45 protein-coding genes, 1 other RNA gene and 1 riboswitch are annotated in these 44,211 nt (G+C 41.2%); of the genes, 43 read left to right on the forward strand and 3 right to left on the reverse strand.

Annotated features, from left to right (window positions below; translation table 11 throughout):
* The 7 genes from ACWJAF_RS10840 to ACWJAF_RS10870 all read left to right on the forward strand — a co-directional run.
* Nucleotides 1-265: hypothetical protein (locus tag ACWJAF_RS10840; RefSeq protein WP_448863879.1), on the forward strand; the 265-nt coding region annotated here is incomplete at its 5' end.
* A gap of 126 nt (nt 266-391) precedes the next feature.
* Nucleotides 392-811: a phage holin family protein gene (locus ACWJAF_RS10845; RefSeq protein ID WP_448863880.1), complete on the forward strand. Its 420-nt coding sequence runs from the start codon at nt 392-394 to the stop codon at nt 809-811.
* The gene (locus ACWJAF_RS10850) at nt 811-1,656 is read left to right on the forward strand and encodes a peptidoglycan-binding protein (protein WP_448863882.1); all 846 of its coding nucleotides are present in this window, start codon (nt 811-813) and stop codon (nt 1,654-1,656) included. Before ACWJAF_RS10845 ends, ACWJAF_RS10850 begins: the two co-directional genes overlap by 1 nt.
* On the forward strand, nt 1,653-1,784 hold the full coding sequence (locus tag ACWJAF_RS10855; protein ID WP_448863884.1) for a hypothetical protein: 132 nt from the start codon (nt 1,653-1,655) through the stop codon (nt 1,782-1,784). Before ACWJAF_RS10850 ends, ACWJAF_RS10855 begins: the two co-directional genes overlap by 4 nt.
* The gene (locus tag ACWJAF_RS10860; RefSeq protein WP_448863886.1) at nt 1,756-2,904 is read left to right on the forward strand and encodes a hypothetical protein; all 1,149 of its coding nucleotides are present in this window, start codon (nt 1,756-1,758) and stop codon (nt 2,902-2,904) included. Before ACWJAF_RS10855 ends, ACWJAF_RS10860 begins: the two co-directional genes overlap by 29 nt.
* A 75-nt stretch (nt 2,905-2,979) precedes the next feature.
* Nucleotides 2,980-3,465 carry a hypothetical protein gene (locus ACWJAF_RS10865; RefSeq protein WP_448863888.1) on the forward strand — a complete coding sequence of 162 codons (486 nt, stop codon included), beginning with the start codon at nt 2,980-2,982 and terminating at the stop codon, nt 3,463-3,465.
* A 342-nt stretch (nt 3,466-3,807) separates the two neighbouring features.
* Nucleotides 3,808-4,095 (forward strand): hypothetical protein, encoded by a 288-nt coding sequence (locus ACWJAF_RS10870; RefSeq protein WP_448863890.1) that lies wholly within the window; start codon nt 3,808-3,810, stop codon nt 4,093-4,095.
* A 91-nt stretch (nt 4,096-4,186) separates the two neighbouring features.
* Here ACWJAF_RS10870 and ffs read toward each other — a convergent pair.
* An RNA gene (gene ffs / locus ACWJAF_RS10875) (signal recognition particle sRNA large type) lies at nt 4,187-4,449 on the reverse strand.
* Nucleotides 4,450-4,672: 223 nt separating this feature from the next.
* Here ffs and ACWJAF_RS10880 point away from each other — a divergent pair.
* The 8 genes from ACWJAF_RS10880 to trxB all read left to right on the forward strand — a co-directional run bounded on the left by ACWJAF_RS10880 (nt 4,673) and on the right by trxB (nt 14,112).
* Complete coding sequence (locus ACWJAF_RS10880) at nt 4,673-6,541, forward strand: B12-binding domain-containing radical SAM protein (RefSeq protein ID WP_448863892.1); 1,869 nt, start codon at nt 4,673-4,675, stop codon at nt 6,539-6,541.
* A 5-nt stretch (nt 6,542-6,546) separates the two neighbouring features.
* On the forward strand, nt 6,547-7,173 hold the full coding sequence (gene nth / locus ACWJAF_RS10885) for an endonuclease III (protein WP_296033268.1): 627 nt from the start codon (nt 6,547-6,549) through the stop codon (nt 7,171-7,173).
* Between the two features lie 320 nt (nt 7,174-7,493).
* Nucleotides 7,494-8,519, forward strand: coding sequence for an AIR synthase-related protein (locus ACWJAF_RS10890; RefSeq protein WP_448863895.1), 1,026 nt, complete (start codon nt 7,494-7,496; stop codon nt 8,517-8,519).
* Nucleotides 8,473-8,964, forward strand: coding sequence for an Lrp/AsnC family transcriptional regulator (locus ACWJAF_RS10895; RefSeq protein ID WP_296033276.1), 492 nt, complete (start codon nt 8,473-8,475; stop codon nt 8,962-8,964). The genes ACWJAF_RS10890 and ACWJAF_RS10895 overlap by 47 nt, the downstream gene beginning before the upstream one ends.
* Nucleotides 8,964-10,133: an aminotransferase class I/II-fold pyridoxal phosphate-dependent enzyme gene (locus ACWJAF_RS10900; protein ID WP_296033275.1), complete on the forward strand. Its 1,170-nt coding sequence runs from the start codon at nt 8,964-8,966 to the stop codon at nt 10,131-10,133. Before ACWJAF_RS10895 ends, ACWJAF_RS10900 begins: the two co-directional genes overlap by 1 nt.
* A gap of 438 nt (nt 10,134-10,571) precedes the next feature.
* The gene (locus tag ACWJAF_RS10905) at nt 10,572-10,964 is read left to right on the forward strand and encodes a MerR family transcriptional regulator (protein ID WP_296033265.1); all 393 of its coding nucleotides are present in this window, start codon (nt 10,572-10,574) and stop codon (nt 10,962-10,964) included.
* Entirely contained in the window at nt 10,955-12,718 is a 1,764-nt protein-coding gene (locus ACWJAF_RS10910; RefSeq protein WP_448863899.1) for a 1-deoxy-D-xylulose-5-phosphate synthase, read from the forward strand. Before ACWJAF_RS10905 ends, ACWJAF_RS10910 begins: the two co-directional genes overlap by 10 nt.
* Before the next feature lie 452 nt (nt 12,719-13,170).
* Complete coding sequence (gene trxB / locus ACWJAF_RS10915) at nt 13,171-14,112, forward strand: thioredoxin-disulfide reductase (protein WP_448863901.1); 942 nt, start codon at nt 13,171-13,173, stop codon at nt 14,110-14,112.
* A gap of 43 nt (nt 14,113-14,155) precedes the next feature.
* Here the strand turns inward: trxB and ACWJAF_RS10920 are convergent, their stop codons facing one another.
* Nucleotides 14,156-14,410, reverse strand: coding sequence for a helix-turn-helix domain-containing protein (locus ACWJAF_RS10920; protein WP_448863903.1), 255 nt, complete (start codon nt 14,408-14,410; stop codon nt 14,156-14,158).
* Nucleotides 14,411-14,607: 197 nt separating this feature from the next.
* Here ACWJAF_RS10920 and ACWJAF_RS10925 point away from each other — a divergent pair, with 197 nt between their 5' ends.
* The 17 genes from ACWJAF_RS10925 to ACWJAF_RS11005 all read left to right on the forward strand — a co-directional run bounded on the left by ACWJAF_RS10925 (nt 14,608) and on the right by ACWJAF_RS11005 (nt 30,078).
* Entirely contained in the window at nt 14,608-15,531 is a 924-nt protein-coding gene (locus ACWJAF_RS10925) for a Uma2 family endonuclease (RefSeq protein WP_448863905.1), read from the forward strand.
* Nucleotides 15,532-15,600: 69 nt separating this feature from the next.
* Nucleotides 15,601-16,092, forward strand: coding sequence for a tRNA (cytidine(34)-2'-O)-methyltransferase (locus tag ACWJAF_RS10930; RefSeq protein WP_117597592.1), 492 nt, complete (start codon nt 15,601-15,603; stop codon nt 16,090-16,092).
* Between the two features lie 390 nt (nt 16,093-16,482).
* A complete protein-coding gene (locus ACWJAF_RS10935) occupies nt 16,483-16,794 on the forward strand; it encodes a hypothetical protein (protein ID WP_448863907.1) in 312 nt (103 codons plus the stop codon).
* A 45-nt stretch (nt 16,795-16,839) separates the two neighbouring features.
* Entirely contained in the window at nt 16,840-18,855 is a 2,016-nt protein-coding gene (locus ACWJAF_RS10940) for a V-type ATP synthase subunit I (RefSeq protein WP_448863909.1), read from the forward strand.
* 2 nt (nt 18,856-18,857) lie between these two features.
* Complete coding sequence (locus ACWJAF_RS10945) at nt 18,858-19,343, forward strand: V-type ATP synthase subunit K (RefSeq protein WP_296033258.1); 486 nt, start codon at nt 18,858-18,860, stop codon at nt 19,341-19,343.
* 17 nt (nt 19,344-19,360) lie between these two features.
* Entirely contained in the window at nt 19,361-19,957 is a 597-nt protein-coding gene (locus ACWJAF_RS10950; RefSeq protein WP_448863911.1) for a V-type ATP synthase subunit E, read from the forward strand.
* 69 nt (nt 19,958-20,026) lie between these two features.
* Nucleotides 20,027-20,995, forward strand: coding sequence for a V0D/AC39 family V-type ATPase subunit (locus ACWJAF_RS10955; RefSeq protein ID WP_448863913.1), 969 nt, complete (start codon nt 20,027-20,029; stop codon nt 20,993-20,995).
* Entirely contained in the window at nt 20,988-21,305 is a 318-nt protein-coding gene (locus tag ACWJAF_RS10960; RefSeq protein WP_296033255.1) for a V-type ATP synthase subunit F, read from the forward strand. The genes ACWJAF_RS10955 and ACWJAF_RS10960 overlap by 8 nt, the downstream gene beginning before the upstream one ends.
* A gap of 19 nt (nt 21,306-21,324) precedes the next feature.
* Nucleotides 21,325-23,091 (forward strand): V-type ATP synthase subunit A, encoded by a 1,767-nt coding sequence (locus tag ACWJAF_RS10965; protein WP_448863916.1) that lies wholly within the window; start codon nt 21,325-21,327, stop codon nt 23,089-23,091.
* Nucleotides 23,092-23,094: 3 nt separating this feature from the next.
* Nucleotides 23,095-24,468: a V-type ATP synthase subunit B gene (locus ACWJAF_RS10970; protein ID WP_117597586.1), complete on the forward strand. Its 1,374-nt coding sequence runs from the start codon at nt 23,095-23,097 to the stop codon at nt 24,466-24,468.
* 156 nt (nt 24,469-24,624) lie between these two features.
* A complete protein-coding gene (locus ACWJAF_RS10975; protein WP_448863918.1) occupies nt 24,625-25,284 on the forward strand; it encodes a V-type ATP synthase subunit D in 660 nt (219 codons plus the stop codon).
* A 555-nt stretch (nt 25,285-25,839) separates the two neighbouring features.
* Nucleotides 25,840-26,382 (forward strand): hypothetical protein, encoded by a 543-nt coding sequence (locus ACWJAF_RS10980; RefSeq protein ID WP_448863920.1) that lies wholly within the window; start codon nt 25,840-25,842, stop codon nt 26,380-26,382.
* Between the two features lie 201 nt (nt 26,383-26,583).
* Complete coding sequence (locus ACWJAF_RS10985) at nt 26,584-26,910, forward strand: PadR family transcriptional regulator (RefSeq protein WP_448863921.1); 327 nt, start codon at nt 26,584-26,586, stop codon at nt 26,908-26,910.
* A gap of 3 nt (nt 26,911-26,913) precedes the next feature.
* Nucleotides 26,914-27,552 carry a hypothetical protein gene (locus ACWJAF_RS10990; RefSeq protein WP_448863923.1) on the forward strand — a complete coding sequence of 213 codons (639 nt, stop codon included), beginning with the start codon at nt 26,914-26,916 and terminating at the stop codon, nt 27,550-27,552.
* Between the two features lie 410 nt (nt 27,553-27,962).
* Nucleotides 27,963-28,583: a hypothetical protein gene (locus tag ACWJAF_RS10995; protein WP_448863925.1), complete on the forward strand. Its 621-nt coding sequence runs from the start codon at nt 27,963-27,965 to the stop codon at nt 28,581-28,583.
* 143 nt (nt 28,584-28,726) lie between these two features.
* A complete protein-coding gene (locus ACWJAF_RS11000; RefSeq protein ID WP_448863927.1) occupies nt 28,727-28,987 on the forward strand; it encodes a hypothetical protein in 261 nt (86 codons plus the stop codon).
* Nucleotides 28,988-29,028: 41 nt separating this feature from the next.
* Nucleotides 29,029-30,078, forward strand: coding sequence for a hypothetical protein (locus ACWJAF_RS11005; protein WP_448863929.1), 1,050 nt, complete (start codon nt 29,029-29,031; stop codon nt 30,076-30,078).
* A 124-nt stretch (nt 30,079-30,202) separates the two neighbouring features.
* Here ACWJAF_RS11005 and ACWJAF_RS11010 read toward each other — a convergent pair whose 3' ends face one another.
* Entirely contained in the window at nt 30,203-31,228 is a 1,026-nt protein-coding gene (locus tag ACWJAF_RS11010; protein WP_448863930.1) for a substrate-binding domain-containing protein, read from the reverse strand.
* Between the two features lie 254 nt (nt 31,229-31,482).
* On the opposite strand from ACWJAF_RS11010, the gene ACWJAF_RS11015 reads away from it, so the two are divergent.
* The 11 genes from ACWJAF_RS11015 to ACWJAF_RS11065 all read left to right on the forward strand — a co-directional run bounded on the left by ACWJAF_RS11015 (nt 31,483) and on the right by ACWJAF_RS11065 (nt 43,894).
* Complete coding sequence (locus tag ACWJAF_RS11015) at nt 31,483-32,805, forward strand: ABC transporter substrate-binding protein (RefSeq protein ID WP_448863932.1); 1,323 nt, start codon at nt 31,483-31,485, stop codon at nt 32,803-32,805.
* Complete coding sequence (locus ACWJAF_RS11020) at nt 32,805-33,704, forward strand: carbohydrate ABC transporter permease (protein ID WP_448863934.1); 900 nt, start codon at nt 32,805-32,807, stop codon at nt 33,702-33,704. The genes ACWJAF_RS11015 and ACWJAF_RS11020 overlap by 1 nt, the downstream gene beginning before the upstream one ends.
* A complete protein-coding gene (locus ACWJAF_RS11025) occupies nt 33,676-34,527 on the forward strand; it encodes a carbohydrate ABC transporter permease (RefSeq protein ID WP_448863936.1) in 852 nt (283 codons plus the stop codon). The genes ACWJAF_RS11020 and ACWJAF_RS11025 overlap by 29 nt, the downstream gene beginning before the upstream one ends.
* 3 nt (nt 34,528-34,530) lie before the next feature.
* Nucleotides 34,531-35,625, forward strand: a complete 1,095-nt coding sequence (locus tag ACWJAF_RS11030; RefSeq protein WP_448863938.1) for an ABC transporter ATP-binding protein — start codon at nt 34,531-34,533, stop codon at nt 35,623-35,625.
* A gap of 27 nt (nt 35,626-35,652) precedes the next feature.
* Entirely contained in the window at nt 35,653-37,086 is a 1,434-nt protein-coding gene (locus ACWJAF_RS11035; protein WP_448863941.1) for a glycoside hydrolase family 32 protein, read from the forward strand.
* Nucleotides 37,087-37,223: 137 nt separating this feature from the next.
* On the forward strand, nt 37,224-37,580 hold the full coding sequence (locus ACWJAF_RS11040) for a hypothetical protein (RefSeq protein ID WP_448863943.1): 357 nt from the start codon (nt 37,224-37,226) through the stop codon (nt 37,578-37,580).
* 215 nt (nt 37,581-37,795) lie between these two features.
* Nucleotides 37,796-38,302, forward strand: a complete 507-nt coding sequence (locus ACWJAF_RS11045; protein WP_296033516.1) for a shikimate kinase — start codon at nt 37,796-37,798, stop codon at nt 38,300-38,302.
* A 429-nt stretch (nt 38,303-38,731) separates the two neighbouring features.
* Complete coding sequence (locus ACWJAF_RS11050) at nt 38,732-40,024, forward strand: UDP-N-acetylglucosamine 1-carboxyvinyltransferase (protein WP_448863945.1); 1,293 nt, start codon at nt 38,732-38,734, stop codon at nt 40,022-40,024.
* A gap of 100 nt (nt 40,025-40,124) precedes the next feature.
* A riboswitch (SAM riboswitch) is annotated at nt 40,125-40,222 on the forward strand.
* A 155-nt stretch (nt 40,223-40,377) separates the two neighbouring features.
* Nucleotides 40,378-41,565: a methionine adenosyltransferase gene (metK, locus tag ACWJAF_RS11055; protein ID WP_296033514.1), complete on the forward strand. Its 1,188-nt coding sequence runs from the start codon at nt 40,378-40,380 to the stop codon at nt 41,563-41,565.
* Nucleotides 41,566-41,718: 153 nt separating this feature from the next.
* On the forward strand, nt 41,719-43,212 hold the full coding sequence (locus ACWJAF_RS11060; protein WP_296033512.1) for a sensor histidine kinase: 1,494 nt from the start codon (nt 41,719-41,721) through the stop codon (nt 43,210-43,212).
* Nucleotides 43,205-43,894 carry a response regulator transcription factor gene (locus ACWJAF_RS11065; protein WP_028086630.1) on the forward strand — a complete coding sequence of 230 codons (690 nt, stop codon included), beginning with the start codon at nt 43,205-43,207 and terminating at the stop codon, nt 43,892-43,894. The genes ACWJAF_RS11060 and ACWJAF_RS11065 overlap by 8 nt, the downstream gene beginning before the upstream one ends.
* The last annotated feature ends 317 nt before the right edge of the window (nt 43,895-44,211 follow it).

A 44,211-nucleotide genomic window follows, 5' to 3' on the forward strand; every position in this document is an offset into this window, starting at 1 on the left:
AGCGACTGTATTTATGATATGGCAAGCTGGCGGAATATATAAAGCGATTTATAGGCCTGTAATTCGACAATATCAAGGGATATATGTGAGAGAATCACACCATACGGTAGATTTTGTAGACTTAAAAAAGGGGGACGAAGAAAAAACGTTTTATATAGCTTGGCTTGCTATGGGAAAAAATGGAGATCTTAGAAAAAACGAAAAATATAAGGTGTATTATGAAAAAAATACAGAAATAATTGTGAAAATACGGAAAATTTCATAATCATATAATCCATAATGTATCCACAACCGCCATTATCATTTTCAGATAATGGCGGTTGTAGTATAAACAGATAAAAGTAAAAAGGATAAATATGAAAACATCGAAAATAAAGAAAGGACAGATAACATGAAACAACTAATATGTACAATCTTAGGTATAATCAGTTCTGTAATCGCCTCCTTCTTTGGCGGATGGGATGCAGGACTTACAACACTGTTGATATTTATGGGATTAGATTATGTTTCCGGCTTAGTGGTTGCCGGAGTATTTAAGAACAGCCCCAAGACAGCTACCGGGGCACTTGAGAGCAAGGCCGGATGGAAAGGGCTGTGCAGAAAAGGAATGACGCTGGTATTTGTACTGATTGCATACCGGCTGGATCTGGTCATTGGGACGGATTATATCAGAAATGCAGTGATCATAGCATTCATTGCCAATGAAACCATTTCCCTTGTAGAAAATGCAGGTCTGATGGGAGTGCCATTACCGGATACGATCAACAAAGCAATTGATATTTTACAGAAGCGTGCAGGAGGTGAAGGATAATGGGATGGAAAGAATACAGTGACAAATTAAAAGAATGGTATGGCTACAGCGAGGCAAAGAATCAGGACGATATCATCATTGACATCTATAATTCACAGCGCCCGGCTGGATCGTATAAGATGAGTCACACAGATCCATGGTGTCATGCCACTGTATCAGCGGCAGCATATGCCTCCGGTAATGCCGGAAGCGTACCAAATACCTGCTATTGCCCGACTGGAATCCAGACATTTAAGCAATGGGGAAGATGGACGGGCCGGCAGGCAGATACCTACAATCCACAGCCGGGAGATATCGTATATTATGACTGGAATCATGATCAGATTTCGGATCATGTAGGGACGGTGATTGCACGTAATGGGAATATGCTGGTCGTAAGAGAAGGAAACCGGAACGATATGTTATGCGACAGACAGATTGATGTGAATTCCTCATACATTATGGGATACGGAATTCCGAGATGGGATGAAGCAGTAAAGGAAACGGTTACGGACAATCCGGCAGGAACAACCGGCAATCATACGAAGCTATCCGTAGATACTGATTCCTGGATTGCAAGAGTACAGGCGGAATGTAACAAGCAGGGATTTAGCAGCCAGAAAGTCGATGGAATAGCCGGAAAGAACACACTTGCAGGCTGCCCGATGATACGGAAAGGTGCGAAAGGGAACCTGACGGCATTGGTGCAGGAGAAGCTGAATGCTACAGGATATGACTGTGGTAAAGTTGATGGGATCTTCGGAGGCGGAACGGAAAAGGCTGTTAAGAATCTGCAGAAGGCACACGGACTGGTGCAGGACGGAATAGTGGGGAAGAGGACGTGGAGGATTTTGCTTGGGATGTGAGAAGAAATTTATTTACCAATGTGTTATTACGAGTTACAATGTTGAATGTAGATGATGGGGATTATGCGAAAGCAAAAACTAAGATAAGGAAAGCTGCAAATGGAGAATCAAAAGATAAGCCAGAGTGAAGATAAATTTTCTATGCTGGTCAGAGAAAAAATAATAATTACAATTTTATTTCTAATGGGAAGCATAATATTCTACAGTCTAACCAGAGTGGACACTGCAGGTCTGGTTTTGGGTATGTCATTAGGTACAATATTTGCAATTAAATTTATATACAATTTTAAATATTGTATTTATATGTATCTGGATTTTAAAGAAGAACCGAAAGTCGGTTGCTTAAAATTCCAGGATATGAAAACAAAAGAACTGGGAAAACTGATGGGAATTGTCGATTCGTATGAGATAGAACCGCAAGTGCTTGCTAAGGATCAGTGGTTCAGAGGAAAAATCTGGTTCTGCGTAGAAAAGAATACGATGGAGAACAGGATGATATTTGCGGTGCTCAATTGGATATATGGAGTGATTACTTCTTTGTTTTTTATAGACTCAGATTACAGACAAGTGGCATGGACAATCTTGTTATTTAAGAAGGAAACGTGTGCGTATAGAGGGATTTTTAAAGGGCAATTGTTTAAAGACATTTATAAAAGAGGAAAAGGGGATGTAGCGGAGGTCGTATATTACCCAAGATCAAGGCTTATCAAAGAACTTCGAGTCTGTGAAGATGTGATTGAAAAAGAAGAAATTACGGTCTGGCATGAAAAGAATAGGAGATATGAATTCATTTACATTGAGTGTTTGAATCCGGAAAGAGATGCTGATAGTTGGCTGCAAGAATTAATTAAAATATCGGAAGGTAAAAAGGTTTATTTTACGATTTTGAGTGATGGCAAAGTGAAGGGAATCCACCGGGGAAAAGTAAGTTATCATTGGGAGGATTTAGAACAAGGAATATATTCTTTTCAATTATCGAAATTTGATGAGAATGCAGTGACTACCGATATATTTAAGAACGATGCGGTGTATTTGACGATATGTCCACCAGAAAGTGAACTGACTCTGGATGATTATGCGAAGGAGAAGGATCCTATTATATGGGATATTGATGAAGGAAAAGTCTGCATGCAGATATATATTGCAAATGTGGAAGAAGGAGAGATTGTAGAGATTACGGGAGCTCCTGGTTTGAAAGAAATGGAGACTATATTGGGAAAATTAAAAGAAGAAGGGATAGCGGTTTAATGCCGATGATTTTTCCGAAAAAATTGGTAAAAAGGAGTTAAGACTCTGCAACATTGCAGAGTCTTAGGTGAAAAAGTGAAATTATATAATTATGCGATAAGAACATATAGAGTATATGTAATCAGAAGAATTTTTTTGTTAATTTTGACATTAGTACTGGAACCATTGGTAATTATAATGATGTTACCAGATGAGGAAGAGACGGTATTAATGAGGATTACGAGTATAATTTTTGGAATAGCGGCTAATATTGCATTTATATACAATATTATAGAGACAATAAAATTAATTTTAGATTTGAAAGAAGGACCTCAGAGTAGAAGTATGAGATTTATCGAAGGAACATGGGATGAGATAAATGTTCTCGATTATAAGTGGTATTGGGGATGGCTTAAATTCAGATATAGTGCAGCATATGTAAAAGGAAAGAATTATAGAAAATATATAAAATTAAGGGGGACTTTTTCTAGAGAAAAATGGGATAAAATAAATAGGATGAGCTCGCCAAGATTTGAAGTTGTGTATTTTCCACGTTCTAAGATTATGAAAGAATTGAGATAAGGATTTAATTCATCACAAATGTAAAAACAATCGCTATATGACACTTGCATGGTCTGATATGTACCCCTTTCACTGGATGTCCAGTAAAAGGGGTACATATCATTAATATCGGCGACTTTTTATTTGAACAAAAGCATGTAAGATATTACAATTATATTTACCAGTGTGTTAAACTGTAGCAAAGCATATTTCAAACAGAATCTAAGGTGACAAACACCGTCTATATTCTACTATATTTCAGAAATCTATGCTTTTATACCAAGAGGCGATAGAAAAGCAGGAGAGGACTGAAACGTATGTGAACTCCTGCAATAAAGGAGAATTGAATATGGTGAATTTTTGATGAGGAACAGAGCGGAAGTGATCAAAGTGAGTATCTATGAATATGATAGGGAATTTGAAGAGAAGAAGCTTAGGAAGGCCGAGTATGAGGCTGGACGTCAGGATGGGATTGAGATCGGACGTCAGGCGGGAATGTTAGATGGAATAAAAACTGGAGAAAAGAATGTTTTAAAAAGATTGATTAAAAAGCGGTTGAGCAAAGGAATGACCGCAGAAGAGATAGCAGATGATCTGGATGAGGATGTATCGCTTATTCGGACGTATATGGAAGAGCATCAGGATCAGTAAGACAATTGGAAGGATTAAGATAAAGAATGAACAAAAAGGAGTGTTGCAACGGATGAAATCATCCTCACAACACTCCTTGAATTTTCTCTTTATGTGCATTGCGCTTCGAACGAGTATCCCCAGACGTTACCTTGGTAGTTAACTCAGCCCAGGCACCCTTACGGCACCCGAGAGGTTCCGCTTAATGCTGCTTCATTCCTGACCTGACATGGTTCACGGAGTCCCGTCGCGTAAGACCCAAACATCAACGCCACTTTCCAAGGGCAGCTCTACAAATACAAGCCCTCTGCGCAATATCACCCCTGCTATAGCGGATTGCAGGTGCAAGGTACCGCTAACACCCCGGCTGCACGGTTCAATATTTTAACGTGTTTTGCCCGAAAAGTCAACAGTTTACGGGGAGGAATTTTAGGGGAATTTTGCCAATTACAATACGAAGCATTGGAACGATAAAGTTGATATTTATATAATGCGGGAACGATAAGCGGAAAATAAAAGGAAACGTTGTCAAAAGCAGGTAGTGACTTTATAATATTGTAGTATACGGGAACTTATTTGAAAGGAAATAATAAGAACGATGAAGATATTATTGGCAGCGGTGAACGCAAAATATATACATTCCAATCTGGCGGTATACAGCCTGAAAGCATATGCGAAGGATCCGGCGGTGGAGATTGGGGAATATACGATCAACCAGCAAAAAGACGATATCCTGATGGATATCTATAAGAAGAAACCGGATATTCTCTGTTTCTCATGCTATATCTGGAATCTGGATTACGTAGAAGAGCTGGTACTGGAGATCGGAAAACTGCGTCCGGATATGCCAATCTGGCTTGGCGGCCCGGAGGTGTCTTATGATGCGAAAGAAGTATTAAGACGCCTTCCCTGCGTCAAAGGTGTGATGAAGGGCGAGGGAGAGAAGACATTTCTGGAACTCTGTAAAATTTACAGAAAATCCTGGGATGATGCCTATGCCGTAGAAGAAAAAAGTGAGAAAGAGGGTATATCCGATCATACAGTGGAAAACACATGTGGATATCAGGCTGCATCCGGGGATAACTCCTGGATAAATCCGGAAATTGTGGATAATGAGCTGAAAGGTGTGCTTGGAATTACGTTCCGCATGGATAGCGTGAGCAGTAAAAATGATGCTTTGAATGAGGAAACACATTCCGGGGATACCATGATAGTTGAAAACCCATGGCGCCCGATCATGGATCTGAGTGAAGTCCCATTTGTCTATCATCATATGGAAGATTTTGAACACAAGATCATATATTATGAGACGAGCAGAGGATGTCCGTTCTCATGCAGTTACTGTCTGTCTTCGGTAGATAAGCGTCTGAGATTCCGGGATATCGAACTGGTGAAAAAAGAGCTTCAATTCTTCTTGGATCACAAAGTACCTCAGGTGAAATTCGTGGACCGTACATTTAACTGCAAGCACGAACATAGCATTGCTATCTGGAAATATATCATGGAACATGACAATGGCATTACGAATTTCCATTTTGAGGTGGCAGCAGATATCTTAAATGAAGAAGAACTGGAACTTTTAGAACAGATGCGTCCGGGACTGGTGCAGTTAGAAATAGGTGTGCAGTCAACAAATATGAAGACGATTCAGGAAATCCACCGTGTCATGGATTTTGAAAAAGTATCGAAGATTGTACGCAGGATACAGGATGCAGGCAATGTCCATCAGCATCTGGATCTGATCGCGGGGCTTCCATATGAAGACGTAGAAAGCTTCGCACATTCATTTGACGATGTCTATGCGCTGAAGCCGGAGCAGTTGCAGCTTGGTTTTCTGAAGGTACTTAAGGGATCATTCATGCAGGAGCATCAGGAAGAATACGGAATCGTGCACAAGGCGCATCCGCCGTATGAAGTACTGTATACAAAGTGGATTTCTTACGAAGATGTACTCCGTCTGAAAGGAATCGAAGAGATGGTGGAGGTCTACTATAACAGCCGTCAATTCACCCACACGATGGAAGAACTGGAAAAAGAATATGATTCGGCATTCGCCATGTATGACCGTCTTGCTGCTTATTATGAGGAGAATGGATATCATGCAGTGCAGCACAAGCGAAGTGCAAGGTATGAGATTCTGCTGAACTATGTACGGACTTATCACAAGGAGCAAGAGGACAGATTCCGTGAAGTGCTGACATACGATTATTATCTGAGAGAGAATGCGAAGAGCCGCCCGGAATTCGCAGGGGAATATCTGGTGACGAAGGATGTGGCAAGAGCTTTTTATGAAAATGAAGAAGAGACGCATAAGTATCTTCCGGATTATGGAAAATATGACAGAAACCAGATGCGTAAGATGACTCATCTGGAATATTTTAAACTTGCAGATGCATATATATTATTCGATTACCAGAACCGGAATCCGTTGAACCAGGAAGCAAGAGTCTGTAGAGTTGGGAGATAAATATTATGAAAAAACGTACAGGAGAGATACTGCAGATTTTAGATGCGCAGTATGGGACAGAATTCATCTGCTATCTGAATTATGAGACGCCGTGGCAGCTTCTGATCGCCACGATGCTAAGTGCCCAGTGTACAGATGCAAGAGTTAATATCGTGACGAAAGATCTGTTTCAGAAGTACCGGTCTGTCGATGCATTTGCGGATGCAGACCTAAAGGAACTGGAACAGGATATCAAACCTACCGGGTTCTATCATAATAAGGCGAAGAATATCATTGCATGTATGAAAGATATCCGGGATAAATTCGATGGGGAGGTTCCATCGGAGTTATCAGACCTTCTAAGCCTTGCGGGAGTGGGCAGAAAGACAGCAAATGTAATCCGCGGCAATATCTATCACATCCCAAGCGTAGTTGTAGATACGCATGTAAAAAGGATCACCAACCGGCTTGGACTTACGAAGAATCAGGATCCGGATAAGATCGAGCAGGATCTGATGAAAGAGCTTCCGGAGGATCACTGGATACTCTGGAATATTCATATCATCACGTTTGGCCGTACGATCTGTACCGCAAGAAGCCCAAAATGTGAGGATTGTTTCTTGCAAAAATATTGTAAAGAGTATAAAATGTAGAGAAACGCGTTAGTGAAATGTAGTGATGAAGGATTGCGGGAGCAGCATAGCTTCAGAGTAGTCCATAATATCAGTTAGAATTAAAGAAGGTAAAAGTATGAATTTCAACAATAAGAAAACAAGAAGAATTGTATCAATTGTTGTGCTTATCGTCATTATTGCCATGGTGGCAACGATGATTATTCCGTATCTTGTGTAAATGCCGGAGGCAGGTCTTGCAGACCAGATTGTAGAAACGGGAAAATATAAGGAATAAAAGAGAGTAATTATAGAGATTTATTTTTTATAAATATAACAGGATAAAGGGGAACATAACAAGGATGAAGTTAGAGACACAGACAGAACAGCTTATAAGTGAAACAGTGACCGTCTACGGTTTGTCACCGCAGATAGGTGTTCATGCACTTGCACAGACCGTGAATGCACTGGCGGCACAGGGGGCGGTTTTTTCTGTCTGCCCGGAAATAACAGAAGATGAGGATAATGAGACGGATCAGGTCTTAGAATCAGATAAAGAGAGCCTGGATGACGAAAAAACATTTGCAAGTGTAAGCGTACAGATCGCCTATCCGGAATACGTGTTCAAATCCAGAATCCACAAAATCGAAAAACTTCTGAAAAAAGCTTGTAAAAAATATCATATAGACCTTGTTCAGGTACAGGCATCCGCGAATCCTGCGGTACAGGTAATCGCAGTAACGGTTACCGGAATCGCAAAAGCGCCAAAGGAAGAAGCCTGGAATCTGGAAACCGCACGAGCCTGTAGAGACATTGTACTCGTTGGGAACGTGGGCATGGATGGTATGCTCAGAATCACAGAAGAAAAAGAACAGGAACTTAAGACCCGCTTTGCACCGGTTTTCTTAAAGCAGATACTATCTTACGGACAGCAGATCTTTGCTTTGAGAGAAATAGAAGTCGCAAAAGCCGGGGGCGCATTTGTCGTACGTCAGATCGCGGACGGCGGAATCTTGGCAGCACTGTGGAATCTGGCACTGGAACTGGATCAGGGACTGGATCTTGATATGAAGAGGTTTTCCATTTTGCAGGAAACAATAGAGGTATGTGAACATTTCCGGCTGAATCCATACCAGATGATATCCACAGGAAGTTTTCTGGCAGTGACTGACAATGGGGAAGTACTGGCAGATGCGCTGAACAATCAGGGGATTACAGCAGCAGTAATCGGACATACAACAGACAACAATGACAAGATTATAAGAAATGGAGAAGAGACGCGCTATATCGACCGTCCGGCTCCGGATGAAATCTTGAAGCTTTATAGCGGAGGTATGAATGATGGAAGAATTAAGAAAGCAGATACTTCTGTATCTGGAGAAACATAGCAGGGTAGATCTTGGAGAACTGGCAGTTCTTCTTGGATCAGATGAGGTAACCGTAGCAAATGAGATATCAGCAATGGAAAGAGCTAAGATCATCTGTGGCTACCACACACTGATTGACTGGGATAAGACAGGAACAGAGTATGTAAATGCTCTGATCGAAGTAAAAGTAACACCACAAAGAGACACAGGATTTGATAAGACGGCAGAGAGAATCTGTAATTATCCAGAAGTGTCGGCTGTGTATCTGATCTCAGGGGACTTTGATATGATGGTCCTGATCGAAGGAAAGACTCTACAGGAAGTGTCAAAGTTCGTATCAAGTAAATTATCACCGATCGAAGATGTAACAGGAACCAGTACACAGTTCGTACTGAAAAAATATAAAGACCACGGAACAGTCATGTTCGGACAGAAAAAACCAGAAAGGATGCTTGTAACACCATGATGAGAAATCCATTATCCAAAAAAATTACAGGCATCGAACCATCGGGAATCCGTAAATTCTTTGATCTGGTAAGTGAGATGCCGGATGCAATATCTCTTGGTGTAGGTGAACCGGATTTTGATACACCATGGAGAATCAGAGAGGAAGGTATCTATACCCTGGAGCAGGGAAAGACTTTCTATACATCGAATGCAGGTCTTAAGGATCTGAAGATAGAGATCAGCAAATATTTAGACCGGAAGATCCATGTAGAATATGATCCAAATCATGAGATTATGGTAACTGTCGGAGGTAGTGAAGGAATCGATGTAGCACTTCGTGCTATGCTGGATCCGGGAGATGAAGTCCTGATCCCACAGCCAAGCTATGTATCTTATGTACCATGTACGATCCTTGCAGATGGTAATCCGGTTGTTATTCCTCTTCAGGAGAAGAATGAATTCAAGCTGACAGCAGAAGAATTAGAAGCTGCGATTACACCAAAGACGAAGATGCTGGTTATGCCATTCCCGAATAATCCGACTGGATCAATTATGACAAAAGAAGATCTGGAGCCGGTTGCAGAAGTGGTAAAAAGACATGATCTGTATGTACTTTCTGATGAAATCTATTCCGAACTTACATATAAGACAGAGCACGTGTCCATTGCATCTCTTCCGGGAATGAAGGAAAGAACACTGGTGATCAACGGATTTTCCAAAGGATTTGCAATGACCGGATGGAGACTTGGTTACATCTGTGGACCATCTGTGATCATAGAACAGATGTTAAAAATCCATCAGTTTGCAATCATGTGCGCGCCGACAAACAGCCAGTATGCGGCTGTTGAAGCGCTGCGTCACTGTGAAGATGAAGTGCAGGAGATGAGAAATGCATACAACCAGAGACGAAGATATCTGGTCAATGAATTTGCAAAGATGAAGTTAGAATGCTTCGAACCATTTGGTGCATTCTATATCTTCCCGAGTATCAAGGAATTCGGTATGACCTCTGAAGAATTTGCAATGAGGTTCCTCGAAGAGGAAAAGGTTGCAGTCGTACCGGGAAGTGCATTTGGAGCCAGTGGTGAGGGATTCCTCCGGGTATCTTATGCGTACTCACTGGAGGATCTGAAAGAGGCAATTGGAAGACTTAGCCGGTTTGTTGAGAGACTTAGAAGTCAGAAGTAAAAGTATTCACAGATGGATAGAAAGATAGAGATGTCAATCTATAAAAGGTGAAATATAAGAAGTCAGAGAAGCTGCCGGAGGCAGGATCTATAACTGAATAAAAGGAAGTCGTTAGGAAATTGAGATATTAGAGTGTGTCTGATAGAAATCTGATTTTAATTTTCTTAACGGCTTTTTTTATCTGAAATTGGTGTAAGAGTAACGTCAGCTGCCTGGAATTAAGATTTACATTATGGAAGTTATTTTTATATTTTACAAAAATTTCCATATAAAATTATTGACTTGGAGCAAACTCTAAGTGTTATAGTAATGGACGGAATGTAATAAATAACACATAAAATGAGAATAATGAATGTGGCAGTTCGCAGAACAGACAGCTTACAGGAATACTTTTAAGACATGCTCTAAAGAACTGCAACGAGAAAGGTGGTGTCTGAATTGACGATAAAAGAAGTAAGTGAAAAATATGACATTTCCGCTGATACCCTGCGTTACTATGAGCGTATTGGGATGATTCCGGAAGTAACACGTACGGCGAGCGGAATCAGGGACTATCAGGAATCAGATCTTGGCTGGGTGGAGCTTGTCATCTGCATGAGAAAAGCAGGACTTCCGGTAGAAGCACTGATTGAGTATGTGAAGTTATACCAGCAGGGAGACGAGACATTTGAAGCAAGACTTCAGCTCCTTTCAGAAGAAAGAGAGAAGTTAGAAGAGCAGAAAGCACAGGTAGAGACAGCAATCAAACGTCTGAATCATAAAATAGCCAGGTATGAAGAAGCAGTAAAAACAGGAGTATTAAACTGGGAGGAGAATCCATCATGTATATAGAACATATCAACGGACCAGAAGACGTAAAGAAATTAACAGTAGACCAGATGACAGTAATGGCAGGCGAGATGAGAGAGGCGCTGTTAAAAAGAGCCAGCATCCACGGCGGACATTTCGGACCAAACTTCGGTATGGTAGAGGCGACAATTGCACTGCACTATGTATTTGAGTCACCAAAAGATAAGATCGTATATGACGTATCACACCAGACATATCCACACAAAATGCTGACAGGAAGAAAGGATGCATATCTCTATGAAGATCACTATGATGATGTATCCGGATACAGCAATCCAAATGAGAGCGAGCACGATCATTTCACCGTAGGTCACACATCCACATCTGTAAGCCTTGCATGCGGTCTTGCAAAAGCAAGAGACTTAAAAGGCGAAGAAGGCAACGTGATCGCAGTGATCGGAGACGGATCTTTAAGCGGTGGTGAAGCATTAGAAGGTCTGGACTTTGCAGTAGAATTAGACGGCAACCTGATCATTGTTGTGAACGATAATGACATGTCAATCGCAGAGAACCACGGTGGATTATATAGTAATCTGAAACTGCTCCGTGAGACGGACGGACAGGCAGAATGCAACCTGTTCAAGGCTATGGGACTGGATTATATCTACGTAGATCATGGAAATGATGTCGGAGATCTGATCGAGGCATTCCAGAGCGTAAAAGACAGCAAAAAACCAGTTGTTGTCCATATCAACACATTAAAAGGAAAAGGATATGCACCTGCCGAAGAAAATAAAGAGGCTTGGCATTACAGCGGCCCGTTCGATATCGAGACAGGAGAAGCATTGGTAGATGAGACAGCAGAACCAGAAGAAGACTACTCAGATATTTCCTTAAATTACCTTCTGGATAAGATGAAAAAAGATCCTGCAGTTGTAGCAATTACATCCGGAACACCAACTGTAATGGGATTTACTGAGGATAAGAGACAGGAAGCCGGAAAACAGTTCGTAGATGTTGGGATCGCAGAAGAGACAGCTGTAGCACTCGCTTCCGGAATCGCTGCAAATGGTGGAAAACCAGTTTATGGTGTATACAGCACATTTGTACAGAGAACCTATGATCAGATTGCACAGGACCTCTGCATCAACAACAGTCCGGCAACGATCGTAACATTCTGGGGAACTGTATTTGGAATGAATGATGTGACACATCTTGGATTATATGACATCCCGATGATGGCAAATATCCCGAACCTCGTATATCTTGCGCCGACAACCAAGGAAGAATACCTGGCAATGCTTGACTGGAGTATTGAACAGAATGAGCATCCGGTAGCAATCAAGCTTCCGGGCGGCAGCGTAATCTCAGACGGAAAAGAGATTACAAAAGACTTTGGCGATCTGAACAAATACGAAGTTACACAGAAAGGTTCTAAGGTTGCAGTCATCGGACTTGGAACATTCTACGGACTTGGTAAAGAAGTGGCAGAAGAACTTAAGAATGTGACAGGTACAGATGCAACAGTAATCAATCCATACTACATCACAGGTATTGATGCAGACCTTCTGGAAGAACTTAAGAAAGAACATGATGTTGTTATTACCCTGGAAGATGGTATCCTTGACGGCGGATTCGGAGAGAAGATCGCAAGATTCTATGGAGATTCCGACATGAAGGTTCTGAATTTCGGACTGAAGAAAGAATTCCTGGACCGTTATGATGTGGCAGAAGTTCTGAAAGAGAATCATCTGACGAAAGAACAGATTGTGGAAGATATAATGAAGTTTATTTAATAATTGAATAAATAAGACGTATGTGATATACTACTATAAACAACCGCAATAAGGGTGGAAGGCCTCCTAAGATACATAGATAGGAGGTGGTGTAAATGAACAATAGAAATTTTGACTTTAAAGATTTAATGCAATTTGGTATGTTCATAATATCACTACTGACTTTTATATATTTGATATGTCAGTAGGAAATAGAAAACCCACCCTCTAAAAAGTCTTGGCGGACTGGGTGGATTTCTACTAGTCAATATGGCCAACCACTTTGAGCGGTTGTTTTTCTTTGTAATTATAATATCATAGAAATATATCTTTAGCAAGTAATATAAAAGTAAAAGAAAAATTTTTGCTTGTGATTTGTTGGTATGCCAACAGCTAAAATCATGTAAAATAAGATAGAATCATACTATCAACAATTAAAAAAATACATGCGAAAAGAAAGCGGGGACACACACATGGATCACATATATGACGTAATCATCCTTGGCGCCGGTCCGGCGGGATTAAGCGCAGGATTATATGCAGGCAGAAGCAGACTGGATACTTTAATTATTGAAAAAGGACAGGCCGGCGGCCAGATTATCAACACAGACGAAATAGAAAACTATCCGGGACAGATCGTAGAAGGCGAAACAGGAGTTTCTCTTGTACGCAGAATGTACGAACAGACAGAACAGTTTGGCGCGGAACATGTCCGCGATACGATCATAAATGTAGAGCTGGATGGAGATATCAAAGTCCTGACAGGCGAAAAAGATACTTATCAGGCAAAAAATATCATCATCGCAACCGGTGCATACGCAAGACCGATCGGATGCAAAGGAGAGCAGGAGTACAAAGGACGCGGCATCTCTTACTGTGCGACCTGTGATGCGAACTTCTTTACGGATCTGGAAGTCTATGTAGCCGGCGGCGGAGACGCAGCGGTGGAAGAAGCACTGTACCTTACAAAATTCGCCAGAAAAGTTACGATCATCCACAGAAGGGATGAGCTGCGTGCAGCAAAGTCTATCCAGGAAAAAGCATTTGCCAATCCGAAGATTGCATTCCTGTGGGATTCGGTAGTCGAAGAAGTGGGTGGCGACGGACTGCTCCAGACGATGACGGTGAAGAATGTAAAGACCGGGGAACTTACGAAGATAGAAGCTGACCCAAAAGACGGCTTGTTCGGTCTCTTCGGATTCATCGGTATGATCCCGAATACCGGCGTGTTTGCTGATGAAGTGGAGACGGATGATAAGGGATACATTAAGACGGATGAGGACATGCATACCAATGTACCGGGTGTGTATGCAGCAGGAGATGTAAGAGTCAAGAGCCTGCGCCAGGTTGTGACTGCGGTGGCGGACGGTGCGATTGCGGCAGTGCAGGTGGAGAGAAGTATGTCTGAATATTAGAAACATCCGGCAGAAATGATAATATGTTTCTGCCGGATATTTTTTATATGGAATGCGTTTCCACTGAAACTGTCTTCGGTGTAATCTCCCGGTTCCGGTATTTCGCAGGAGTAATATGCAATTCTTTCTTGAACGCCCGAATAAATGTCTCAGGGTTCTCATATCCGAGAATCTCACTGATATCCGCAACTGACTTCTGCGTATTGATCAGAAGCCTTTCTGCCTTCTGAATCCGAAGCAACCGTTTCCAACTATTAAAAGACTGTCCGGTTGATTTTGCATATAAAAATATATTCAAAAATCCGCCAGTGGCAAATGTTTTACTTCGATTTGGATAAGACGAAATGGAATAATGTATAATAAAATATGGAAAATATACTTGATAAATGGAATGATATATAATAAAATATGGAAAACAACATCAGAAATATAGATTACCACATGTTCAGAAGAATCCGTCGATGGAGAGTCCTGTAGAAGGAAGGAGATGATCCGATGACTGTAGAAGAGATGAAAAAGAAGAAAACAGAATTAGGTTTCAGTTGCGAGCAGATATCAGATCGTTCCGGGGTACCATTGGGAACGGTACAAAAGATATTCAGCGGAATAACCAAGAGGCCAAGATATGACACAATTTGTCAGTTGGAAAAAGCATTTCCGATTGAACATATTATATTTACGGATAATTCTGGACGAGATTACAAAGCGTCTGGAAACATGACATCACCAGAATATATGAAAGAACCTGCTTCTGATTTATATTCTGATATGATAAAAGAAAGCACATCGGCTTATCACATTTACGGAGATGGAGCAGATCATGAGGATGATATCTGGAAACATTTCCATGGGAAAAAGCAGGGAGAATACACTCTGAGAGAATATGAAGCGATTCCGGACGAATATAGAGTAGAATTGATTGACGGAGTCATCTACGACCTGAATACGCCAACCACGATCCATCAGCAGCTTGCATTTGAAATCAGCATCAGATTAAGAGAGTACATCCGACAGAACAAAGGATTATGCATGGTTCTTCCGTCACCTGTCAGTGTACAGCTGGATGAAGATGATAGGACGATGATACAGCCGGATGTCGTGATATGCTGCGACAGGGATAAAATCCTTCGAAGTCATGTCTATGGAGCACCGGATATGGTAATTGAGATATTATCACCATCCACAAGAAAAAAAGATATGGGATTAAAACTGAAAAAATATATCACTGCAAGAGTCAGAGAATACTGGATGGTTGACCCGGATAAGAAAAAAGTTGTAGTATATGACTTGGAACATAATGAATTACCGGCTATCTATAGTTTTGAAGACCAGGTGCCGGTGAATATATTTGCTGGAAAATGTCAGATTGACTTTTCGGAAATATACAGCTATATAGAATTTTTATTTGAAAAAGAGTAGGATGCATTTTCAGTGCAATCCATATTTGATTTTGTAAAAGTAAGTTAGTGAAAAACGGAGGAACATAACATGTTAAACATCGTACTACACGAACCAGAGATCCCGGCAAACACAGGCAATATCGGAAGAACCTGCGTAGCCACCAACACCAGATTACACCTGATCGAGCCACTCGGCTTCCGCTTAAATGAAAAGAACTTAAAGCGTGCCGGCATGGATTACTGGGAGCATCTGGATGTCAGAACCTATATTGATTACAATGATTTCCTGGAAAAGAACCCGGGAGCCAAGATCTACATGGCAACGACAAAAGCACCAAAGGTATATACAGAAGTGAACTATGAACCGGACTGTTACATCATGTTCGGAAAAGAAAGTGCCGGAATCCCGGAAGAGATTCTGGTAGATCATAAAGAAGACTGCGTGCGTATCCCGATGGTAGGCGATATCCGCTCACTGAACCTTGGCAACTCGGTTGCGATCGTGCTTTACGAAGCACTCAGGCAGAACGGATTTGCAGGTATGAATCTGGAGGGACATCTTCACGAATTACACTGGTAAGAGCTTGTATAAATTTCATATTGTCTAGACAAAATAAGGATATTGTCCGTTTTCTTTAAGAAAATGGAATGATATCCTTATTTTTATACCGTGGAATCCAAGAAAAGATGCGGTGTCAGGTTCTGCAGATGCAGATCATAAGGTGGACTTCGGCTGGTTTTGTCATGAGTTCCTACTTATTAATAATATATGCATATATGAACAAAAATAAAAAGAGAAAATGATAAAAATATATCAACTTGCCATACAATTTGCTGCAAATGTAATAAATGTATGGTAAAATTGCAAAAATAAGCTTATAATTTAAACTAGATTTTGCATATCAGAGTATGCAAGAGAAACTGCCGGCGGCAGGTTCTCTGTATTTTTAGAAAGAGAGGTGGTAGATGAATGGTAGAAGAAACCATTAAAACCATCAAGGAAACGGAAAATAAAGCGGATGAGATCATAAGAAAGGCTGATACGACGTGCACCGAGATCCTTGAAAACGCTGCTAAAGAAGCAAAAAAGATAAAAGAGCAGGCAGTGGCAGAAGCTAAACAAAAGGCAGAAGCAGATTTTTTGAAAGTAAGAGAAGACGGAGAGAACCAAAAGGCAGAAGCATCTAAGATTACAGAGCAGGATATGGAAGCTTTGAAGGCTCTGGCGGAGACAAAAGAAGAGGAGGCGGTAGCCGTAGTCATGGAAGCATTACTTGGCTGATGACAGAGAAAAGAAACACAATAAAATAAAAGGAGGGATGCAGTTATGGCAGTATTGCAGATGCAGCGAATCAGTATCTGCGCATTGAAAAGGGACCGGAAAGCGATTCTGGAACAACTGCAGTCCATGGGTGTAATGGAGATGCATCAGGTCGCGCAGGACGAGACCGGATTTGAAAAGATGGATACCCAGAGTGCAAAAGTCAGTTTTGAAAAACGGGTGCAGTTAACGGAAAATGCACTGGATGTGCTGAATCAATATGCACCTGAGAAAAAGTCCATGTTCGCAAGTCTGGAAGGGAATGAGCTGATTGACAAGGCCGACTGGGATGAAGTTGCTGTAAAACAGGAAGCAGTAATGGATGTGGCGGATCTTCTGATTGCAGATCATAAAAAAATCGCAGAAGCCCAGGCAGAGATCGTAAAGCTTCAGACCCAGATTGAGTCACTGGCTCCATGGATGAGTCTGGAAGTTCCGATGAATTATCCGGGAACCAAAAAGACGGCTATGTTTCTTGGAACAATAGCTGCGGACATGACACTTGAGATGGTCTATGAAAAGATCGCGGAAGATAATCCGGATCTGGAAGCATTTGACATATCGGTGATAAGTCAGGACAGGGATGCCGTATATCTAAGTGTCTTCTGTCTGAAAGAACAGGCCGCTGAAGTTGAAAATGCACTTCGGACCTGTGGATTTTCAAGACCGGCGATGGTGTCAGAAGAGATTCCGGCAGAAAGAAAGCAGAAGCTGGAAGCACAGATCGCACAGATACAGGCAGAGATAGCCGGTATCAAGGACGATATCAATGCGCATGCAAAAGACCGGGAAGAGTTAAAAATCATAGGCGACTATTACCGGATGCGCGCAGAAAAATATGAAGTATTAGGAACACTTCCACAGTCAAAACGTACATTTATCATCAGTGGATATGCTGCAAAGGAAGTCATTCCTGCAGTGGAAAAAGCAATTGGTGAAGCTTATGACTGTGTAATAGATGTGGAAGAATTAAAAGAAGATGAAGAACCTCCGGTACTCCTTAAGAATAATGGATTTTCCGAAAGTGTGGAGGGTGTGTTGGAATCTTACGGACTTCCGCATAAGGGAGAGATTGATCCGACAACGATTATGTCATTCTTCTATGTATTTTTCTTTGGAATGATGCTGTCGGATGCGGCCTATGGTGCAATTATCGCAATCGTGTGTCTGGTAGTTCTTAAGAAATTCCCACGCATGAGTGCGGGCATGAGAAAATCCATGAAAATGTTCATGTACTGTGGACTTTCCACCCTTGTATGGGGAGTCTTGTTCGGTGGATATTTTGGAGATGTAGTAGATGTTGTATCAAGCACATTCTTTGGAAAAGAGCTGACGATCAAGCCGTTATGGTTCGCACCGTTGAATGATCCGATGAAACTTCTGATCTATTCGATGGGATTTGGTCTGGTGCATTTGTTCGTCGGACTGGGAATCAAGGGATATATGTTACTAAAAGACGGAAAGGTACTGGATTTCTTCTGTGATATCGTACTTTGGTACATTTTCCTGATCGGACTGATCATGATGTTACTTCCGTCAGATATCTTTGCTTCAATCGCACAGACGAAGATCGTGTTCCCGGCAGCATTGGTTACATTATCGAAAGCACTGGCAATCATCGGAGCAGTCGGACTGTTACTGATGTCCGGAAGATCCAGCAAGAACCCGGCGCTCAGACTTGCGCTTGGTGCGTATGATATCTATAACATCACAGGATGGTTAAGTGACGTATTATCATACTCCAGACTTCTGGCGCTTGGACTTGCGACAGGTGTTATTGCATCGGTTGTCAACCAGATGGGCAGTATGCTTGGTAAGAGCGTATTCGGAGTCATCTTATTTATCGTAGTATTTATAGTCGGACACACAATGAACCTGGCGATCAACCTGCTTGGTGCATATGTCCACACCAACCGACTTCAGTTTGTGGAATTCTTTGGAAAATTCTATGAAGGCGGTGGAAAACCTTTCGAACCGTTTCGTGCGGAGACAAAATATGTAGATATTAAGGAGGAAAAATAGATATGAGTATTTGGAATGATATGGGAATGGTATATGCACTTCTTGGTGCGGCAGTAGCAGTTTTCCTGGCAGGTGCAGGATCTGCGATCGGAGTAGGTATCGCAGGACAGGCTGCATCCGGAGTTGTAACAGAAGACCCGAGCAAATTCGCAAAAGTACTGATCATGCAGCTGCTTCCTGGTACACAGGGAATCTATGGACTGCTGGTTGGTTTCATTACATTATCTAAGATCGGACTTCTTGGCGGCGGCGCAGCGGACATTGATCCTAAGACAGGACTTCTGATCCTGGCAGCTTGCCTTCCAATCGGTATTGTAGGTCTGATTTCAGGAAAAGCACAGGGAAAGACAGCAGCCGCAGCAATCGGAATCGTTGCAAAGAAACCGGATCAGTTTGGTAAAGCAATGCTGTTCCCTGCAATGGTTGAGACATATGCAATCCTTGCACTTCTGATCTCTATTCTTTCAGTAACAGCAATTCAGGTATAGAAGGAGTGTGAAGGACAATGGCTGGATTAGAAAAGATCAAAAGTCAGATCCTTAACGAGGCAAATGTAACAGCAGATGCAAAGATCGAAGAAGCGAAAGTGCAGGCAGAAAAGATGAAGCTTGCGGCGCAGGAAGAAGGCACCAGACAGGCGGAAGCCATTCTGAAAAAATCAGAAGCAGAGATTACATCTTATAAGGAGCGTGTAAAATCTTCCATCGATCTTCAGCGCAGGACCAGATTCCTGGAAGCAAAACAGGGGATGATCGCAGAGATTCTGGAAAAGGCTTATGAGAAAGTGACAAATCTTGAGCCGGATGAATACTACAAACTTTTGCTATCGGTTCTTGAAAAACACGTGCTGCCTCAGGAAGGAGAGATTTATTTCTCCGTAAAAGATCTGGAAAATATGCCGGTAGGATTTGGCAAAGAAATAGAACAGACCGCGCAGGCAAAAGGCGGCAAACTTACTGTTGCCGGAGCCGGCAGGGATAATATTGAAAATGGATTCATTCTTGCGTACGGTGGAATTGAAGAAAACTGTACGATCAGGGCAATGTTTGATGCGAAGCGGGATGAACTGTCTGATATCGTTCACCGGCTGCTCTTTGTATGACACACAGAGTGTCATAAGAACCAATAGGAATGTTCAGATACCAGGAATGTTCAGAAATGGAGGAACAACATGAGTGAACAATATACCTATGCGGTCGCAAGAATCCGGGCCCTGGAAGTGTCCCTGTTTTCTGACAGTACCATCGATCAGTTGATTGCGTGCCAGAATTATGATCAGGCACTGCAGTTTCTGGAAGAAAAAGGATGGGGGGATACAGAAAGCAGCGGAGATGCTGAAAAGATCCTGACAAGAGAAGAAGAGAAGATCTGGGAAGTGGTAAAAGAACTGTCGATTGGGATGGAACATTTTGATGTGCTTTCTTATCCAAAGCTTTTTCATAATTTAAAAGCGGCGGTAAAGGAAGTGTGCACCGGGGAGAAGAACAGACATATCTATTATGAAGATGTGCGTATCCCGGGAGAAGAGATGCGAAAGATCGTAGAAGACAGAGACTTTGGAAAGCTTCCGGACAGTATGCGCACAGCGGGAGAAGAAGCATACGAGACACTTCTTCATACAGGAGACGGGCAGCTCTGTGATGTGATCATAGACCGGGCGGCACTGGATGCCATCTATCAGGCAGGAAAAGCTTCACCGGATAAGATCATACAGGATTATGCAGAATCGACAGTGGCGGTGGCAGATATTAAGATTGCTGTCCGGTCACAGAAGACCGCAAAATCAACGGAATTTATGAAACGGGCAATGGCAGAATGTGATTCTCTAAGTATAAGCCAGCTTTCAAAGGCAGCACTTAGCGGTATGGATGCCATCTGTGAATACTTAAGAGGAACAGCTTATGCAGAAGGTGCGGATGCACTTTCGGAGTCGGCTTCGGCATTCGAAAGATGGTGTGATAACCGGATCATCCAGACGATCAGCCCGGAGAAATATCATGCATTTACAATAGGACCGGTAATTGCCTATGTGATTGCAAGACAGAATGAGATTAAAACGGTACGAATCATTTTATCAGGAAAGCAGAATGAACTTCCGGATGATTCGATCCGGGAAAGGGTAAGGAAAATGTATGTATAAGATTGCAGTATTAGGCGATTACGACAGTATCTTCGGATTCGCAGCACTGGGCCTTGATACATTTGCCGTCCAGACCCGCGAGGAAGCCGCAGAGAAGTTACACCAGCTGGCACAGGGAGGATATGGGATCATCTATATCACAGAAAAGCTTGCCGCTGAGTTACCGCATGAAATAGAAAAATATCAGGAACAGGTCACACCGGCGATCATTCAGATACCGGGTATTGCAGGTAATACAGGTGCCGGAGTTGCAGGTGTGAAGAAATCGGTAGAACAGGCTGTCGGTTCCGATATTATATTTGGCAGCTAAAGGAGGTTGATTCGTCCGTATGAGTACAGGAACGATTAAAAAAGTAGCAGGACCGCTGGTCATTGCAAAAGGAATGCGTGACGCCAATATGTTTGACGTGGTACGTGTAAGCAACCAGCGTCTGATCGGAGAGATCATAGAGATTCACGGAGATGAGGCATCCATCCAGGTATACGAAGAGACATCGGGACTTGGACCTGGAGAGCCGGTAGAGTCCATGGATGTACCAATGTCAGTAGAACTTGGACCTGGACTGATCACAAGCATATATGATGGTATCCAGAGACCACTGGATGATATCATGAAGATCTCCGGTAATAACTTAAAACGAGGTGTAGAAGTTGCTTCGTTAAAACGAGATAAAAAATGGGAATTCGTCCCGGTTGCAAAAGTTGGTGATGAAGTAGAAGCAGGTGACGTACTCGGAACTGTGCAGGAAACCATCGTTGTACAGCAGAAGATCATGGTTCCTTACGGAGTAAAGGGAACCGTTAAAGAAATCAAAGCCGGAACATTTACCGTAGAAGAAGTAGTAGCAGTGATTGCTACAGAAAAAGGTGACAAAGAACTTACCATGATGCAGAGATGGCCGGTACGAAAGGGCCGTCCGTATCAGAAGAAACTGCCGCCTGTAAAACCACTGGTAACCGGACAGCGTGTTATCGATACATTCTTCCCGATTGCCAAAGGTGGTGTGGCAGCCGTTCCGGGACCTTTCGGAAGTGGTAAAACAGTTATCCAACACCAGTTGGCTAAGTGGGCAGAGGCTGATATCGTGGTTTATATCGGATGTGGAGAACGTGGTAATGAGATGACCGACGTTCTGAATGAATTCCCGGAACTGAAAGATCCGAAGACCGGACAGTCACTGATGGAAAGAACCGTACTGATCGCAAATACATCGGATATGCCGGTTGCAGCCCGTGAGGCTTCCATTTATACCGGAATCACGATTGCAGAATATTTCCGTGATATGGGATATTCCGTAGCGCTGATGGCAGATTCTACATCCCGTTGGGCAGAGGCACTTCGTGAGATGTCAGGACGTCTGGAAGAGATGCCTGGTGAGGAAGGTTACCCGGCATACTTAGGTTCCCGTCTGGCGCAGTTCTATGAAAGAGCAGGACACGTGGTATCCCTTGGTAAAGAAGGAAGAGAAGGAGCACTTTCTGTTATCGGAGCCGTATCTCCTCCGGGTGGTGATATCTCCGAACCGGTATCACAGGCAACCCTTCGTATTGTAAAGGTATTCTGGGGACTGGATTCCGCACTTGCGTATAAGAGACATTTCCCAGCCATCAACTGGCTGACCAGTTATTCGCTGTATGTTGACAATATGGCAAACTGGTTTAATGAAGAAGTGGCAGCAGACTGGATGGAAGACCGTCAGAAGATGATGACGATCCTTCAGGAAGAAGCCGAGTTAAATGAGATCGTACAGATGGTAGGTATGGATGCGCTGTCACCGACTGACCGACTGAAGATGGAAGCAGCAAGATCGATCCGTGAGGACTTCTTACATCAGAATTCATTCCATGAGATCGACACTTACACGCCGCTTCGCAAGCAGTATCTGATGATGAAACTGGTACTGGCATTTTATGAGAAATCTGTCGATGCACTGAACAAGGGTGCAGACATGAACGCACTGATCGCCATGCCGGTAAGAGAAAAGATCGGACGTTATAAATATACAACAGACGCCGATATCGAAAGCGAATATAAGAATGTAGAAGAAGAACTGGATAAAGAAGTTGCGGCTGCATTCGGGAAGGAGGACTTCTAAATTATGCCAAAAGAATATAGAACCATACAGGAAGTTGCCGGACCGCTGATGCTGGTACGCGGTGTTGAAAATGTAGCCTATGATGAATTAGGTGAGATCGAACTTGCAAGCGGTGAGAAACGCCGCTGCAAGGTTCTGGAAATTAATGGAAATGATGCACTGGTGCAGTTATTCGAAAGTGCCACGGGTATCAACTTAAGTAACAGTAAAGTTCGTTTCCTCGGACGAAGCATGGAACTTGGTGTATCAGAAGATATGTTGGGACGTGTCTTTGATGGACTGGGCCGCCCGATCGACGGAGGACCGGAGATCCTGCCGGATGAAAGACGTGATATCAACGGTCTGCCTATGAACCCGGCAGCTAGAAGCTATCCGGAAGAGTTCATCCAGACCGGTGTATCTGCCATCGACGGACTGAACACACTGGTACGTGGACAGAAGCTCCCAATCTTCTCGGCATCCGGACTTCCACATGCCAATCTGGCAGCACAGATCGCAAAGCAGGCAAAGGTACGCGGAAGCAATGAGAAATTCGCTGTAGTATTTGCTGCTATGGGTATTACATTCGAAGAGTCTAACTTCTTCGTAGAATCATTCAAAGAAACAGGAGCTATTGACCGAACCGTATTGTTCGTCAACCTTGCAAATGACCCGGCCATCGAGCGTATTTCCACACCTCGTATGGCACTGACAGCAGCAGAATATCTGGCGTTCGAAAAAGACATGCACGTACTGGTAATCATGACAGACATTACCAACTACGCAGATGCACTCCGTGAAGTATCTGCCGCACGTAAGGAAGTACCTGGACGTCGTGGATATCCTGGATATATGTACACTGACCTTGCAACTTTATATGAAAGAGCCGGAAGACAGAATGGTAAGAAGGGTAGTATCACACTGATCCCGATCCTGACTATGCCGGAAGATGACAAGACACATCCAATCCCGGACCTTACCGGATACATCACAGAAGGACAGATCATCTTAAGCCGTGATCTGTACCGCAAAGGTATCAAACCTCCGATCGATGTACTGCCATCCCTGTCCCGTCTGAAAGATAAAGGAATCGGAGAAGGCAAGACGAGAGCCGATCATTCGAACACGATGAATCAGCTGTTCGCAGCGTATGCACGAGGAAAAGATGCAAAAGAATTAATGACCATCTTAGGAGAAGCAGCTCTTACCGATATCGACCTGGTATATGCAAAATTTGCAGATGCATTCGAGAAAGAATATGTATCCCAGGGATACGATACCGACAGACCGATCGAAGAGACACTGGAGATCGGCTGGAAGCTGTTGTCTATGCTGCCTAGAGCAGAGCTTAAGCGAATTGATGATAAGTTCTTAGATATGTATTATGGTAAGCAGTAAGCCATGCGCAGATTGGTCAGATATGGAATGCAGGTTAACCTGCGATTCCATATCTGGCAAGATGCATAGGGCGTCAGCCCTCAGCGAGAAGAAGCAAAGCGGATTCGAGCTGGCATGGCGTCTGGTATATAAAAAAGTAAAGAAAGGAGTGATACTATGGCGTCAACCCAGGTAACCCCTACCCGTATGGAACTGACCAGGACCAAGAAAAAACTGGTCACAGCCATAAAAGGTCACAAACTTCTGAAAGATAAACGAGACGAACTGATGCGTCAGTTCCTGGATCTGGTAAAAGTGAACATGGAGCTTCGGGAAAAGGTAGAAGCAGGTATCCGCTCTGCCAATAAAAACTTTGTCATAGCCAAAGCAGGTATGGACGAAGCAACCCTGAACACCGCTTTGATGGCTCCGAAGCAGAAAGTAGATCTGGAGGTCGGACAGAAGAATGTCATGAGTGTGGATATTCCTGTATTCGAGACGAAGACCAGAACTGCAGATGCGAACGACATCTATTCATATGGATTCGCATTTACATCCAGTGATCTGGATGGAGCCGTAAAGTCCCTTGCAGATATCCTGCCGGATATGTTAAAGCTTGCAGAGACAGAAAAAGCCTGCCAGTTAATGGCGGCCGAGATCGAAAAGACCAGAAGACGTGTCAACGCCCTGGAGCATGTAATCATTCCGAATGCGCAGAAGAATATCAAGTATATTACGATGAAGCTTGACGAGAATGAACGAAGCACCCAGATCCGTCTGATGAAGGTGAAAGATATGATGTTGGAAGAAGCACATCATTATAAAGAAAAAGAGTAAAGCTCATATTGAAAAAATCCGCAGAAGTAAGTTGGAAAAGCTTGTCTCTGCGGATTTTTTAAATCGCCATGCGTTCGGAAGAAAGCTGCCAGTGGCAGGTTCTGTAGATACTAAAAGAACATTACGGAGAGAGAAATAGTAATAATACAGAAAAAACAAAGTAATTAACAGAGCGTGTTATTGTCTACAGGGTTGTTAATTTGTTCATGTATTTGAATGAATTTGGAGAGATGAAAGAGTTGTAAAAAGTTCACAAAAAATCAACATTTTTAAAATGAATATTGAAAATAAAAATCAGGCATGTTATCGTATCGACACGCAGATAAATTCTAATATCTGCAATGCATCTATAAGTTACCAATTCATTTATTTCAAACCAATATGATCAGTGGGAAGAATCCAAAATGAAAAATACAACAGACAGATACTACATGCCTGGTAAAAGAAGTTGACCGTATATACTGGTATATATAAAAAAACTGTGTTATCATATTCATAAAGATAAACAGCTCTTCTTTACAGGGAACATATCTGTACAAGAGAGGAGAGCCATTTATGAACCAAAGAAGATCATTAAAAGAATTCAACTTGTTGAATGAAGTTTTGATTGTGATGATTACGCCGTTTGATTTGTTTGGATATGGCTTATATCGTTATACATTCCAGATGAAATGTGAGGAAGTTCCGGAATTGAAACTGGATGATGGAGCAACGAGAATATTTCTGAATACACGAGGGGAACATCCAGAGCTGGTATCACCAGAATTGATAGAACTTTTGAAGTATATGGAACATAGTACAGATGAAGTGTCGGGATCATGCGAAAGTAAACGAATTCAAGAAATGCATAGACGTGTTTGTCAGATCAAAGCAAGTGAAAAGACAGAGGTGAAGTATATGCAGACGTGGGAAGAAAAGATACTGATAAAGCAGGAGGGAATTGCAGAGGGAGAAAAAAGGCTTCTCGTGAGTCAGATTCAAAAGAAATTAGCTAAAAATTATTCAGCAGAACAAATTTCGGAAATCTTGGAAATTGATATCTCGAAAGTAGAGAATATCGTTGAAGAGATACAGAATGAAAAAGCTGTTGAAGAATAATGCTGAAAGGCTACTACTGTAGAAGTACAGGGGAGCCTTTTTTTCTGTATCGGCATAAGTTTGTAAGAAATAGGCAGCTACAGGAATTGTAATGTTATCAGTAGAACTGTTTTATGTTGTGTGAGTAGAATTCTTGACAAATCACTACTATGTGATACAATATAGTTAAGAACTACTATATTATACAAGGTAGGTGAAAATATGTATGATAAGTCACAATTAATGAAAGGAACTTTGGAAGGGTGTATCTTACAGATTTTATCAGAGACGGTTACATATGGATATGAGATTGTAACGACATTGACAGAGTTTGGATTTGAAGATGTAAAAGAAGGCAGCATATATCCGTTACTTGTACGACTGGAAAAGAAAGGAATGATCTCTTCAGAATTACGGCCATCGCCGCTTGGTCCAAAACGAAAATATTATTCGTTGACGGCTGAGGGGCAGGCATATTTACAGGAATTTATCAAAAGCTGGACGGAAGTACAATCTTCAGTAAACAGAATTTTAAAAAAGGAGGGGTAGATTATGTTGACGAAGAAAAATAAAAGAATGGTTCGGAAGATGAAAAAGTACATCAAGACATTTCCGCTTACAGAAAAAGAAATTGACAAGATGGTTGAAGATATCGTGGGAATGGCGGAAGAAGCACAGGAGCGCAATGAAGATTTTGAAATTGTACTTGGAAAGCCGGTTCATGAATTCTGTGATGATTTGATCTATTCGGTGGGAGGAATCAAGGCACCGGGAGGACGGAAATTACTTAGAGGAACTTCGATATATTTTCAGATATTAGGGCTTTGGGGAATTGTAGGTTGTTTGATTAATATTTGCTTTTTGGATGGAGAACGTGTGCATGCGTTATGGGTGCTTGCTTTTGCAATCGGCGTGTGGTATCTGGGACATTACGGTGAGGCGAACTGTAATAATACAGAAAAAACAAAACAGTTAACAGTGGGCGTTGTTATCTATATGGTTGTTAATTTGTTCATGTATTTGAAGGAATTTATTATTGCAATAGATATGGGAAAAGCATTTTTGAAAATGTCAGATTTTCCAATTTTGATTATTGGAATGATTGCTAATCTGGGGCCGGCGATTCTGTATCTGATTGGAGCAAGAAGGAACAGACCGGCAGAAGAGCAGATGGAAGTTGTGAACAGATAACAAAATGCGAATTTTCTTTTTATGATTAGGTATATGAAGATATTAATGGCTTTGCTTTTGAATATAGAGTATCAGGAACTCCTGGGGAAGATGAAAGAGTTGTAGAAAGTTCACAAAAAATCAGCATTTCTAAAAGGGATATTGAAAATAAAAATCAGGCATGTTATTGTATCGACACGCAGATAAATTCTAATATCTGCACTGCATCTATAGTTACCAATTCATTTACTTCAGACCCAGATAATCGGGGGGAAGAATCCAAAATGAAAAATACAACAGATAATACATGCCTGATAAAAGAAGTTGATTGTATATACTGGTATATATATAAATTCTGTGTTATCATATTCATAAAGATAAACAGCTCTTCTTTACAGGGAACATATCTGTACAAGAGAGGAGAGCCACTTATGAACCAAAGAAGATCATTAAAAGAATTAAACTTGCTGGACAAATTTCTATTCGATGAAGCGATGGATGATCCGGAAAATGTTAAGACAATGCTGGATATTATACTAAGTCAGAACATGATGCTAAAACATCCACCACAGACAGAGAAAGAACAGAGGACATCTACGGATAATCGGCAGATCCGGCTTGATGTCTATGCCATGGATGAAGATGATGGAGCAACGAGAATATTTCTGAATACACGAGGGGAACATCCAGAGCTGGTATCACCAGAATTGATAGAACTTTTGAAGTATATGGAACATAGTACAGATGAAGTGTCAGGATCATGCGAAAGTAAACGGATTCAAGAAATGCATAGACGTGTTTGTCAGATCAAAGCAAGTGAAAAGACAGAGGTGAAGTATATGCAGACGTGGGAAGAAAAAATACTGATAAAGCAGGAGGGGATTCGGGAAGGAATTGCAGAGGGAGAAAAAAGGCTTCTCGTGAGTCAGATTCAAAAGAAATTAGCTAAAAATTATTCAGCAGAACAAATTTCGGAAATCTTGGAAATTGATATTTCGCAAGTAGAGAATATCATTGAAGAGATACAGAATGAAAAAGCTGCTGAAGAATAATGATGAAAGGCTACAACTGTAGGAGTACAGGGTAGCCTTTTTCTCTGTATTAAAAGTAAGAAATATTAAGAAAGGTGCTGTAGAATCTCCCAAAGGAATAGAGTATAATCAAAATTAAGAAATTACGAAAAGAGGACCAGCCTATGAAATTAATGACAGAATCTATCTATATCGGACACGACATGAAGCGGTTCAATGAGGTACGGGATGCACTGGATCTGGCGAAGATTCCATACAAACATAAAGTGAGAAATCAGGATTCCGAGTGGCTTTTCCCTGGAAAAGGAACGAAGAGATCCCAGTTTGGAAGCATCGGAGTAGATCAGGACAAAGTGTATGAATATGAAATTCTGGTGAGGAAGGAAGATAAAGAAAGAGCAGAAACATTGCTTGCAAAATACTAAAAGGCATAAAGAATAAAAATAAAAAGGATACGATTATATTAATGAAACAAGAAGGAAAATGGAGATTCACATATTTCCTGATAAAACGAATCTTTATTCTATTGATAGAAGCAATCCTCATCCTGTTTTCCTATATAGGAAATCTGGTAAACCGCCCGCTGCTAATCATACTAATTATCGGCTTTGCATATAGCGTTATCCGCCTGTGCTGCATAATCGATGATTTTATAAAGCCACCAGTCCGCAAATATATGGAATATAAAGGAATGAAGACAGGAAGAGTCTTCAGACGTTGGGATTCCTCAAAAGGAGAAGAAATAAAGCATTTCAAGCCGGATCAATGGATATACGGAAAATTCAGCTTTCATATGGAGGACAAACCATATGGATACATGGAAATCTACTGGACGATAGACAGTTTACTACGGCTGATTAATTCCAGGATTTTCATAGATTCTAAGATACGTATGGAATGGCTGAAAGGATTGCGGCTGCGGGAAGAGACCGGGATCTTAAAAGGATATCTGAAAGGAAATGTAGTACAGGAACTGGCAGAAAAAGAAGGCATGGCAGAAGTCATCTACTATCCATATTCAGGAATCATAAAAGAAGTAAAGGTAGTCAAACCAAAAAGCATAGACCATCAGATAGAAGTCTGGCATCAATGGAATAAAAGATATGAATATATGCAGATGAACAATATCCAGGATGACAAGGCATTTGATCTGATCTATGAGGGATTAAAGAGACTGTCAAATGGAAAAATCATATATCGGAACTACGGTGAAAAAACAGACTTTCAGAAACTGAAGTTTCAGGAATTGGACAACAAAGAAATAAAAGACAAGATACGAAATGAAAAAGAAGTATATGTGATTGTAAGCCGTCCGGAGAATAAACTGACCTTAGAGCCTGGGAAAAAAGCGCAAGATCAGATGCTAGAACGCCAGATATGGGATGGACAATTATATGCACTGATGCATTTCTATGATGAAAAAAATGTTGAGATTATGGGAATCACAGAGATCAAGACAATGAAATGGCTGATGAAAGAATGCAGAAGCAGAGGATATGACGTACATGAGGTATAATCTAAAAAAAGATTTGCAAAACATGTAGATGAAAAAGTGCCAGTGACAAATCAAACAAATACGAGAGTATTCAAAAATCATCACTGGCAATACTAATTTTATAAAAGAAAAATATAACACAAGATTATTCCGTGGTATCACGTCGAATCAATACCGGTGTAATCTGTTTATGAATCGGTTCTTTTAAAGGAGCCGGTTTTCTTTTTTTCATTTCATTCATCTGGAGTACCAAAAGTTCCATAGCAGTCTGGGCGATTTTTTCAATCTGCTGTCCAACAGTTGTGATCGGGAGGATTGCTTCACTTGCGATAGGAGAATCATCGAATCCAACAATCTGATAATCCTTCGGAAGTTTTCCGTATTTCTGGAATATCAGGTTCAGGAACATACTGGCATAAGTGTCGTTTGCAAGAAAGACTCCCTTTTTTTGTGCCGGATATTTCTCTTCTATTTCATCAAATATATTCTTTAGCTGAGCTAAAGTTTCCTGATAAGTATTTCCCATATCTCTTTGAATCAATTCGTGAGCAATATGATGTTCATTACAGATATCTTCAAATCCCTGGATACGCCCATAAGTTGGGAGTGTGTCAGAAAATATGGAATTGATATGCAAAATGACATCACATTTATTATGTATTAATAAACTGGTTGCCTGAACCCCTCCTAGATAGTTATCGGTAGACACACTGCAGACGTGGTCACATTCCCGCTCAATCGTGACGACTGGGAGTTTATAAGAAGCAAGCTCTTCAGAAGAAATGGTATTGCTTAAGACAATAAGCCCTTCAATCTTATAAGCCATCAGTTCATGGATATATTTTTCTTCTATCTCTTTTTTGTTATTCCCAATGAATACAAGAAATTTATAATTATACTTTTCATAAGTGGAAAGCAGCTGATTTAACATCTCGGAATAATAATGGAGATACAGGTTGGGAATGATAATTCCAACAAATTCACTTTTCCCGTTGGCCAGTACTTTGGCAAGTTTGTTTTCCTGGTATCCAAGAACATCCAGAGCCTGGGCGATTTTTCCCTGATTTTCTAAAGTTAGAGAATCTGGATTATTGAAATATCTGGAAATAGTAGTCTTTGAAAAGCCGGTATAGGCGGCAATATCTGCAAAAGTTACTTTTTTTTGTTTCATGTAAAACCTCTTTCATATTAAAAACAGGGAATTCCAATATTGCGAACGGTTTCCCTGAAGTTTATTTCGATTATATACGTTATCAGTATAACAAGTGTATATAAAAAAATCAAACAAAAATAACCGGTTAAGTAACCGGTTATACTTTTTCTTCAAAATATATTGACAAGTGATGAACCAAGTAGTATTATGAGCACATAAAGTAACCGGTTACTTAACTGGTTACACAACCGTAAATCTGAAAGGAGAAAGATATGAAAAAAAGAACAGTAGGGATCCTGCTGGCAACATTCTTTGCACTGGCGTTGACGGGATGTGGAGACAAGCAGCCACAACCAGGAGAAGTAAAAGGATATGACAAAGGCGAAGAATATCTTTCTATCTGGGTACATTCAATCGAAGACACAGAAGAAGGACAATGTTACAGGAAAGCCGTAGATGCATTTAATAAGAAATATGATGGCAAATATTTTGCAGACATTGAGTTTATTCCAAGAAATGACAGCGGCGGTGGTTATTCGGACAAGATTAATGCGTCAGTTATGTCGGGAGATCTGCCGGATGTACTTACTGTTGACGGACCTAATATCGCTGCGTATGCAGAGAATGGAATCATCCAGCCGCTTGCAAAATTAACGGATGAAGAAAAGAGTGTGTACCTGGATTCCATTATTCAGCAGGGAACGTATAATAACAAGCTCTATGCACTTGGAGCAATGGAATCCAGCGTGGGACTTTACTATAACAAAGACATTCTGGCTGAAGCAGGAGTGGAAGTTCCGGATGCAGATCATCCATGGACCTGGAGTGAATTCACAGAGGTGTTAAAGAAAGTCCAGCCAATCGTGGAAAAGAAAAAAGGGTATGCGCTGGATATGACATTCCCGACAGGAGAGGCAACCATTTATTATTATGCACCATTCTTCTGGTCAAACGGAGGAGACTTTGTAAGCAAGGATGGACTGAGTGTAGATGGAGTGTTTAATTCCAAAAAGAATCTGGAGACAGTGAATTATTTCAAATCACTTCTCGATAACGGTTATATGTCGAAAGTTCAGATTACAGACTTATTCGAAAGCGGAAGAGCAGCATTCAAATTTGACGGGGCATGGGAGGTAAATACAATTTACAATAACTATCCGGATGTGAACCTCGGAGTTGTGCCGTATGTAGTATCTGATAACTGGGATGGCGGAAGATATACACCAACCGGTTCCTGGGCATTTGCAGCTTCATCGGAGACAAAGAAACTGAAAGGGGCAACAAAGCTGGTACAGTGGATGAGCGGTGTAGAAAGCGGAAAACGTCTGTGGGATGAAAGTAAGAGTTTTCCATCTACCTATGAAGCATTTGAGAGCAGTCCGATTTTTGAAAAAGATGAAAATTATAAAGCTTTATATCAGCAGCTTAGCAAATATGGACACCCAAGATCAAAAACTCCTGTATATCCGCAGGTGAGTGCGTCGGTGCAGGAAGTGCTGGAAAATTCAGTACTTACCGGCAATGATGCAAAGACAGAACTGGATAAATCTGTAGAAAGGATTAACGCAAAATTAAAGCGTTATGTGATGAAATAATGAAGAAAAGAACAGAATCCATTATGGGAATGGCGTTTTTTGGCCCGGCATTGGTATTGCTTACGATATTTTTATTTTTGCCGATGATTCTGACATTGATCTTTAGTTTTACTGATTTCTTTGCCCTGAATCCGAGCCTGACGCATTTTGTAGGACTGGATAACTACATTCAGATATTCAAAGATGACGTGTTTTCACAGGCATTTTTTAATACCGTAAAATTTGTGATCATCATCGTGCCATTGCAGGGACTTGGAGCTTTGGGACTGGCACTTCTGATCAATAAAGTAACACATTGTAAAAAGTATTTTAAAGTAGCATTCTTTGTACCGGTGGTAATGTCGCTTGCGGTTGTATCAACACTGTGGATCCAGATCTACAGCCCGGAAGGAATCATGAATGCAATCCTTTCTTTCTTTGGAATTGATGCACAGCCTTTTATCAACAGTGCAAGCCAAGCGCTTCCATCCATTGCGGTTATGAGTGCATGGCAGGGAATGGGATATCAGATGATCATCTTCCTTGGTGGAATCCAGGCAATCAATCCGGCACTTTATGAGGCGGCAGAGATGGATCATGCAACACCATGGCAGAAATTCAAAGATATCACACTTCCAGAATTAAAACCATTATGTGTATTTGTACTTATTACAATTACGATCGGTGCGTTCCGTATGCTGGTACAGCCAATGGTCATGACAGGTGGAGGACCATCAAACTCAACCTATACAGTAGTGTACGATATTTATGAAACAGGTACGGTTAACTGGGAAATCGGTCTTGCGTCAACAATGGCTATCGTATTTGCATTCTTTGTAATGATACTGACTGTGATCCAGACGATTGCAACAAGAGATAAGGAGGATCAGAATGTTAACAAAAAAGCAAAAAAGAAATAATTGGATACTGACGATCGTACTTCTGATCGTATCACTGTTGTTCCTGTTCCCGGTTATCTGGATGCTGGCCAATTCATTTAAACCGGATGCGGCGATCACGGCTGACATGAACAGTCTGGCAGCATTTATTCCGCCGGCACTGAATGGCAATTTCTTTGAAAATTACGTATCTGTATTAACAAATACAGGATTTGTAAGATATATGTGTAACACGTTGTTTTATGCGGCAATCCTGATCGTACTTGGAGTGATCGTAAATGGACTTGCAGGATATGCGCTGGCTAAGATTAACTTCCCGTTCAGAGAACGCTGGCTTTTGATCATTATGCTTCTGATGATCGTGCCTATGGAGACGATCATTACGATCCATTTCCTGATCATTGCGAAACTGGGACTTTTGAATACGGTACTTGGATATGTTCTTCCGATGATCGTAAATCCATTTAACATCTTCCTGTTCCGTCAGGTATTCTTAGGACTTCCGGATGATGTATATGAGGCAGCACAGCTGGATCACTGCGGACCGATAAAATACTTTTTTACCATGGTTCTTCCAATGTCAAAAAGTGTAGTAGCAACGGTTAGCGTATTTACATTCTTAAATGTCTGGAATGATTATCTGTGGCCGTCACTGGTATTTACTTCCAGTGATCTTCTGACCGCACAGATTGGTCTGAATGCGATTACGTCAAATGAAAATACAACGACAGGACAGACACTTGCAGTTATCACAATGGTAACAATTCCGGTCATTATTATCTATTCACTCTTCTCAAAACAGATTGTAGAAGGAGTAATATCAACAGGTTCCAAGGAGGGCTAAAAGATGAGCTTTATCGAATTTAAAAATATATGTAAAAAATATGCAGGAAACGATAAGAATTCCGTGACAGACTTTAACTTAGATATAGAAGAAAAAGAATTTATCGCATTTGTCGGACCATCCGGATGCGGTAAATCCACAACACTTCGTATGATCGCAGGATTTGAAGAGATTACAAGTGGAGACCTTTTTATTGATGGAAAACGTGTGAATGAGGTTGCACCGGCAGACCGTGGAATCTCTATGGTATTCCAGAACTATGCATTGTATCCACATATGACGGTAGAAAAGAACATTTCTTATGGACTGAAAAACATGAAGGTTCCTGCAGATGAGATCAAGAAAAAAGTAGACTGGGCAATCGATATCCTTGGACTGGAAGAATATCGCTACCGTAAGCCTAAGAACTTATCCGGTGGACAAAGACAGAGAGTGGCACTTGGAAGAGCAATCGTAAAAGATCAGAAAGTCTTCCTGATGGATGAACCACTTTCTAACCTGGATGCAAAACTGCGTGTCAGCATGAGAAACGAAATTAGTAAGCTACATAGAAATCTGGGCAGCACAACAATCTATGTTACACATGACCAGGTAGAAGCCATGACAATGGCAGACCGTATTGTAATCATGAAAGATGGCGTGATCCAACAGGTGGGTAAACCAATGGATCTGTATGAACATCCAGTGAACAAATTCGTTGCAGGATTTATCGGTTCTCCGCAGATGAACTTTTATGATGTAAAAGTAGAAGGAAGAAATCTGATCTTCAAAGATGGAAATAAGATAGAACTTCCGGAAGCAATCGCCAATCGTATTGCCGGTTATTCAAAAGTGATCATGGGAATCCGTGGAGAAGATATTAAATTTGATACAGCCAATCTGGATGTGTACGGTAGCCACCAGAAAGCAGTGATTGACAATACAGAAATTATGGGAAATGAAAACAACCTGTATTTTGATTTTGGTGGAAGCGTTACGATCGCAAGAGTCTCTAAATATGAAGTAAGTACCGTGGGCGATGAAGTAGAATTTACATTTATGCCACATAAGATGCACTTTTTTGACAAAGAGACAGAAAAAGTAATCGGAGCAGAATAATATATTAGAATAGAAGAGGAAAAATATATGCTTGAAAAAGCCAACGAATATATCAGACAGAATCGCATAGATGAAAAAGAAAAGCAGATGTTTCATGTGACTCCGGAAGTTGGATGGATGAATGATCCAAATGGCTTCTCTGTATATCAGGGGAAAGCACATTTATTTTATCAATTCTATCCATATAAAACAGAGTGGGGACCGATGCACTGGGGCCATCAGGTGACAGAAGATCTGGTAAAATGGGAAGCGTGTCCGGTAGCTATGGCACCGGATCAGGACTATGATCATATCGGATGCTTTTCAGGAAGCGCAGTAGAAGCAGATGGAAAGCATGTGCTGCTTTATACGGGAGTAAGCCAGAAAGATGGAAAAGAAATCCAGAATCAGTGCATTGCTATAGGGGATGGAAAGACCTATGAAAAATGGCAGGATAATCCAGTCATCAGAGGTGATATCATGCCGGAGAAGTTTGACAGAAAAGATTTCCGCGATCCGAAGATGTGGAAAAAAGATGGCAGATATTATTGTGTTGCCGGAAACCGCTACGAGGAAAATTGCGGTCAGGTAGTCTTATTTAGCAGTGCAGACTATAAAAACTGGCAGTATGAAAAAGTTCTTTTGAGAAATGATGGAAAGAATGGAGATATGCTGGAGTGTCCGGATTATCTGGAATTGAATGGATATCCGGTCATCATCTGTTCCCCGCAGAATATGCATGCAGAAAAATATGAATTTCATAATGGTCATAATTCCATTTATATAATTGGAAATCCGGAAAAAGAAATATCAGATTTTGCGTGGGAGAAAAAGAGAAGTCTGGATTATGGACTGGATTTCTATGCACCACAGACGACAGAACTTCCGGATGGAAGACGGATTATGATCGCATGGATGAAGTCCTGGGATGCCCGTGTCATGACAAAAGGACAGAAATGGCATGGAATGATGACACTTCCAAGAGAATTAGAGATCAAGGATGGAAAAATCTGGCAGAGTCCGGTAAAAGAACTGGAAAAATATAAAAAGAATCCGGTCATCTATAAAGAACAGAAAATTAGTGGTCCAGTATCGTTAGAGGGCATTCACGGACGTACGATAGATATGACAGTAGAATTTACTGATGAAATAACCGGGGAATTTTCCATAGATGTAGCACATAATGAGATGTATACGACAACATTTACATACGATGGGGAAAAACATTTGCTGGAAATTGATCGTACCTATAGCGGTGTGGATGCAGATGTTGTATGCACGAGAAAAATTGAGATCGCGGATAAAAACAATGCGCCGAAATTACATTTTATCATGGACAGATATTCCGTCGAAGTATTTATCAATGATGGTGAACAGGTGGCGAGTACAGTGGTTCCGACGCCGGTGGAAGCAGATCAGATTCTATTTACAAGTGATAAAGAATGTGTTGTAAATATACAGAAGTATGAAATAGAGATATAATTAATACACAGAACAATCATCCCCTTCAGATTTACAAGACCAGAAGGGGATATATTATTAGGAAAGAGGAAGATGCACCATGTGATGTAAGCCGGCATACTATAATATAGATAGAACCGCCAAGGAGCAAAAGGAATATGGAGAACAAATTACCGTTCTATATGACCTATCCGGTTCCTATGTTATATGATGATGACCGGAATGCAAAAAGAGACTATGATTATATGAAGAGTATCTATCCGGAGACTGCCAAACGGGTGCTCCCTCATGTAGAGGAAGAATGCGACCGGATGGAATACGACGGAAGCATGATGTATGACGAGTACCCGGATCGGTTACAGTTGCGGCTGATGTGCCGCAGGATCTACGATAAGGCAGAAAAAGAAGAAGAGAATCCAGGTACCTGGCTGATGGATCTGATTGAAGTTATGACATTTCAGGAATTGTGCAGAAGAAGGGCAGAACACCGGGGGATCAGAAAAAAGTTGTACTGATACCGGGAAAAACCGTTACCGGCAGTACAAGTCACATATTATGGAAACGATAGAGAGGGCAGTGGGAAAATGCTTCCACTTCGCCCTCTTGTGTGTTATACTGAGCGTGAAATGTACCTATATATTATATGTAGCATGAGTGCATTGACAGAGAAGAAATATATACGAAATGAAAAATAAAGATATAAAGATACGACAATACAGGAGGGAACATCATGGCTTGTGACAACATCATTTTCATCGGAATGCCTGCAGTAGGAAAAAGTACAGTTGGCGTAGTAATTGCAAAGAGACTGGGATATAAATTTGTAGATACAGATATATTAATTCAGGAGTCAGAAGGAAAACTTCTGAAAGATATCATTGCAGATGTAGGACCGGATGGTTTCCTCAAAGTAGAAGACCGTGTAAATGCACAGGTGGAAGCAGAACATACCGTAATCTCACCAGGTGGAAGCGTGGTATATTGCGAGAATGCCATGAAACATTATAAAGAGATTGGAAAAGTGGTATATTTAAAAGCATCTTTTGAGACAATAAACAGCAGATTAAAAAATGCAAAAGGACGCGGTGTGGTACTGCGCGATGGTCAGACGCTGAAAGATCTATATGATGAGAGGGTAAAGCTTTTTGAAAAATATGCAGATATCACGGTGTGTGAAGATGATCAGAAAATTGAAGAGACGATAGAATCAGTGCTGATTGCACTTGGAGAGCAGTAAATCAGTAAAAAAGGGGAAAGAGCTGCCACTATTTATTCGTAAAATCTACCATATATATAGTAATATCAGGATAAGAGTAACGCACATGTTACAAATAGATTACATAACTATAAAAAATATTTTACAATCGAAAAATTTGTGCTATAATATGCGCGAACCCTAATAAAAAATGGGATTTCAGCTTTACAAATTGAGAAAATTTAACGATAATAATTAAGAGATACATATACAACCGATGCAAGGAGACTTTCATCGGACATAGTCCTTGGCAGAATTGCAGAGGTAGTTTGTGAACATAGAATATGAAAAAAGTACGCATATTCATGATTCATATATAAGATGAGAAATATTTGAGATAAAAATTTAAGATATAAATAATTAACGAAACATAGTGAGTAGAAATAGATAAATATTAATGAGGTGTAATTCATGGAACAGTATATTATAAAAGGTGGTCATCCACTTGTGGGAGAAGTGGAAATTGGTGGAGCAAAGAATGCAGCATTGGCAATTCTGGCAGCAGCAATTATGACAGATGAGACCGTATTGATCGATAACTTACCGGATGTTAATGATATTAACGTGCTGATTGATGCAATTGAGGGGATTGGAGCACAGGTACACCGTATCGACCGTCATACTGTAAAGATTAATGGATCAACAATCAAAAATGTTGACATAGAATATGATTATATTAAGAAAATCCGTGCGTCATATTATCTTCTTGGCGCATTACTTGGCAAATACAAACGTGCAGAGGTAGCACTTCCGGGTGGATGCAATATCGGAAGCAGACCGATCGACCAGCATCTGAAGGGATTCCGTGCCCTTGGAGCAGATGTAGATATCGAGCATGGCAAGATTGTTGCAGAAGCAGATGCCCTGATCGGAAAACACATTTACTTTGATGTAGTAAGTGTTGGTGCGACAATTAACGTAATGATGACAGCTGCTATGGCAGAGGGACTTACAATTATGGAAAATGTTGCAAAAGAGCCGCACGTGGTTGATGTTGCAAATTTCCTGAATAGTATGGGAGCAAATATCAGAGGTGCAGGTACTGACGTAATCAAGATTCGTGGGGTAGAACGTCTGCACAGTACAGAATATTCCGTTATTCCAGACCAGATCGAAGCCGGAACATTCATGTTTGCAGCAGCTGCAACAAAGGGTGACGTAACAGTACTGAATGTGATTCCTAAGCATCTGGAAGCAACGATTGCCAAACTGGTAGAAATCGGATGTGAAGTAGAAGAATTTGATGACGCAGTACGCGTAGTATCAAAGGGGGATCTTACAAGTACACATGTGAAGACACTTCCGTATCCGGGATTTCCTACAGATATGCAGCCGCAGATTGGCGTTACACTGGCCTTATGTAAAGGGACAAGTATTATTACAGAGAGTATCTTTGAAAACAGATTCAAGTATCTGGATGAGCTTGCAAGAATGGGTGCCAATGTAAAAGTAGAAGGTAATTCTGCAACTATCGAAGGTGTAGAAGAATTCTCCGGAGCAAGAGTTAGTGCACCAGACCTTCGTGCAGGAGCAGCACTTTGTATCGCAGGTCTTGCAGCGGATGGAATCACAATTGTTGATGATATTGTATACATCCAGAGAGGTTACGAAAGATTCGAAGAGAAGCTTCGCAGCATTGGTGGAATCATCGAAAGAGTAGATTCTGAAAAAGCAATTCAGAAATTCAAATTAAAAGTAGGCTAGATGATACATTTTCTTAGGTGAGTCTATTGACAGTGCAGGGAAAATAGAGTAAAGTCTTAGTCGTACAAAAGAAGTAACAATATTAATAAAAGCAAACTTTCTCTTATTCAGAGCAGTGGAGATACAAAGGATCTGTGAAACTGCGGCAACCCCAGTGAAGGAAGGTGCCAACCTGAGCGAGTGATCGAACAATAAGAGGATTGGTTTATGAAGATATAGAACCGTCCACTTATGCGAGTGGACGGTTTTTTTACCAAAATGTACAAGAGAAGTTGTCAGTGGCAAGTTCTCGGTAAGAAAATCCCGGGAGAAAGAATGCAGGAACCGTTTTTAGAAAAGAAGGAGAGAAAAACGTGGAAAAAAGATTATTTACATCAGAATCAGTAACTGAAGGACATCCGGATAAAATGTGTGACCAGATCTCAGATGCCATCCTGGATGCATTAGTAGCACAGGATCCAATGAGCCGTGTTGCATGTGAGACAGCAACTACAACAGGTATGGTACTTGTTATGGGTGAAATCACGACAAATGCTTACGTGGATATCCAGAAGATCGTTCGTGATACTGTAAAAGAGATCGGATACACAAGAGGAAAATATGGATTTGATGCAGAGACATGTGGTGTCATCACAGCCATCGATGAGCAGTCAACAGATATCGCTATGGGTGTTGACAAAGCCCTGGAAGCAAAAGAACATACGATGTCAGAAGAAGAGATCGATGCAATCGGAGCCGGAGATCAGGGAATGATGTTTGGATATGCTTCTGATGAGACACCAGAATATATGCCATATCCAATCGAGCTGGCACACAAGCTGTCAAGAAGACTTACAGAAGTAAGAAAGAATGGCACACTTCCATACTTAAGACCAGATGGAAAGACACAGGTAACTGTAGAATATGATGAAAATGGTGTACCATCACGTCTGGATGCCGTTGTATTATCTACACAGCATGATCCAGAGGTAACACAGGAGCAGATTCACAAAGACATCAAGAAATATGTCTTTGATGCGATTATTCCAGAAGGAATGGTAGATGCAGATACAAAATTCTTTATCAACCCGACAGGACGTTTTGTAATCGGTGGACCTCACGGAGACAGCGGACTTACAGGACGTAAGATTATTGTAGATACTTACGGTGGAATGGCTCGTCACGGCGGTGGGGCTTTCTCTGGAAAAGACTGCACTAAGGTAGACCGTTCAGCGGCTTATGCAGCACGTTATGTTGCAAAGAACATCGTAGCAGCAGGACTTGCCAAGAAGTGTGAGATTCAGTTATCTTATGCTATCGGTGTTGCACATCCGACATCTATCATGGTAGATACATTTGGAACAGGTGCATTAGAAGATGACAGACTGGTAGAGATCGTTCGTGAGAACTTCGATCTTCGCCCGGCAGGAATCATCAAGATGCTGGATCTTAGAAGACCAATCTACAAACAGACAGCTGCTTATGGACATTTCGGACGTACAGACATTGATCTTCCATGGGAGAAACTTGATAAAGTAGATGATCTGAAAAAATACCTTTAAAAATATTTCTGAAAATTTTCAGATGGAATGAGGGTATAATCCCTGTGGAAATTTTATGATGGATTATTTATAAAAATTTTATAAAAGTTTATGGGTGCTTTGGTGTGAAGCACCCATTTTTCATGCTATACTTTTAAGCGGAGGACAGATCATATGAAGTTAAAAACGCGATTAGTAATAGCATTTTTTACAATTATAATTATACCGGTTCTTGTAGCGGCGATGATGGTATCACTGGTGTGCAGGTATCAGATTGGAGTAGTTGAAAAAAATTATGGCATAACAGGAACAACGGTTTCAGATTTTACGAATTCGATGCAGGTATTAGCAAGAGTTACGGAAAAATCATATCATGAACTCAGACAGATGGCAGATGATGCAAAGTCCATGGAAGATGCCACAGAGCTGGACCGGTTTAATAAAAAGCTTGAAGAGAAGAATGCCTATCTCCTTGTGCGCAAAGGAAGTACAATTGTGTATACAGGAAGCGATGATGACGGCGTGAAGGCGGTCATAGAGCAACTTCCAATGTATGGGGATACAGACACGACTTCAGATAACGGGATCTATCTTGGCGGTGATGCGGAAGCTTTGGTTAAGCAGGTGGATTTTGAATATGAAGATGGCGGAAAAGGAAGCGCATTTATTGTATCGGACGTATCCAATGTAATTCCGGAAGTCGGGCAGTTCTTTTTGAAAATTATGATTGGAATTGTATGTATCTTAGTACTTACATCAGCTGGTCTGATCATATGGATATACAGGGCAGTCATGGGACCAATCGGGAAGATGCAGACCGCAGCACAGAATATCAAAGAGGGAAATCTGGACTTTGAACTTAAGCCGGAAGCAGATGATGAACTTGGAAAGCTCTGTCAGAGTCTGGAAGAGATGCGTAGACGCTTAAAAGACAGTGCAGAAGAAAAGTTAAAATACGATAAAGAAAGCAAAGAGCTGATCAGTAACATTTCCCATGACCTGAAGACGCCGGTAACGACGATCAAAGGATATGCGGAAGGAATTATAGACGGAGTCGCAGATACGCCGGAGAAGATAGACCGGTATGTAAGAACCATCTATAATAAAGCAACAGAGATGAATACACTGATCAATGAGCTGACACTGTATTCTAAGATTGATACGAATAAGATCCCATATAATTTTAATATTGTGTCTGTCAATGCATATTTTGACGACTGTGCAGATGATCTGTCAGTCGAGCTGGAAGCGCAGAATGTAGAGTTTGGATATTTTAATTATGTGGAAAGAGATGTAAGGATTATCGCTGATGCAGAGCAGATCAAGCGAGTAATCCATAACATTGTGAATAACTCATTAAAATATATGGATAAGCCAAAGGGAATGATCAATCTCCGGGTCAAAGATGTAGGAGATTTTGTCCAGGTAGAATTAGAGGATAACGGGAAAGGAATTGCGGCAAAAGATCTGCCAAATATTTTCGACCGCTTCTACAGAACAGATGCATCACGGAACTCTTCCACAGGAGGAAGCGGCATCGGATTATCGGTAGTAAAGAAGATCATAGAAGAGCATGGCGGTAAGATCTGGGCAACCAGCAGGGAAGAGACAGGAACAACAATGTACTTTGTACTTAGAAAATATCAGGAGGTACCGGTGAATGAGTAAGATATTGATAGTAGAAGATGAAGAAGCAATTGCAGATCTGGAGAGGGATTATCTGGAACTCAGTGGATTTACAGTAGAGGTTGCAAATGATGGAGATACAGGTCTTCAGAAAGCACTGAATGAAGATTATGATCTTCTGATTCTGGATCTGATGCTTCCTGGAACAGATGGATTCGACATCTGCCGCCAGGTAAGAGACGTGAAGAATACTCCGATCGTAATGGTATCGGCAAAGAAAGACGATATTGATAAGATCAGAGGACTTGGACTTGGTGCAGATGATTATATGACAAAACCATTCAGCCCAAGCGAGCTGGTAGCAAGAGTAAAAGCACATCTGGCAAGATATGACCGTCTGACCGGAAGTGCAGCGGAGAAGAATAAAGTGATCGAGATCCGTGGACTAAAGATTGATACAACAGCAAGACGTGTGTGGGTGAACGGAGAAGAACGTACATTTACAACAAAGGAATTCGATCTGCTGACATTCCTTGCAAGCCATCCGAACCATGTATACTCAAAAGAAGAATTATTCCGTGAGATCTGGGACATGGAATCCATCGGGGATATTGCAACTGTAACCGTGCATATCAAGAAGATTCGCGAAAAGGTAGAAGTAGATACATCCAACCCACAGTATATTGAGACGATATGGGGTGTGGGTTATCGGTTTAAGGTGTAAAGATATTATAGAACTATAAAAAAATATTTTTATAAGTATATTGAAATGAAAAATTGCATATGATATAATAATGATAGGCAAAAGATATCAAGTATCCATGAAAAAATGCTGGTAAGCAAAAAGATGTTATGTGTCCATAGGATACAAAAAACCCCCCGGCGGTGTGTGAGACCTCCGGGGGGTTATTCAATTTTAACAAAAGTTAGCAAGAATTCTCCTTCCTCTACAGGTGGGAGATGAATTGCAGAAAAAGAACATAGAACGCTTGTTCTATATTGTGAAGTATGGTATACTATAATCAGTCGAAAGAATAGAAA

The sequence above is a fragment of the Dorea sp. genome (assembly GCF_977044405.1).

What these genes read in the sequence shown, in the direction of transcription:
- ACWJAF_RS10990 (WP_448863923.1), top strand. Translation starts at nt 26,914, where the DNA reads ATGTTGACGAAGAAAAATAAAAGAATGGTTCGGAAGATGAAAAAGTAC.
- ACWJAF_RS10845 (WP_448863880.1), top strand. Translation starts at nt 392, where the DNA reads ATGAAACAACTAATATGTACAATCTTAGGTATAATCAGTTCTGTAATC.
- ACWJAF_RS10940 (WP_448863909.1), top strand. Translation starts at nt 16,840, where the DNA reads ATGGCAGTATTGCAGATGCAGCGAATCAGTATCTGCGCATTGAAAAGG.
- ACWJAF_RS10935 (WP_448863907.1), top strand. Translation starts at nt 16,483, where the DNA reads ATGGTAGAAGAAACCATTAAAACCATCAAGGAAACGGAAAATAAAGCG.
- ACWJAF_RS10930 (WP_117597592.1), top strand. Translation starts at nt 15,601, where the DNA reads ATGTTAAACATCGTACTACACGAACCAGAGATCCCGGCAAACACAGGC.
- ACWJAF_RS10895 (WP_296033276.1), top strand. Translation starts at nt 8,473, where the DNA reads ATGGAAGAATTAAGAAAGCAGATACTTCTGTATCTGGAGAAACATAGC.
- nth (WP_296033268.1), top strand. Translation starts at nt 6,547, where the DNA reads ATGAAAAAACGTACAGGAGAGATACTGCAGATTTTAGATGCGCAGTAT.
- ACWJAF_RS10965 (WP_448863916.1), top strand. Translation starts at nt 21,325, where the DNA reads ATGAGTACAGGAACGATTAAAAAAGTAGCAGGACCGCTGGTCATTGCA.
- ACWJAF_RS10900 (WP_296033275.1), top strand. Translation starts at nt 8,964, where the DNA reads ATGAGAAATCCATTATCCAAAAAAATTACAGGCATCGAACCATCGGGA.
- ACWJAF_RS10880 (WP_448863892.1), top strand. Translation starts at nt 4,673, where the DNA reads ATGAAGATATTATTGGCAGCGGTGAACGCAAAATATATACATTCCAAT.
- ACWJAF_RS10985 (WP_448863921.1), top strand. Translation starts at nt 26,584, where the DNA reads ATGTATGATAAGTCACAATTAATGAAAGGAACTTTGGAAGGGTGTATC.
- ACWJAF_RS11060 (WP_296033512.1), top strand. Translation starts at nt 41,719, where the DNA reads ATGAAGTTAAAAACGCGATTAGTAATAGCATTTTTTACAATTATAATT.
- ACWJAF_RS10910 (WP_448863899.1), top strand. Translation starts at nt 10,955, where the DNA reads ATGTATATAGAACATATCAACGGACCAGAAGACGTAAAGAAATTAACA.
- ACWJAF_RS11065 (WP_028086630.1), top strand. Translation starts at nt 43,205, where the DNA reads ATGAGTAAGATATTGATAGTAGAAGATGAAGAAGCAATTGCAGATCTG.
- ACWJAF_RS10980 (WP_448863920.1), top strand. Translation starts at nt 25,840, where the DNA reads ATGAACCAAAGAAGATCATTAAAAGAATTCAACTTGTTGAATGAAGTT.
- ACWJAF_RS11030 (WP_448863938.1), top strand. Translation starts at nt 34,531, where the DNA reads ATGAGCTTTATCGAATTTAAAAATATATGTAAAAAATATGCAGGAAAC.
- trxB (WP_448863901.1), top strand. Translation starts at nt 13,171, where the DNA reads ATGGATCACATATATGACGTAATCATCCTTGGCGCCGGTCCGGCGGGA.
- ACWJAF_RS10890 (WP_448863895.1), top strand. Translation starts at nt 7,494, where the DNA reads ATGAAGTTAGAGACACAGACAGAACAGCTTATAAGTGAAACAGTGACC.
- ACWJAF_RS10955 (WP_448863913.1), top strand. Translation starts at nt 20,027, where the DNA reads ATGAGTGAACAATATACCTATGCGGTCGCAAGAATCCGGGCCCTGGAA.
- ACWJAF_RS10950 (WP_448863911.1), top strand. Translation starts at nt 19,361, where the DNA reads ATGGCTGGATTAGAAAAGATCAAAAGTCAGATCCTTAACGAGGCAAAT.
- ACWJAF_RS10970 (WP_117597586.1), top strand. Translation starts at nt 23,095, where the DNA reads ATGCCAAAAGAATATAGAACCATACAGGAAGTTGCCGGACCGCTGATG.
- ACWJAF_RS10860 (WP_448863886.1), top strand. Translation starts at nt 1,756, where the DNA reads ATGGAGAATCAAAAGATAAGCCAGAGTGAAGATAAATTTTCTATGCTG.
- ACWJAF_RS11020 (WP_448863934.1), top strand. Translation starts at nt 32,805, where the DNA reads ATGAAGAAAAGAACAGAATCCATTATGGGAATGGCGTTTTTTGGCCCG.
- ACWJAF_RS11000 (WP_448863927.1), top strand. Translation starts at nt 28,727, where the DNA reads ATGAAATTAATGACAGAATCTATCTATATCGGACACGACATGAAGCGG.
- ACWJAF_RS10995 (WP_448863925.1), top strand. Translation starts at nt 27,963, where the DNA reads ATGAACCAAAGAAGATCATTAAAAGAATTAAACTTGCTGGACAAATTT.
- ACWJAF_RS10945 (WP_296033258.1), top strand. Translation starts at nt 18,858, where the DNA reads ATGAGTATTTGGAATGATATGGGAATGGTATATGCACTTCTTGGTGCG.
- ACWJAF_RS11025 (WP_448863936.1), top strand. Translation starts at nt 33,676, where the DNA reads ATGTTAACAAAAAAGCAAAAAAGAAATAATTGGATACTGACGATCGTA.
- ACWJAF_RS10925 (WP_448863905.1), top strand. Translation starts at nt 14,608, where the DNA reads ATGACTGTAGAAGAGATGAAAAAGAAGAAAACAGAATTAGGTTTCAGT.
- ACWJAF_RS11035 (WP_448863941.1), top strand. Translation starts at nt 35,653, where the DNA reads ATGCTTGAAAAAGCCAACGAATATATCAGACAGAATCGCATAGATGAA.
- ACWJAF_RS10960 (WP_296033255.1), top strand. Translation starts at nt 20,988, where the DNA reads ATGTATAAGATTGCAGTATTAGGCGATTACGACAGTATCTTCGGATTC.
- ACWJAF_RS11015 (WP_448863932.1), top strand. Translation starts at nt 31,483, where the DNA reads ATGAAAAAAAGAACAGTAGGGATCCTGCTGGCAACATTCTTTGCACTG.
- ACWJAF_RS11005 (WP_448863929.1), top strand. Translation starts at nt 29,029, where the DNA reads ATGAAACAAGAAGGAAAATGGAGATTCACATATTTCCTGATAAAACGA.
- ACWJAF_RS10870 (WP_448863890.1), top strand. Translation starts at nt 3,808, where the DNA reads ATGAGGAACAGAGCGGAAGTGATCAAAGTGAGTATCTATGAATATGAT.
- ACWJAF_RS10975 (WP_448863918.1), top strand. Translation starts at nt 24,625, where the DNA reads ATGGCGTCAACCCAGGTAACCCCTACCCGTATGGAACTGACCAGGACC.
- ACWJAF_RS11040 (WP_448863943.1), top strand. Translation starts at nt 37,224, where the DNA reads ATGGAGAACAAATTACCGTTCTATATGACCTATCCGGTTCCTATGTTA.
- ACWJAF_RS11010 (WP_448863930.1), bottom strand. Translation starts at nt 31,228, where the DNA reads ATGAAACAAAAAAAAGTAACTTTTGCAGATATTGCCGCCTATACCGGC.
- ACWJAF_RS10850 (WP_448863882.1), top strand. Translation starts at nt 811, where the DNA reads ATGGGATGGAAAGAATACAGTGACAAATTAAAAGAATGGTATGGCTAC.
- ACWJAF_RS11045 (WP_296033516.1), top strand. Translation starts at nt 37,796, where the DNA reads ATGGCTTGTGACAACATCATTTTCATCGGAATGCCTGCAGTAGGAAAA.
- ACWJAF_RS11050 (WP_448863945.1), top strand. Translation starts at nt 38,732, where the DNA reads ATGGAACAGTATATTATAAAAGGTGGTCATCCACTTGTGGGAGAAGTG.